The organism is Paenibacillus etheri, assembly GCF_001012825.1.
Taxonomy (GTDB): Bacteria; Bacillota; Bacilli; order Paenibacillales; family Paenibacillaceae; genus Paenibacillus_AQ; species Paenibacillus_AQ etheri.
Genome location: NZ_LCZJ02000029.1, coordinates 57,672 through 115,342, shown reverse-complemented (window position 1 = coordinate 115,342; position 57,671 = coordinate 57,672). Strand labels below are relative to the sequence as shown.

At 44.8% G+C, this 57,671-nt stretch carries 53 protein-coding genes and 1 other annotated feature (2 of these 54 cut by a window edge); of the genes, 40 read left to right on the top strand and 13 right to left on the bottom strand.

The window, feature by feature from the left end:
* Positions 1-1,064 carry the 5' portion of a sensor histidine kinase gene (locus UQ64_RS18675; protein WP_060625045.1) on the bottom strand. Its footprint begins 802 nt before the window's first position, so only the first 1,064 of its 1,866 coding nucleotides appear in the window; it begins with the start codon at positions 1,062-1,064; its stop codon lies beyond the left edge, outside the window.
* Positions 1,065-1,295: 231 nt separating this feature from the next.
* On the opposite strand from UQ64_RS18675, the gene UQ64_RS18670 reads away from it, so the two are divergent.
* The 5 genes from UQ64_RS18670 (at position 1,296) to UQ64_RS32940 (ending at position 7,095) form a co-directional block, all read left to right on the top strand.
* On the top strand, positions 1,296-2,600 hold the full coding sequence (locus UQ64_RS18670) for an ABC transporter substrate-binding protein (RefSeq protein WP_060625044.1): 1,305 nt from the start codon (positions 1,296-1,298) through the stop codon (positions 2,598-2,600).
* Positions 2,601-2,672: 72 nt separating this feature from the next.
* Complete coding sequence (locus tag UQ64_RS18665; RefSeq protein ID WP_060625043.1) at positions 2,673-3,545, top strand: carbohydrate ABC transporter permease; 873 nt, start codon at positions 2,673-2,675, stop codon at positions 3,543-3,545.
* Complete coding sequence (locus UQ64_RS18660) at positions 3,545-4,375, top strand: carbohydrate ABC transporter permease (RefSeq protein WP_060625042.1); 831 nt, start codon at positions 3,545-3,547, stop codon at positions 4,373-4,375. The genes UQ64_RS18665 and UQ64_RS18660 overlap by 1 nt, the downstream gene beginning before the upstream one ends.
* A 58-nt stretch (positions 4,376-4,433) precedes the next feature.
* Positions 4,434-6,824, top strand: coding sequence for a beta-galactosidase GalA (gene galA, locus UQ64_RS18655; protein ID WP_060625041.1), 2,391 nt, complete (start codon positions 4,434-4,436; stop codon positions 6,822-6,824).
* Between the two features lie 121 nt (positions 6,825-6,945).
* Entirely contained in the window at positions 6,946-7,095 is a 150-nt protein-coding gene (locus tag UQ64_RS32940; RefSeq protein WP_209445840.1) for a Spo0E family sporulation regulatory protein-aspartic acid phosphatase, read from the top strand.
* Positions 7,096-7,270: 175 nt separating this feature from the next.
* Here the strand turns inward: UQ64_RS32940 and UQ64_RS31750 are convergent, their stop codons facing one another.
* A complete protein-coding gene (locus UQ64_RS31750) occupies positions 7,271-7,525 on the bottom strand; it encodes a hypothetical protein (RefSeq protein ID WP_209445839.1) in 255 nt (84 codons plus the stop codon).
* A 223-nt stretch (positions 7,526-7,748) separates the two neighbouring features.
* On the opposite strand from UQ64_RS31750, the gene UQ64_RS32935 reads away from it, so the two are divergent.
* The 3 genes from UQ64_RS32935 (at position 7,749) to UQ64_RS32930 (ending at position 9,876) form a co-directional block, all read left to right on the top strand.
* Positions 7,749-7,922 carry a reverse transcriptase domain-containing protein gene (locus UQ64_RS32935; protein WP_425339601.1) on the top strand — a complete coding sequence of 58 codons (174 nt, stop codon included), beginning with the start codon at positions 7,749-7,751 and terminating at the stop codon, positions 7,920-7,922.
* A gap of 501 nt (positions 7,923-8,423) precedes the next feature.
* Positions 8,424-9,659, top strand: a complete 1,236-nt coding sequence (locus tag UQ64_RS30195; protein ID WP_082651197.1) for an IS1182 family transposase — start codon at positions 8,424-8,426, stop codon at positions 9,657-9,659.
* 16 nt (positions 9,660-9,675) lie between these two features.
* Entirely contained in the window at positions 9,676-9,876 is a 201-nt protein-coding gene (locus tag UQ64_RS32930) for a transposase (protein WP_156417608.1), read from the top strand.
* A gap of 286 nt (positions 9,877-10,162) precedes the next feature.
* On the opposite strand, the gene UQ64_RS18640 is transcribed toward UQ64_RS32930, so the two are convergent.
* Both UQ64_RS18640 and UQ64_RS18635 read right to left on the bottom strand, forming a co-directional pair.
* Positions 10,163-10,345: a GrpB family protein gene (locus UQ64_RS18640; protein WP_060625039.1), complete on the bottom strand. Its 183-nt coding sequence runs from the start codon at positions 10,343-10,345 to the stop codon at positions 10,163-10,165.
* A gap of 76 nt (positions 10,346-10,421) precedes the next feature.
* Entirely contained in the window at positions 10,422-11,378 is a 957-nt protein-coding gene (locus tag UQ64_RS18635; RefSeq protein ID WP_060625038.1) for a D-2-hydroxyacid dehydrogenase, read from the bottom strand.
* 88 nt (positions 11,379-11,466) lie between these two features.
* Between UQ64_RS18635 and thpR the strand changes: the two genes are divergently transcribed.
* From thpR to UQ64_RS18620, 3 genes are all read left to right on the top strand, one after another.
* The gene (gene thpR / locus UQ64_RS18630) at positions 11,467-12,069 is read left to right on the top strand and encodes an RNA 2',3'-cyclic phosphodiesterase (protein WP_060625037.1); all 603 of its coding nucleotides are present in this window, start codon (positions 11,467-11,469) and stop codon (positions 12,067-12,069) included.
* Between the two features lie 77 nt (positions 12,070-12,146).
* Entirely contained in the window at positions 12,147-13,049 is a 903-nt protein-coding gene (locus UQ64_RS18625; RefSeq protein ID WP_060625036.1) for a cell wall hydrolase, read from the top strand.
* Between the two features lie 73 nt (positions 13,050-13,122).
* On the top strand, positions 13,123-13,806 hold the full coding sequence (locus UQ64_RS18620) for a metal-dependent hydrolase (protein ID WP_060625035.1): 684 nt from the start codon (positions 13,123-13,125) through the stop codon (positions 13,804-13,806).
* Positions 13,807-13,872: 66 nt separating this feature from the next.
* Here UQ64_RS18620 and UQ64_RS18615 read toward each other — a convergent pair whose 3' ends face one another.
* Entirely contained in the window at positions 13,873-15,060 is a 1,188-nt protein-coding gene (locus UQ64_RS18615) for an MGDG synthase family glycosyltransferase (RefSeq protein ID WP_060625034.1), read from the bottom strand.
* Between the two features lie 268 nt (positions 15,061-15,328).
* On the opposite strand from UQ64_RS18615, the gene UQ64_RS18610 reads away from it, so the two are divergent.
* From UQ64_RS18610 to UQ64_RS18590, 5 genes are all read left to right on the top strand, one after another.
* A complete protein-coding gene (locus tag UQ64_RS18610; RefSeq protein ID WP_209445838.1) occupies positions 15,329-15,904 on the top strand; it encodes a TetR/AcrR family transcriptional regulator in 576 nt (191 codons plus the stop codon).
* Positions 15,905-16,108: 204 nt separating this feature from the next.
* Complete coding sequence (locus UQ64_RS18605) at positions 16,109-18,463, top strand: YhgE/Pip domain-containing protein (protein WP_060625032.1); 2,355 nt, start codon at positions 16,109-16,111, stop codon at positions 18,461-18,463.
* A gap of 361 nt (positions 18,464-18,824) precedes the next feature.
* Positions 18,825-23,420: a glutamate synthase large subunit gene (gltB, locus tag UQ64_RS18600; RefSeq protein WP_060625031.1), complete on the top strand. Its 4,596-nt coding sequence runs from the start codon at positions 18,825-18,827 to the stop codon at positions 23,418-23,420.
* A 180-nt stretch (positions 23,421-23,600) separates the two neighbouring features.
* A complete protein-coding gene (locus UQ64_RS18595; RefSeq protein ID WP_060625030.1) occupies positions 23,601-24,545 on the top strand; it encodes an ABC transporter ATP-binding protein in 945 nt (314 codons plus the stop codon).
* Positions 24,538-25,326 carry an ABC transporter permease gene (locus UQ64_RS18590; protein ID WP_060625029.1) on the top strand — a complete coding sequence of 263 codons (789 nt, stop codon included), beginning with the start codon at positions 24,538-24,540 and terminating at the stop codon, positions 25,324-25,326. Before UQ64_RS18595 ends, UQ64_RS18590 begins: the two co-directional genes overlap by 8 nt.
* An 8-nt stretch (positions 25,327-25,334) precedes the next feature.
* On the opposite strand, the gene UQ64_RS18585 is transcribed toward UQ64_RS18590, so the two are convergent.
* Both UQ64_RS18585 and UQ64_RS18580 read right to left on the bottom strand, forming a co-directional pair.
* Positions 25,335-25,787 carry a bactofilin family protein gene (locus UQ64_RS18585; RefSeq protein ID WP_060625028.1) on the bottom strand — a complete coding sequence of 151 codons (453 nt, stop codon included), beginning with the start codon at positions 25,785-25,787 and terminating at the stop codon, positions 25,335-25,337.
* A gap of 40 nt (positions 25,788-25,827) precedes the next feature.
* A complete protein-coding gene (locus UQ64_RS18580) occupies positions 25,828-26,946 on the bottom strand; it encodes a M23 family metallopeptidase (RefSeq protein ID WP_060625027.1) in 1,119 nt (372 codons plus the stop codon).
* 205 nt (positions 26,947-27,151) lie between these two features.
* Between UQ64_RS18580 and cls the strand changes: the two genes are divergently transcribed.
* Entirely contained in the window at positions 27,152-28,582 is a 1,431-nt protein-coding gene (cls, locus tag UQ64_RS18575; protein ID WP_060625026.1) for a cardiolipin synthase, read from the top strand.
* A gap of 240 nt (positions 28,583-28,822) precedes the next feature.
* Complete coding sequence (locus UQ64_RS18570) at positions 28,823-29,662, top strand: YitT family protein (protein ID WP_245238083.1); 840 nt, start codon at positions 28,823-28,825, stop codon at positions 29,660-29,662.
* 212 nt (positions 29,663-29,874) lie between these two features.
* On the opposite strand, the gene ligD is transcribed toward UQ64_RS18570, so the two are convergent.
* On the bottom strand, positions 29,875-30,759 hold the full coding sequence (gene ligD / locus UQ64_RS18565; RefSeq protein WP_060625025.1) for a non-homologous end-joining DNA ligase: 885 nt from the start codon (positions 30,757-30,759) through the stop codon (positions 29,875-29,877).
* Between the two features lie 143 nt (positions 30,760-30,902).
* Between ligD and UQ64_RS18560 the strand changes: the two genes are divergently transcribed.
* The 4 genes from UQ64_RS18560 (at position 30,903) to UQ64_RS18545 (ending at position 34,449) form a co-directional block, all read left to right on the top strand.
* Positions 30,903-31,484, top strand: coding sequence for an RNA polymerase sigma factor (locus UQ64_RS18560; RefSeq protein WP_425339603.1), 582 nt, complete (start codon positions 30,903-30,905; stop codon positions 31,482-31,484).
* Positions 31,448-32,632: a hypothetical protein gene (locus UQ64_RS18555; protein WP_060625023.1), complete on the top strand. Its 1,185-nt coding sequence runs from the start codon at positions 31,448-31,450 to the stop codon at positions 32,630-32,632. The genes UQ64_RS18560 and UQ64_RS18555 overlap by 37 nt, the downstream gene beginning before the upstream one ends.
* A gap of 166 nt (positions 32,633-32,798) precedes the next feature.
* On the top strand, positions 32,799-33,614 hold the full coding sequence (locus tag UQ64_RS18550) for a hypothetical protein (RefSeq protein WP_060625022.1): 816 nt from the start codon (positions 32,799-32,801) through the stop codon (positions 33,612-33,614).
* Between the two features lie 25 nt (positions 33,615-33,639).
* Positions 33,640-34,449, top strand: a complete 810-nt coding sequence (locus UQ64_RS18545) for a hypothetical protein (RefSeq protein WP_060625021.1) — start codon at positions 33,640-33,642, stop codon at positions 34,447-34,449.
* Between the two features lie 47 nt (positions 34,450-34,496).
* On the opposite strand, the gene UQ64_RS18540 is transcribed toward UQ64_RS18545, so the two are convergent.
* A complete protein-coding gene (locus tag UQ64_RS18540; protein WP_060625020.1) occupies positions 34,497-35,444 on the bottom strand; it encodes an ATP-dependent DNA ligase in 948 nt (315 codons plus the stop codon).
* A gap of 12 nt (positions 35,445-35,456) precedes the next feature.
* Complete coding sequence (ku, locus tag UQ64_RS18535) at positions 35,457-36,425, bottom strand: non-homologous end joining protein Ku (protein ID WP_060625019.1); 969 nt, start codon at positions 36,423-36,425, stop codon at positions 35,457-35,459.
* A 140-nt stretch (positions 36,426-36,565) separates the two neighbouring features.
* Here ku and UQ64_RS30945 point away from each other — a divergent pair, with 140 nt between their 5' ends.
* The 7 genes from UQ64_RS30945 (at position 36,566) to UQ64_RS18500 (ending at position 42,496) form a co-directional block, all read left to right on the top strand.
* Complete coding sequence (locus UQ64_RS30945) at positions 36,566-36,736, top strand: hypothetical protein (RefSeq protein WP_156417607.1); 171 nt, start codon at positions 36,566-36,568, stop codon at positions 36,734-36,736.
* A gap of 31 nt (positions 36,737-36,767) precedes the next feature.
* Positions 36,768-36,953 carry an H-type small acid-soluble spore protein gene (locus UQ64_RS18530; RefSeq protein ID WP_060625018.1) on the top strand — a complete coding sequence of 62 codons (186 nt, stop codon included), beginning with the start codon at positions 36,768-36,770 and terminating at the stop codon, positions 36,951-36,953.
* 210 nt (positions 36,954-37,163) lie between these two features.
* A complete protein-coding gene (gene tsaE / locus UQ64_RS18525) occupies positions 37,164-37,646 on the top strand; it encodes a tRNA (adenosine(37)-N6)-threonylcarbamoyltransferase complex ATPase subunit type 1 TsaE (RefSeq protein WP_060625017.1) in 483 nt (160 codons plus the stop codon).
* A 5-nt stretch (positions 37,647-37,651) separates the two neighbouring features.
* Positions 37,652-38,485 carry a tRNA (adenosine(37)-N6)-threonylcarbamoyltransferase complex dimerization subunit type 1 TsaB gene (gene tsaB / locus UQ64_RS18520; protein ID WP_060625016.1) on the top strand — a complete coding sequence of 278 codons (834 nt, stop codon included), beginning with the start codon at positions 37,652-37,654 and terminating at the stop codon, positions 38,483-38,485.
* A complete protein-coding gene (gene rimI, locus UQ64_RS18515) occupies positions 38,482-39,006 on the top strand; it encodes a ribosomal protein S18-alanine N-acetyltransferase (RefSeq protein WP_060625015.1) in 525 nt (174 codons plus the stop codon). The genes tsaB and rimI overlap by 4 nt, the downstream gene beginning before the upstream one ends.
* The gene (tsaD, locus tag UQ64_RS18510; protein ID WP_060625014.1) at positions 39,003-40,052 is read left to right on the top strand and encodes a tRNA (adenosine(37)-N6)-threonylcarbamoyltransferase complex transferase subunit TsaD; all 1,050 of its coding nucleotides are present in this window, start codon (positions 39,003-39,005) and stop codon (positions 40,050-40,052) included. The genes rimI and tsaD overlap by 4 nt, the downstream gene beginning before the upstream one ends.
* 388 nt (positions 40,053-40,440) lie before the next feature.
* Positions 40,441-40,723 (top strand) — a binding site (T-box leader).
* 237 nt (positions 40,724-40,960) lie between these two features.
* A complete protein-coding gene (locus UQ64_RS18500) occupies positions 40,961-42,496 on the top strand; it encodes a 2-isopropylmalate synthase (RefSeq protein ID WP_060625012.1) in 1,536 nt (511 codons plus the stop codon).
* 406 nt (positions 42,497-42,902) lie between these two features.
* Here the strand turns inward: UQ64_RS18500 and UQ64_RS18495 are convergent, their stop codons facing one another.
* On the bottom strand, positions 42,903-44,843 hold the full coding sequence (locus tag UQ64_RS18495) for an ABC-F family ATP-binding cassette domain-containing protein (RefSeq protein ID WP_060625011.1): 1,941 nt from the start codon (positions 44,841-44,843) through the stop codon (positions 42,903-42,905).
* A 244-nt stretch (positions 44,844-45,087) separates the two neighbouring features.
* Between UQ64_RS18495 and UQ64_RS18490 the strand changes: the two genes are divergently transcribed.
* From UQ64_RS18490 to groL, 7 genes are all read left to right on the top strand, one after another.
* Entirely contained in the window at positions 45,088-45,723 is a 636-nt protein-coding gene (locus UQ64_RS18490) for a 5-formyltetrahydrofolate cyclo-ligase (RefSeq protein WP_060625010.1), read from the top strand.
* Between the two features lie 3 nt (positions 45,724-45,726).
* Positions 45,727-46,200 (top strand): cyclic pyranopterin monophosphate synthase MoaC, encoded by a 474-nt coding sequence (moaC, locus tag UQ64_RS18485; RefSeq protein ID WP_060625009.1) that lies wholly within the window; start codon positions 45,727-45,729, stop codon positions 46,198-46,200.
* A gap of 79 nt (positions 46,201-46,279) precedes the next feature.
* The gene (locus UQ64_RS18480) at positions 46,280-46,765 is read left to right on the top strand and encodes a MogA/MoaB family molybdenum cofactor biosynthesis protein (protein ID WP_020429419.1); all 486 of its coding nucleotides are present in this window, start codon (positions 46,280-46,282) and stop codon (positions 46,763-46,765) included.
* Positions 46,766-46,902: 137 nt separating this feature from the next.
* Positions 46,903-47,145, top strand: coding sequence for a twin-arginine translocase TatA/TatE family subunit (locus UQ64_RS18475; RefSeq protein WP_042185275.1), 243 nt, complete (start codon positions 46,903-46,905; stop codon positions 47,143-47,145).
* Between the two features lie 241 nt (positions 47,146-47,386).
* A complete protein-coding gene (gene tatC / locus UQ64_RS18470; RefSeq protein ID WP_060625008.1) occupies positions 47,387-48,154 on the top strand; it encodes a twin-arginine translocase subunit TatC in 768 nt (255 codons plus the stop codon).
* Positions 48,155-48,617: 463 nt separating this feature from the next.
* Positions 48,618-48,899: a co-chaperone GroES gene (gene groES / locus UQ64_RS18465; protein WP_036676506.1), complete on the top strand. Its 282-nt coding sequence runs from the start codon at positions 48,618-48,620 to the stop codon at positions 48,897-48,899.
* A 78-nt stretch (positions 48,900-48,977) separates the two neighbouring features.
* Positions 48,978-50,609, top strand: a complete 1,632-nt coding sequence (gene groL, locus UQ64_RS18460; RefSeq protein ID WP_060625007.1) for a chaperonin GroEL — start codon at positions 48,978-48,980, stop codon at positions 50,607-50,609.
* Positions 50,610-51,355: 746 nt separating this feature from the next.
* Here groL and UQ64_RS18455 read toward each other — a convergent pair.
* The gene (locus UQ64_RS18455) at positions 51,356-51,964 is read right to left on the bottom strand and encodes a class I SAM-dependent methyltransferase (RefSeq protein WP_060625006.1); all 609 of its coding nucleotides are present in this window, start codon (positions 51,962-51,964) and stop codon (positions 51,356-51,358) included.
* Between the two features lie 804 nt (positions 51,965-52,768).
* Between UQ64_RS18455 and UQ64_RS32925 the strand changes: the two genes are divergently transcribed.
* Both UQ64_RS32925 and UQ64_RS18445 read left to right on the top strand, forming a co-directional pair.
* Positions 52,769-53,041 carry an acyl-CoA dehydratase activase-related protein gene (locus UQ64_RS32925; RefSeq protein WP_425339600.1) on the top strand — a complete coding sequence of 91 codons (273 nt, stop codon included), beginning with the start codon at positions 52,769-52,771 and terminating at the stop codon, positions 53,039-53,041.
* A gap of 643 nt (positions 53,042-53,684) precedes the next feature.
* Positions 53,685-55,271, top strand: a complete 1,587-nt coding sequence (locus tag UQ64_RS18445; protein ID WP_060625004.1) for an alkaline phosphatase family protein — start codon at positions 53,685-53,687, stop codon at positions 55,269-55,271.
* Positions 55,272-55,528: 257 nt separating this feature from the next.
* On the opposite strand, the gene UQ64_RS31745 is transcribed toward UQ64_RS18445, so the two are convergent.
* The gene (locus UQ64_RS31745; RefSeq protein ID WP_209445836.1) at positions 55,529-55,744 is read right to left on the bottom strand and encodes a hypothetical protein; all 216 of its coding nucleotides are present in this window, start codon (positions 55,742-55,744) and stop codon (positions 55,529-55,531) included.
* Between the two features lie 388 nt (positions 55,745-56,132).
* On the opposite strand from UQ64_RS31745, the gene UQ64_RS18440 reads away from it, so the two are divergent.
* Together UQ64_RS18440 and UQ64_RS18435 are read left to right on the top strand one after the other, a co-directional pair.
* Positions 56,133-56,633 (top strand): sigma-70 family RNA polymerase sigma factor, encoded by a 501-nt coding sequence (locus UQ64_RS18440; RefSeq protein WP_060625003.1) that lies wholly within the window; start codon positions 56,133-56,135, stop codon positions 56,631-56,633.
* On the top strand, positions 56,617-57,671 hold the 5' portion of the coding sequence (locus UQ64_RS18435; RefSeq protein ID WP_060625002.1) for an anti-sigma-I factor RsgI family protein. 127 nt of this gene lie beyond the right edge of the window; 1,055 of the gene's 1,182 nt are visible here — the first part of the coding sequence; the start codon lies at positions 56,617-56,619; the stop codon falls past the right edge of the window. Before UQ64_RS18440 ends, UQ64_RS18435 begins: the two co-directional genes overlap by 17 nt.

Genomic DNA, 57,671 nt, shown 5'->3' with positions numbered 1-57,671 from the left:
TCGCCGGTTTCCATTTTTCGAATCGATTTATTGATTGCTAGTAAGCGCTTTAAATATTGCTGCGAGATTAGCATAATCGTAAGCAGCAGCACAGCCGTCGAAACGGATGTGATCAGAATGATATCCCGTCGAATAAGCGACAATCCTTTATCAAGCTTAGATTTGGGGAGAAAGGATACAACTTTCCAGCCAAGCGAAGGAACAGTCATATAATTCATTAGATTCGATTCCGTCAGCATGACGACCCGTTTACCTTCTGGCGAATCGGTGATGTCTGGAAAAATATTGCCGAAATAGGGAAATATATCTCCAGTCAGCCGGCTCTGATTGTCGTAGATGACGAATCCATCTTGGTCGAGAATATAAAAAATTTCGTCCATGCTATTGACATAACGTTCAAATAAATGCCTGATCGTGCTCAAATCGAGATGGATCAGGATGGTGCCCAAATCCCGTATATCTGTAATATTGCGAATGTCGTAGATGTTCCGGGCGAAGGTTAACACTTCTTTATGCTGGTTTAAATTGACCAAATAATCCGGCACATTAGTACGAATGACGGTCAACTTGCGTTTGTTCTCTTTTATATTCTTGTACCAGTCATGTTCGGCGAAGCGGTAGCCGGATTTCAGTGCTGTATTGTTCAAACTGAGGAAAAATGGTGTTTCTTCGTTGCTTTTCTGTACAATAATGGAGGCAATAATATAGCTCGATTTATTAATGTTGGCAAAAAAATAGGAAAATTCCTCGTTTGCGATATCATAATAAGTATCGGCATCCATTTCTGAGACGGCCATATATTTCAGAAACGGATTGCCGAGATTCCCTTCGTATGCGAATATTTTCGTCATATTGTCCACATCCGTATACAGTTCCTCAAGCAATACTGCTAAGTTGTTCAGAAGATTTTTATTAAATCGGGCATTCGTCTCTTCATTCATATTCACCACGCGAGTAGTCGTCAAATAGATGGTCGCGATTGAGACCAACAGCAATGAAATCGAAAAGTAAACGGCAAGTTTAACAAATAAGCTTTGTTTATGCGGGCTCTTTAACCAAGTCATGACCTCACCCCTGCTACCATTATAATAAGAATTTGTTCAAAATAGTTTTTTTGAAATACGATTCTCTATTTTATCATGTAAAAGATGCAATTTGTCGTGTACTGGCTAAATTCACCCGGCAAACATATCTATTTTGCCCTGTAAAACCTCTAGTTTTAATATATCTTGATGAAAGCGATATCATCTACAATAAAGCAAGAATGACAATAGAACTTTAACGGAGGGGATACGATGAAAAAGAAATGGACACTGCTACTTGCTTCTACGATGCTTCTTTCGATGCTTGCCGCTTGCGGATCTGGCACGAACGAACAGTCGAAAGAAAATTCGCAGGAAACAGAAGATACGAAAAAAACGGAGGAAACCATGGAGATCAAATGGTTCCGGCAAGAGGTAGGGTCGACGCGGAACAAAGAGTTTTATAAAAAAATTGAAGATAAATTTCATGAGCTTCATCCGAACATTAAGGTTGTCGGAGTAGCGAACAGCTCGAACCTGACGGTTAGCGAATTTCTCAAAACATCACTTGCGTCAGGGGACATGCCCGATGTTGTAACGATGCAGAGCGCAGATGAATTCGGAAAAGCGAATGCGCTGCTTGAGATTCCGGATCATATTGCGAACTTGCTTGCGGATCCGGAATTTGGGCGTACGGGAGGCAAGCTGTATACAATGCCTTACAAAACGGATGTGATCGGTGTCTTTTATAACAAAAAGGTATTCGCGGATCTGGACTTGTCCGTGCCTAAGACATGGGCGGAGTTTACGGATGCAGCTAACAAGATCAAAGAAGCGAAGCTGACCCCTTTGTCCACCTCAGGCAAAGACAGTTGGGTGCTCGGTATGGGCGGATTATGGCCTTTGGTCGGTGCGGAAGCTTTGAACAATAACACGGACTATCCGAAGCAGCGGGCAAGTGATGAGCTGACGTTTCAAGATGACGTGTTCAAAAGCGCTCTGAACAAATTCAAGGATTGGAATCAAAATGGATACTTTGGCAAGGGCGTATTAGGCATGAACTATCAACAGGCGACCGAGCAGTTCACATCTGGGAAAGCCGCTATGTATATTATGGGTTCCTGGATCGCAGGTTCGGATTTGCCAAACCTAAAGCCGGATTTTGAAGTGGGTTTCTTCCCGCTGCCTTCTGACAAAGGCGTTCTCGGTTACATGACGAAAGGAACAGAAGGCTGGAGCGTATCCGCAACAAGCGAACATAAAGAGGAAGCTCTGGAATTTGTGAAGTTCCTATTCGAGGACAAGGAAGTGTACACCAGCTTGCTGCAAGCCGAAGGCGCGTTCTCCACGACGAAAGAGCCTGTTACCTATGAGATGAACGAATACGGTCAAGCCATCATGCAGGGTATTGAAGGCATACAGCCTTACCCTCTCCCCGGGTTTGGACTAGGCGAGACCGCGTGGGCGCCAGGCATCGATTCGTACCTCTTCAAGATACTGCAAAATATAATAGCAGGAGCAGATGTCAACAAGGAGATCGAAGCGGCCGATCAGGAATGGAGCCGTTTGGCTAACTAATTCGAACGCGGAGGGGTTTGAAGGATTCATTCTTTACACCCTTCTCGTTCAATGCTGGAGTGTGAGTGACATATGAAAAAAAACCTGCCATACATCGCTTTTGCGGCGCCGGCGTTAATCGTTTACGTCATATTTGCCATCGTTCCGATCTTTCTCAGTTTGCTGCTCAGTTTTACAAACTTTGACGGGTTCGGAGCGAACTATAAATTTATCGGATTTCAAAATTACGCGACAGCCCTTCATGACGATCGGTTTTTCTATTCGATTCAAGTGACCTTGCTCATTACCGTAGTCAGCTGTTTTCTCATTAATTTATTTGCTCTTTTGTTTGCCATCGTGCTGAACAACTTGCGCAAGCTAAAAGGTTTTTACCGGACGATCATCTTTTACCCTCAAGTTTTAAGCTTTGTTGTTGTTGGTTTTATATGGACCTACATTTACAACTACAACGACGGAGCGATTAACTTTATTTTTGGCAAGTTGGGTTTGGAAAGCTGGATGCAAGATTGGCTCGGAGACTCCGGTATCGTTGTTTTTTCGGTAACGTTGGTTATTATTTGGCAGTCGGTCGGCTTCTACACCGTCATTTATTTGGCTAATTTGCAGACGGTGCCGGGGGAGGTGCTGGAAGCGGCGACGATCGACGGCGCGAACCGGTTCCAGAAGTTCAAGAATGTTCTATTTCCGCTGATGTCTCCCGCATTTACGATAAATTGGATTTTATGCTTTATTAGCGGACTGAAAACGTATGATGTCGTTAAAGTTATGACGGACGGAGGCCCGGGCTTCAAGACGGAGACGATCGCGTTCAACATTATTTCTCAAGCTTTCGTGGCGAATAAGCAGGGTTATGGATCTGCACTCGCGATGCTGCTGTTTGTATTCGTGGCGATTGTATCCGTCATTCAGGTCGTTTATTTGCGGAAAAGAGAGGTGGAACTGTAATGGTACGGCTAACATGGATTCGCAATTATGCTTCGGAATGGATCATGGCGGCTATCGCTCTCTTTTTTGCCATTCCGGCTTATATCGCAGTTACCAACTCGTTCAAAACGGCGAAGGAAACTGCGGATAGTCCGTATTCACTTCCTTCAAACTTCTCGTTCGATAATTATATTGGGGTATTTCAAACGATTGATATGTGGAACATCTTCAAAAACAGCGTACTCATTACGGTTACGATATTGCTTATCATGATCTTGCTTAGCTCGATGGCTGCTTATACGCTACAGCGTATAACGAATAAGTGGACGAGCGTCGTTTATCTATTGTTTATGGCAGGAATGATGATTCCGCCGCAAACACTTTACATTCCGATCGTCAAGCTGTTGAAAGCGATGGGCCTTGCCCAATCGTTTCCCGGTCTGTTCCTGTTTTATATCGGTCTCTATATGCCGTTTTGCATCTTCCTGTATACGGGATTTATGAAGAGTGTGCCAAGGGAATTAGATGAGTCAGCGAAAATTGACGGATGTGGGGCGTTCGCCACGTTCTGGCGGATCGTCTTTCCACTGCTGCAACCTTGTACGGTGACAGTCATTATTTTTGTGGCAATGTGGACATGGAACGACTTCGTCAATCCGTTTATTATTCTCGGTTCTCAAAAAGGGGAGACGATTACGCTGGCATTTTATGGATTTATTAGCCAATACAACACCTCGTGGAACCACGCGTTTGCCGGAATGATCGTAACCTCGCTGCCGGCGATTGTTCTATTCGCCGTCATGCAGAAGCAATTCATTAGCGGGATCGCGAGCGGAGCGGTGAAGGGGTAAAGCGGGAATGCCTGGTTACGGGTTTAAAAGTTCGTTTTTAGAAGGAGGTGCGGGTTAGATGGCAAACAGCAAGGAAAGAGAACGGATCAATTTTGATGCCGATTGGCAATTCCATCTTGGGGATATCCCCATTTCATATGTCGTAAAGGCTGGAATGACCGGAGGCATTACGGATTGCGAGATGCTTGAACAAGGAGAATGGCTCGATATTGCCTTTGTGGATAAAGGCATGGAGTCTAATGCCATTCCGGATGATTGGCGAAAAGTTCAGCTGCCCCATGACTGGTGCGTGGAGGGGGAGTATGCGAACGATCCGAACTTGGGCAGCCGCCCGGGGAGCAACGGGTATTTACCAACCGGAATCGGATATTATGTGAAACGGTTTCCGATTCCGGCATCCGATCTCGGCAAGAAGATCGTCATTCAATTCGACGGCGTCATGCGGTGCAGTACGGTTTGGGTGAACGGTCATTTGATCGGCACGCATGCAAGTGGGTATACAGGTTTCCGTTATGAGCTATCTGATCTTCTCCGGTACGGCGACGAGGGCGATAACGTTGTATGCGTGCGCGTAGATGCCACGGAAGCGGAAGGTTGGTGGTATGAGGGCTGCGGCATCTACCGTCATGTATGGCTTGAGACAACGGACCGTCTCAGTGTTGCGAACTATGGAACTTTTATTACGACTCTCACTTTAGAGGAGGATGAGTCCCGGATTCGGATTGAAACTACGATCGAGAATGGTTACCAAACGCCACGGGACTCGGTGCTCGTCACAACCATATTCGATCAAGAGGGCCATGTAGTAGTCGATTCCAGACGAGAATGTCAGATTGGCCGGTATGACGTGGTGACCACGTCAGAGATCATTATTGTCCCGAATCCGCAGCTCTGGTCACCAAATACGCCTTATTTATATACAGCGGTATCCCAGGTTTTCTATCAGGGCCGGTTGACGGATCGATACGATACTTCGTTCGGCATACGAACGATCGAATTTACGAGCGACCGGGGATTTCTGCTGAACGGAGAACCTCTGCTCATTCATGGGACTTGCAATCATCAAGATTTTGCGGGGGTAGGCGTAGCGTTGCCGGATCGACTGATCGAATACAAAATCGAGCTGCTCAAGGAGATGGGCTGCAATGCTTACCGTAGCGCGCATCATCCCGCAACGCCGGAGCTGCTTGATATATGCGATCGCCTTGGCATGCTCGTCGTTGACGAGAATCGGAAGCTGGATTCGTCCCCAACGGGGATATCGGATTTGGAATATTTGATCTGCCGGGGCCGTAATCATCCAAGCATCATCATGTGGAGTTTGGAGAATGAGGAAATAATAGAGGGCACGGTCATAGGTGCGCGAATTTTGCGAACGCTCGCGAATGCCGCTAAAAAGCTTGATCCTACCCGTCCGACCATGGCCGCAATGAACCACGGTTGGAACTGGGGCGGCTATGCAGAAGCCGTCGATATTGTCGGCTACAATTATGGGCAGCGCGACGGTCAAGACGTGGGTGATCATCTCGAGTACCCCGACCGAATAATGGTTGGCAGCGAAAGCGCAAGTTGTACGACAACGCGTGGAATTTATGCCTTCGATGAGAAACACGGATACCTGCCCGCTTACGGCACCGTGCATCCGTCCTGGGGCTGCACACCGGAAAAAGCGTGGACAGACGTCGTACAGAATCCCTTCTTAACAGGTGTTTTCATATGGACCGGGTTCGACTATCGCGGTGAACCTACGCCTTTTGAATGGCCGTGCGTCAATTCGCATTTCGGTATTATGGACCTTTGCGGACTTCCTAAGGACAGCTATTACTATTATAAGTCCGTCTGGACATCCGAACCGGTCGTTCATGCATTCCCGCATTGGAGCTGGGAGGGCCGGGAAGGCGAAACGATTGATGTGTGGGTGTACAGCAATTGCGAGAAGGTCGAGCTGCTCTTGAATGGGAGAAGCTTGGGAGTGAAGGCGATGATGCCTGGATTCCATCTGGAGTGGCAAGTGGAATATGAGTCTGGCGAGCTGACAACCAGGGGATATCGAGGTGGCGAGTGGATAGCCGAGCACAAGCTGGTGACAGTGGGAGCGGCGGACCGAATTGTGCTGACTCCGGATCGGACGGAGCTGCAGGCGGACGGAGTGGACTTATGCGTCGTTCGAGTCGCTATTACCGACGATCTCGGCTATGTTGTACCTACAGCAGGTAATGAAATCCAGTTCAGCATCAAAGGGCCGGGGCGGATTATCGGCGTTGGCAATGGCGATCCGAGCTGTCACGAACCGGATAAAGCGGATCGCAGAAGTGCATTCAACGGTTATTGCATAGTTCTGATTCAATGCGACCAGGAAGCAGGAGAGATAGCCTTGACGGCGTCAGGAATAGGATTATCCGGTTCATGCACTATGACGTCTTATTTTGATGGTAAATGCCTCAGTTAGCACTATATTGATTCAACTTCTTATGAAAATACGATAAAAAAGTTAAATCCCTTCTATTGATGCTGTATCCGTAAAAACAAAGAGTTTTAACAAGGATATTAATTCTGGGAGGGAAAACTCAGTGTGGAATAAATCATTGAATATTTTAAAAGTGATTGAGTATAAACGAACAGAAATAAATAGAGTTGGGTTGGACAGGGGACTAACCTCGAATGAGGGACTAGAAAAGTCTAAGGACTTAGATTATCTGCTTAATCAATATAATAATTGAAAAGCACGGCTGAATAGCCGTTCTTTTTTTGTGCGCCCAGCATGGGCGATATCTATAGGCTTGAAGTCCGGAATGGCGTAGCAGTAGTAGTCATTAGCCTAAGGTAAGGATGTCCATCGCGAGGTGGAATCTGAAGGAAGCCAGCGGCAAATCCCCGGTCTGAGTAAAACGTACTTCATACAAGGTTAACGTAGACTGGATGTGGCTGCATAACAAACCAAAGTCCATACTGCCAAAGGCGTACGAGAGTAAAAGAAGTAGATAGCTGGAGCGGATAGATGGAGCAGAAGATAGCGCTCTTACCTAGGGAGATCTGTGCGGTAAGAGAAGTTACTTCGTAAACCTGCTTGTGAAAGCAGGCTGAACGCACAGCAGTCAGCAGACGCCATAGTACGCAAGCTGTTGCAACAGCTGCAGAAGGGCTGAACATGAAATAGGTATTTGTACATCCAGGTGTTAAAGATGAGTAATGAAAGCAGAAAAAAATGAAAAAAGGCTATCGATTCGTAGTCGACATGGACTTGGAGAAATTTTTTGATGGCGCAACCTTGACCGATTAATGATGAAGATTTCGGCTAAGTGAAGGACAAGAAAGTTCTGCGCTGATTCGTAAATATCTTCAGTCAGGTGTGATGGAGAACGGGCTAGTAAGTATGACAATAGAAGGGACGCCGCAAGGTGATCCACTCAGTCCGTTGTTATCTAACATCGTGTTGGATGAGCTCGACAAGGAACTCGAGAAACGTGGACACCGCATCGTCCGTTATGCGGACGACTGTAACATCTATGGGAAAACACTTAGAGCAGAAGAGCGAGCGAGTGAATGAATCCATCACTGGATTCATTGAGACAAGACTAACTAAAAGTGAACCAAGCGAAGAGTGCGTGGACCGCCCATGGAGACGAAAAATTTCTCGGGTTTAGCTTTAAGAGCGATAAAGAGTCCAAGGTGAGAATAGCAAAACAGTCCTTCCAGAAAGCGAAGGCTCGAATTCGGGAGATAACGTCTCGGAAGAAAGCGATGCGAAAGGAAGAACTCGAGTCAAAAGGCTTATCTCCTTAGGAGATAGCTTGTGAGTGGGGGAATACCCGAAAAAGGTATTGGCGAATTGCAGGGAGTCCAATTCTGCAACGTGCATTGAATAACCGATATTGGAATCCAATGGATTAAAGAGTGTATTAGATAGATACAACTCCTTACGGAATATTTCATGAACCGCTGTATACCGAACGGTACGTCAGACTGTCTAACAATTATTTAAATCTTTACTTTTTGCATGAGAACAAGCAAGTTTTGTCGAATCTTTACAGTAGAGGAGATGAGACATATGCCATATATCGAAGGTGAAGATAGACATCAAATTTATTTACTCCCTAATACGTTGGACGACTTTGTAGATGAAGAAAATCCTGTGCGAGTCATCGATGCTTACGTCGATAGTTTGACCCTGGAGGAATTAGGATTTCAAGTATATTCGGGCACCAAACCAGGACAAAAACCTTATCGGCGGGAAGATATTCTAAAACTCTATCTCTATTGTTACATGAACGGCATCCGTTCCTCTCGTAAGATGGAAGCTGAAACGTTAAGAAACATCGAACTGATGTGGCTAATTGGCAAGCTAAAGCCAGACCACGGTACTTTATCTGCATTCATGAAGAACAACCAAACAGCTGTAAAAAAGTTATTTAAAGAATTTACTTTACTACTAAAGGGATTCGGATTAATTGATGGTAAACTTGTCGCGATTGATGGTACCAAAGTAAAAGCAAGCTGCTCTAAAAAACAACACTTCAATGCCAATATCATCAGTATGAAGCTAGAATATATCGATGAGAAAATCGATGCCTATTTGCGTGAGTTTTTCACTGAGGAAAATCACCAAAAAAAACAAGAAATTAAAGAAAAATTAGAAGTCTATCAGGAGAGATTGCAACAGTTACAAGTAATTAAACAAGCACTCAAGGAAAAAGGCGAAACACAAATTTGTGTTACCGATTCGGATGCCAAATCAATGAAGAATAACGGGAAACATGAAGTTTGCTTCAATGTTCAAACAGCGGTGGATAGCAAGTACAAGCTGATCTTAGACTGCGATACGGTCAATGATGTCAACGACCAAGGGCAGTTGTCCAATATGGTGAAGAAAACAAAGCAAGTTTTCCCAAATCAAAATATCACTGTTTTGGCTGATACAGGCTACTACAATTACCTTGAGATTATCGATGTCGTTGATGAGAGTACCGAACTCTTAATTAAGCCGCAAAAAGGAAAAAAAGAAAAAGTTGCAAGCGGATTTGATAAAGAAAACTTTAAATATGACGCCATCAACAATAAATATATTTGCCCGTTAGGTTATGAACTACCATTCAAATGGAATGGAAAACAAAATGGAAAAGAATATAAACGTTATACTTGTGAAGCTTTCGATATTTGCGGACAAAAAGAGTCTTGTACATCCGCCCAAGGTGGTAGGGCGGTAACTAGACTTAAAGAGGAAGAAGTAATTGCGCAGGTAATTGAAAAAACTCGTATTCAAAGTAATATATATAAGCATCGTTGAGCACCCTTTTGGGACGATGAAACGTCACTTGGGCTATACATACTTTTTAACAAGAGGGTTGGCATCAGTGGGCACTGAAACCAATTTTATTTGTCTTGCCTATAATCTCAGGAGAATGATCAAAATAAAAGGTGTAAAGGAGCTCTTACGTCTCTTCGGGGACCGAGCTCGTTCGAAATCTAATATGAATGACGTTTATTTGAGCAAAATCGCATAAACCCACGTTTTAAAGCCTACTCAACAATCAGTTGTTAGACAGTCTGACGTACGGTGGTGTGAGAGGCTGGGGGCTCGCCGCCCCCTCCTACTCGATGAACAATAGAATTAATGTGTTGTTCGATCTTAATTGAAAGATGGCTGGTGAATTACTTTGTTAATTGCAGCGAATAATCTGACCAACGATTTTGTTCTATCGAAGAAGATGAAGTCCTCATATGATCATTCATTTAAATACCATTCAAGTGCTGTTCTTTCTAGCTCAGCGACAAATGTTTCTTTCCCATCTATATAAGTTCGAATCCGAGTTCTGTCATTTGCATTTTGAAGTCATCTATGACTTCGATATTTCGTACAAAAGGCCTCATACCAATGAGTTTAGCTTTTAGCCTAGGAACAGAAGTGCTGCCAATATGGTGAATATCGATAAGAGCGTCAGCGAAGATCGCTGTACCTTGTGACAGTAACATCCATATAGCATCTTTATGTGAAATTCCTTGATTTTTTTCATTATAGAACATGCGTTCCTAATAATCAACATTAAATTTAATATTGGCGGTCATAATCAACGAGATTTAGGGATGGAGTGCCAGTTGATAAATAGGAATTCATGTTTTCGGTAAAAATATTTACGATTCGATTAGCGTATTGATCGGTTACGCCAGCAGAATGAGGAGTGATGACTACTTGCTCCATAGTCCAGAGCGGATGATCCTGCGGAAGAGGTTCGGTTTCGAATACATCCAATCCGGCACCGCGAAGCTGCCCGTTGTTCAGTACATCAATTAGAGCCTCGGTATCGGTAGTTGCTCCACGTCCAACGTTAATGTAATAGGAGCTTTGTTTAAAGGCAGAGAAGATTGCAGTATTAAATAAATGCTTAGTTTCATCGGTGATAGGGAGTATATTGATGATGAAGTCGCCTTGGCTCACAGCTTCTGGCAGGTGGTCAGTGGTATATACTTGATCAAAATCAGCGAGTGGCTTGCCTGAGCGACTTACTCCGATCGTCTTCATCCGGAAGGCTTTAGCAATTCTGGCTGTTTCGCTGCCAATGGCTCCAGTTCCAACAATAACGGCTGTCTTGCCGAACAATTCACTTTCACTGCCGTCAGAATTCCAGTAGCGGTTCATCTGATTTCGAACGGCTGTATGCAAATTACGCGTGAAGAGAAGCATGAAGCCGAAGATTACCGCAGAAATAGGCTCGGCGTGTACTCCGCTCCCACTAGTCAATAGGACTCCCCGTTCCTTAAAACGCTCTAGCGGAAGCTTCTCAATTCCAGCAGACCAAGATTGGACCCAGCGAAGGGGTGAATTTGGACGAAGAAGCGTATCGGCGATGCCCTTGGCCCAGCCGATTACGATTTCAGCATTAGCGAGCAGCTGTAAATCCGGATTTTTGCCGTCTCCTTGTGTGAATGTATAACCGGGGGCGGCTGCTTTGATCCTATCTTGTTGCTCGGGTGTAAGGGGTTGTAAACATACTATGGATTTAGTCATGATGTATTCCTCCTGCTCTACGGTTTGATGAAAATGGATAATGTTATAGGATAAGGATACCAAATCTATAGAAGAAGGTGAAATTGATATGGATGCTATCGTGTCGGATAAAGATTCAGAACGATTGTTTATTGGTGTGAAATTACCCTCAGAACTTCGACAAGTTGTGGCGAATGAGTGCTCTAAACTATCTCAAGAGTATCATTTTGCAAAATGGACTCATCCAGAGGATTATCATATTACCCTGCAATTTTTGGGAGACACTCCAAAGAAGAAAATCCCGGATTTAATCATGGCGTTAAAGCAGATGTCAGAGCAATGCCGCCCCTTCAAACTCTCCTTGGACAAATGGAATACATTCGGTCTTCCGAAGGCTCCAAGAGTGTTATGGGTAGGGGTTTCTGGGGAATTAGAGGAGCTGAATTTACTAGCTGCGAGAGTACACGCTACGACACTGCCATTAGGATTTTCAGCCGAATCTAGGGAGTACAAACCACATCTCACAGTGGCTCGAAAGTTTCGGGGAAATATTTCATTTGATGATAAATTGCTGGAAAAATTACTGAAATTGGATGGTGAAAAAAGATCAGAAATCTTTCATAGAGACTGGACGATTGATAGTTTTGTGTTGTATGCTACCAGAATGTATGCCATTCCTATGTATGAAATTATTGAAAATATTACATTTTAAAATCGGTATTTAAGTTTTCAAAGCTTCCGTTTTCGGTTACATACAATAGGAATGTGCCGTGAAATAGGAGGAATATCATGTTAATTTTTAAACAAAACCGCTGTATCGCGTTACTTGTTGGCGTTATACTAGTGTGTTTCTCTGCCATAAGCTTAATGCAACCTAACCAGGTTGCCGAGGGGAAAATAGATAGTGTGCAGATGGATAAGCTGCAATCCACCAGCCGAGCGTCGGTAATTAGTTATTTGCAGGAAGAATCAATATCTAGTAAGACGAGGGGCACTACTAAAGTTTCACATACGAATAAGCTTTATAACGCAGTTGACCTGTTCAGTTCCACTTGGAAACCAGAGCAGAATGTAGAATGGCTTAGTAAAAATAAAATAAAGTCACAACATACATCGCAAGCTTCCATAGTTCGGGTAAAGGCTGATGCAGCACAATCTAATCCAGCTGCGCAGAAAGCGCAAATGGCGGATACAGCAAAAAAGAGCGCTCAGACTGTGGTTAAGACAGTCTCAGCATCTCAAAAAAACCCCCTCACAACATTGTACTTCTCTCGGACCGAGCTATTAAGCCAGGAGCAGCAAAGTAAAGCAACCCGGCGCTACGCAGTATCCGAAGAAGAACTGCTTCTGCTACAAAAAATTGTAATGGCAGAAGCGGAAGGTGAACCGTACCAGGGCAAGGTGGCAGTTGCCAACGTTGTTCTGAATAGGCTACGGTCAGCCAATTTCCCCGACACGATATATAAGGTTATTTATCAAAAGCATCAGTTTAGTCCTGTAGCTAACGGGCGTCTTAAACGTGTAAAGCCTAATGATGATAGTATAAAAGCGGTGAACGCTGCGCTCTCTGGCGTGAAGGAAGTTCCCGATAATACTTATTTTTTCCTATCGCTTAAGCTTGCGCAGGATCTAACCGTACATCATTCACAGGTGTATGTGAAGACCATTGGTAATCATACTTTTTATAAATAATTAACCAAATCTGTGAACCTCAGCTATGTATAGGGTAAACTAGACTATATAACCCTGGAGGTGAACAATTGTCATGAAGATCACTTATTACGGACACTCAGCACTGCTGGTAGAGACAGAGCAAGCGAAAGTTATTATTGACCCCTTTTTGTCAGGAAATCCGAACTCCGGTATTTCACCTGATGACATTACTGTAGATGCTGTTCTGCTGACTCACGGTCACTCTGATCATTTAGGGGATGCTGTGCAAATTGCCAAACAGAATGATTGTCCGATCTTTGCTGTTTTTGAGCTTGCAGAATACTGCCGAATGAAGGGTGCCAAGGTTAAACATATGAATATAGGTGGCAGTCATATTTATAATGCCATTGCCGTTAAATATACGCAGGCGTTTCATTCCTCATCGATTCAGGAAGGCGACGTTTGGATTTATGCTGGACAACCCGCTGGGATTTTATTGACAATAGAGGGGAAGACGGTATTCCATGCAGGTGATACCGCACTGTTCAGCGATCTACGTCTGATTGGTGAGAGAACTGCGATTGACTTGGCGGCTCTGCCAATAGGCGATATGCTGACCATGGGACCGGATGATGCGCTCCTTGCTGCGCGCTGGCTACGAGCGGATAAGGTCATACCGCTTCATTACAATACATTTCCGGATATTGCTCAGGATGCTGTGGATTTCTGTGATCGTCTTCGCTTAGAAGGGATAGAGGGATTCTCGCTTAAAGCTGGTGAAAGTATAGAAATATAGTAAATCCCGATTACATGAACATAAAAAAAGCAGGTATCTGGGGAGTTCCCCGGCTACCTGCTTTTTTTATGGTGTAATGCATACAGCTTCTTCGCCTCGTGCTTGAGATCTTGACCCTCTGATATCAGCTGTTTTGTCTACCGGTTTGCCCAACATCTGCAGAACGGTAGTCGCGCAGTTTTGCGGTTGATGCTTATCTGGAGCAAGACGACGTCTACGCTGCTCTTCGAGAACAGAATATTCACGGAGCATCATAGAGAACCATTTGTTCACTACCTCGCAGTCGAGTACCTCTGCTAGCCCTAGCTCTACGAAGTATTGGCAATTTTTCTCTTCCTGACCTGGAATAGCTTTATAGAAGAGCATTGGAATTCCCTTGGCCTGACCCTCCGTACAGGTCATGCCACCGGGCTTTGTGATTAGAAGGTCGGAAGCATCCATCAGCTTATTGATTTCACTGGTGTATCCAAGAATCCTGACGTTAGGATGATCGAGTCTTGGATTGGACTTCATTTTGGCTATAAGCTTCTCGTTACTACCCATACAAAAGATGAGTTGGATGTTATCCATTCTGGCTGTGAGTGAATTCATAATCTCTTTACCGAACATCAGTCCCCAGCCTCCGCCCATTATAAGTACGGTAGGGATATCGGCTAGACCTAGTTCCTTACGGAGCAGTGTCTTGTTCGAACGTTCCCAGAACTTCGGATGCACAGGAATACCGGTGACCGTTACAAGCTCAGGAGCAATCCCTCGGCCTGTTAGAATAGATTTGACGCGTGGGGTAGAGACGAGATATCGGTTGACCTCGGAATTTACCCAGCTACCATGTGCATCATAATCTGTAATTAACGTATACAGTGGGACTTCCAATCCACGACGCTTTAGTCTGGAAATGACAGCGGCTGGAATAGGATGTGTGCAAATAATCAAATCAGGCTTTAGCTGCTCGATTACTTGTGAGGCATGTGTATAAAAAATCCGGTGAAGTGCCATCTTAGTCAACGGGTTCAATGATTTATGATATTGTGTCTTATACATCATGCCGACCAGCTTAGGCTGGCTGCTAACTGTTTTTCGGTAAGCGGAAAGAATCCATGGGGCGACCATCGGGTTAAGAAATTTACCTAGCTCGATGACTCGGCACTGGACATCCGGATTCAGCAGCTTTATTCCTTCGGCCAGAGCATAGGCTGCTCCTGTGTGGCCCGTACCGAAGCCTTCCGAAAACAGCAGTACTCTTTTCTTTCGCATAAGTTCACCTGCTACTTTCCTTTTCAATAGAAACGCGGAATTACTTCTAAAATAGATAAGGGAAAATGCTTCTCTACTCACATTATACAAATAAGACGTAAATAGAAAGTTAAAACCCTGCAATAATTAAAAAAATAAAAAGATTTCCTAAAGTATTGCAAACTGCAAAGCGACATGTTAAAGTAATGAATGACCAATTGACCGGATTAGTAAAGTGGTCACAAAGTCAGCGGTAATGATATTTTCTGGAGAAAGGAAGTGGGCACAGGTGGCAGTGGTGGATCGAAGACAGCAGGTGCTTCAAGCCGCAGCAAAATCTTTTTCATTATTCGGCTATAAGGCGACTACGATGGATCAGGTTGCTAAGATCGCAAATGTTGGTAAAGGGACCATTTACACCTTTTTTACAAACAAGGAGCAACTGTTTGATGAGATCCTGCGCGATATGATGGTAGAAATGAAGATGATTGCTGATCGCGAGATCAGGCGAGACAGACCTTTCTTTGATAACCTGCATCGTGTGCTGGATGCCCTGCTGGAATTTCGAAGTGAGCAGGAGCTATTCATCAAGCTTTCACAGGAGAGTCGCGAATTCGGAACGCCGCAGGCAGGAGAAGGGCTCGAGAAGATCGAGAACTTAGTTTTAGAATATTTAGAACGGGAGGTGCAACAAGCGCTCCAAAAGGGAGAAATCAAACCTTGCGATCCCAAAATCGTATCTGTAGTCATGTTCAGGTTATATATTGTATTGACTGCTGAACTGAATAAAACACATACTCCCTTGGACAAGGAACAGATCAAGATGTACTTTCATTTGTTTCTCGCCGAAGGATTGGGACAGTAAGCGTTGATTCAGGATAGGGATGGCGTTGTCAGATTCGCTTTCCCTCAACAATTTCCGAACTGTTTTAGGCATTGAAGAAGAGCCGAAAGGCGTTTTTTTATCCCCTGAATTGACCGAATGGGGAAAACGGTCACCTAGTGTTACGTAATATTTCGCAAACAAAGCATTTTAAAGAGAGCATAAGCTCATAAGGAGAGAACCAGAATGAAATCATTATCCGTATTTACCAAGGATCTTGGCGCAGCCCTGAGAAATCCAAAGGTGCTGATTCCGATGATTGCCATCCTATTTATTCCGGTGATGTATAGCGGATTCTTCCTAAAGGCATTCTGGGATCCGTATGGCAAGATGAATGAGTTACCGGTTGCTGTAGTCAACCAAGACGTCGGTGCTAATTATGAAGGTAAACAACTTCAGGCCGGAGAGGATCTGGTTGAAGAGCTTAAGGTAACCGATGGCTTTCAATGGAACTTTGTTTCACTAGAAGAAGCGCAAGCGGGAATGAAGGACAATACCTATTATATGGCGATTGTTGTTCCAGAAGACTTCTCTGCTAAAGCTACAACACTTTTGGATGATGAACCACAACCGGCAAAAATTATTTATGAGCCAAATGAAGGCTACAACTTCCTGGCCGGTCAAATCGGTGGAACGGCTGTAGCAGAAATTAAAAATAAAGTATCTGCTAAAGTAACAGAAGCTTATGTGGAATCTGTATTCAATCAGATTACAGAAGTATCTGATGGATTGGGCGAAGCGGGAGATGGAGCTTCCAAGATTGCAGATGGCGCTGGTAAGCTAGATGACGGAGCCTTGAAGCTGAAAGAGAATCTTCTTGTACTGACAGATGGTACAGGTAAACTTCAAAATGGTGTAGAACCCCTTACACAAGGCGTGACTGATTTGAATGCAGGTGCTACGGCGCTTAAAACAGGAACAAACACATTGGCAAGCGGATTGCAACAACTGTCTACTGCACAGACGCAGCTTCAAGACGGGGTAGCCCAAAGCGCTGCCGGCAGTAAACAGCTTAGTGATGGCTTGAAGCAAGCTGTAACAGGTGCCACTCAGCTTCAAGCAGGAACGAAGTCTGCTGTGGATGGTACTACTAAATTACAAGCAGGAACACAATCTTTAGTTGACGGCAGCGCGAAGCTGGAAGCAGGGTTAACCTCTTCCGTTGATGGCAGCGCGAAGCTGGAAGCAGGCTTGCAGGCTTCCGCAGAAGGTAGCACAAAGGTTACTGAGGGCGCTAAAGCGGTCGCTCAAGGGTTGCAGCAATTGGCACAGGCTAGTCCTGAGTTGGCACAGAATCCAGCCGTACAGAAGCTCCTAGCAGCTAGTGCAGCTGTTGCACAAGGTAGTGAGCAACTGCAACAAAGTCAAGAGCAGCTGGCACAGGGTGCTACTGCACTCCACAGTGGGCAAGAGCAACTGGCGCAAGGTGCAACTCAACTGCACTCGGGTTCTCAGCAGGTAGCTGCTGGTGTAACTCAGCTGCATGATGGAGCACAGCAATTAAATGCTGGTAGCACACAGCTTTTGACAGGACAGCAAAAACTGGCACAAGGCGCATCTGCACTTGTAACAGGTGGCGATAAGCTGAATGCAGGGATGCAACAATTTGGTGCTAAGCTTAAAGAAGCTGCAGCTGGAGGCAGCAAGCTGGCTGAAGGCGGCAAAGCACTTGGCGATGGTACCTCAAAACTGCTAAGCGGTGTAGGCGAACTAGGTTCCGGTATCAGTGCTGTAGCAGATGGTTCGAAAAAACTGGCTGACGGTGCAGGCGAGCTGAAAGATGGTATGGATGATCTGAAATCTGGATCAACAGAACTGGCAACTAAGCTTGGCGATGCTGCTGAAAAAACAGGCAGTGTGAATAAGTCAGATAAAATGATGGAAATGTTCGCACAACCAGTTGTGGTTGAGGATCAAGTTGTAAATCATGTACCGAACTACGGCACTGGGTTTGCTCCGTACTTCTTATCACTTGGGTTGTTCGTAGGTGCTCTGATTTCTACGATTGTTATTCCAATGCGTGAATCAGCTGTTATTGGCGCTAGCCGCTGGAATCGTTTTATCAGCCGTACGCTTACTTTCACAATCATGAGCTTTATCCAGTCTATGCTGGCTGCTGTGGTTGTATTGTACGGACTTGGACTAGAAGTTCAAAGTGTACCGCTGTTCTTCCTATTTACATTCTTGACTAGTCTAGTTTACACATGGGTAGTTCAATCCATTGTTACTTGGATGGATCAACCGGGACGTTTTGTTGTTATCGTTATTCTTATTTTCCAATTAACAACTAGTGCCGGAACATTCCCACTTGAATTGATCCCGAGCTGGATGAAATTCTTTAACCCACTGCTTCCAATGACTTACACAGTTAGTGGTCTTAAATCAGTAATTTCTACAGGGGACTTCAGTGCAATGTGGAGTGACGTAGGTGTGCTTGCAATCTTCGGTCTAGGGTTCCTTGCTCTTACTTTCGCTTACTTCATGACCCGCAGTCGGGACAATGAAGCTGGAATGAAAAGTGAACAAGCTATGACTGTATAATTTGAAAAAAAGTATAAAAAAGCGTCTCCTTCGGGGGACGCTTTTTTTGAATACAAATCATAGAACTCTTTTTCTTGTAAACATTCAAGGGGAATGAAAATCCTTGAAACGCTTTCATCTCATAAGTTCTTATGCGTTATTTGTGCATAATTATGCATAGATGAGTTTTTTAAACTTTTGTCCACTAAAGCTGTGTCGCAAAAAGAAATGTTAATCAGCATCATAAAAAAGTTTAAATTGCGCTGTTGTCACCTCGGTGATAAAATAATAGCACTAATCTGGATTGAATAATTATTAAAATTTTAATCTGAAAAATTTTCCAAAGATTACGCCATACTTTATAATAGAAAGGTTGCGTTCGATGAGACACACTGAACTGCCCGGAAAACAGGGCCTGTATGATCCCCAGTTCGAAAAAGATGCTTGCGGCATGGGATTTGTAGCCCATATTAAAGGCAAACCGTCCCATGATATTGTTAGTAACGCTTTAACAATGCTCTTTAATATGGAGCATCGTGGAGGACAAGGTAGCGAACCCAACTCTGGTGATGGAGCAGGTATCATGCTTCAAATTCCGCACCGTTTCTTTGCAAGTGAAGCCCAGAAGCTTGGCTTTGCTTTGCCAGAACAAGGCCATTATGGCGTAGGTATGATTTTTCTATCTCATAACGAGAAGGTTCGGGCTCAACATGAGACTCTCTTAAGCAACATTATTGCTGAAGAAGGTCAGGAAGTACTCGGCTATCGTGATGTACCTACCTATGATGAAATGCTTGGCAAGACAGCGAAAGCTGCTAAGCCTTTTGTACGCCAAGTGTTTATCGGTCGCTCGGCTTCAGTTACGAACGAATTGTCTTTTGAGCGTAAGCTTTATGTCATCCGCAAACGTGCAGAGCTTGCGATTCGATATGGTGGCGTAGAAGAAGCTGAATCCTTCTATATCCCAAGCTTGTCATGCCGTAAGATTGTATACAAAGGCATGTTGACTACAGAGCAAGTCGGACAATTCTACCTGGATTTGCAGAACGAAGAGCTGGAATCAGCGATCGCGTTAGTTCACTCCCGTTTCAGTACAAATACCTTCCCAAGCTGGGAACGTGCGCATCCCTACCGTTTTATGATCCATAACGGTGAGATCAATACCTTGCGAGGTAATGTGAACTGGATGCATGCTCGCCAGTCGTTGTTCAAGAGTGAAGTGTTCGGCGAAGATCTGAGCAAGATCAAACCTGTTATTAACCCGGATGGATCGGACACTGCAATGTTCGATAATACCTTTGAGTTTCTGTACTTGAGCGGACGTTCCTTGCCGCAGGTAGCTATGATGATGGTTCCTGAACCATGGAGCAATCATGACAGTATGGATGCTGACAAAAAAGCTTTTTACGAATATCACAGCACTTTGATGGAGCCATGGGACGGGCCTGCTGCAATGGGCTTTACGGATGGCGTGCAAATTGGTGCTATTCTAGACCGTAACGGCTTGCGCCCTGCGCGTTATTATGTAACGAAGGACGACATGATTATTCTATCCTCTGAAGCGGGTGTACTGGACATTCCAGCAGAGGACATCTTATATAAAGACCGTTTGAAGCCTGGGCGCATGCTGCTCGTGGATACAAAGGAAGGCCGCATTATCTCCGATGAGGAAGTTAAATCGGCTATCGCTTCCGAGAAGCCATACCGCCAGTGGCTGGATGAGCATTTGATCAGTCTCGAGGAGCTTCCGGATGCACCTGAGCTACCAAATCCTAAGCATGACAATGTGCAGCAGCTGCAGCAAGCATTCGGCTATACTTTTGAAGACTTGCGCAAGGTGCTTGAGCCAATGGCATCTACTGGGGCTGAAGCTGTAGGTTCCATGGGTTATGATGCACCGCTCGCTGTGCTTTCGGACCGTCCGCAGCGTCTATATAACTATTTCAAACAAATGTTTGCTCAGGTAACGAATCCACCAATCGATGCTATTCGTGAAGAGCTGGTTACCTCTACTACGACTACGATTGGACCAGAGCGTAACTTGCTTAAACCAGAACCAGAAAGCTGCCGCCAAATCTCGCTGCATACACCGATTCTTTCGAATGAAGACTTTGCTAAGATTCGTCATGTTCGTCGTGCAGGCTTCAAGTCGATGTCTATTCCAATTCTTTTTCCAGCTGAGCTTGGAGCAGAAGGAATGCGTATCGCGCTTGAGCGTATGAACGAGGCTGCTGATCGGGTTATGGCTAAAGGTCATAACATTCTGATTCTGACGGACCGCGGTGTGGACAGTGAGAATGCTGCGATTCCTGCTCTACTTGCTGTATCGAGCTTGCATCACCATCTGATCCGTCAAGGAACACGGACAAAAGTTAGTATTTTGCTAGAATCCGGTGAACCTCGTGAGGTCCATCATTATGCGCTTCTGCTTGGCTATGGTGTGAGTGCAGTCAATCCGTATCTGGCATTTGAAAGCTTGGATGATATGATCGGCCAGGGCTTACTGCGGGGAATCTCGCATGAGAAGGCTGTGAAGAACTATATTAAAGCTGCGACTAAGAGCGTAGTTAAGATTCTTTCCAAAATGGGAATTTCGACGATTCAATCCTACCGGGGCGCGCAGATCTTTGAAGCTGTAGGTCTGAACTCGGAATTCGTGGATCGTTACTTTACTTGGACACCTTCCCGTATTGGCGGTATTGGTCTGGAGGAAGTGGCAACCGAGGCACTTATCCATCATAACCGTGCTTTCACGGAAAAAGAAGGAAATGATAAAGTGCTTGATTCCGGTGGTGATTATCAATGGCGAAATGATGGGGAAGAGCATTTGTTCAACCCACAGACCATTCATCTGCTTCAGCACTCTGTGCGTAGTGGAGATTATAAGATGTACAAGAAATATGCTGCACTTGTTCAAGGTGAAAGTGAGAAGCATCTGACGATTCGTTCCTTATTGCAGTTCAAATCAGCTTATGAATCGATTCCGTTAGAAGAAGTAGAACCAGTAGAGTCCATTATGAAACGGTTTAAGACAGGTGCGATGTCCTTTGGTTCCATTAGTAAGGAAGCACATGAGACCCTTGCCATTGCGATGAACCGGATCGGTGGTAAGAGTAATACTGGTGAGGGCGGAGAAGATCCAGCTCGCTATATCCCGGATAGCAATGGCGATTCCCGTCGCAGTGCGATTAAACAAGTAGCCTCTGGACGTTTTGGAGTTACCTCGAACTACCTTGTTAACGCTGATGAGATCCAGATTAAGATGGCTCAGGGCGCTAAACCAGGGGAAGGCGGACAGCTTCCAGGACGTAAAGTTTATCCTTGGGTGGCTGAAGTGCGTGGCTCAACAGCTGGTGTGGGCTTGATTTCACCTCCACCTCATCATGACATTTATTCGATCGAGGATTTGGCAGAACTGATCTATGATCTGAAGAATGCGAATCCACGTGCAAACATTAATGTTAAGCTCGTATCTGAAGTCGGAGTGGGTACGATTGCAGCTGGTGTAGCCAAAGGGCGCGCTGATATTATCCTGGTAAGTGGCTATGACGGGGGTACAGGTGCATCACCGATGAACTCCATTCGTCATGCAGGTCTTCCATGGGAACTTGGCTTGGCCGAAACGCATCAGACGTTGATGCTGAACAATCTGCGTGACCGCGTTGTACTGGAAACAGACGGAAAAATGCTCAGCGGACGCGATCTAGCTGTAGCTGTATTACTGGGTGCTGAAGAGTATGGCTTCGCCACTGCTCCACTAGTAGCTGTAGGTTGTATCATGATGCGTGTCTGCCAAATGGATACTTGTCCAGTTGGTGTAGCAACACAGAATCCAGATCTTCGTAAGAACTTTACGGGTGATCCGCAGCATGTAGTTAACTTTATGACCTTCGTGGCGCAGGATTTACGCGAAATTATGGCGAGTCTTGGCTTCCGCACGATTGAAGAGATGGTAGGCCGTACAGATTGCCTAGACGCTGCTCAAGCTTCGCAACATTGGAAGAAGAAGGGCGTAGATTTGAGCAGTCTGCTGCATACACCGGAAATGCCAGAGGGAAGCACACGCTTCTGCAGTAAACGTCAGAATCATGGCCTGGAAGAGACGCTTGATGTCTCCAAACTGCTGGATCTGGCTGCACCTGCACTGGAGTCTGGTACGGCTGTAGAAGCATCGCTACCGATTACGAACGTTAATCGTGCCGTTGGAACCATCCTTGGTAGCGAGCTGACACGTAAATACGGGGCAGCCGGCTTGCCTGATGATACGATTCGTCTTCATTTCACCGGTTCTGCTGGTCAAAGCTTGGGGGCATTCGTGCCTAAGGGGATCACGCTTACGGTGGAAGGTGATTCCAATGACTACGTTGGTAAAGGACTATCGGGTGGTAAGATTATTATCAAGCCTTCTCCGAAAGCGACCTTTGCTGCTGAGGACAATATCATTATCGGAAATACTGCATTCTACGGAGCAACAGGTGGAGAAGCTTATATCAACGGTATCGCTGGTGAACGCTTTGCCGTTCGTAACTCTGGAGCGAAGGTTGTTGTAGAGGGCGTGGGCGACCATGGTTGTGAATACATGACTGGAGGCCGTGTGGTTGTTCTTGGTGAAACAGGCCGCAACTTTGCAGCAGGGATGTCTGGCGGTATCGCCTATGTCTACGACCCAGATAGAACCTTCATTGGCCGCTGTAATCTCGAAATGGTACTGCTTGAGAGAGTGGAAGAGCTAGAAGAGATCGAAGAGCTGCGCGAGCTGATTAGCCGTCATGTAGAGCTAACAGGCAGTAAGGCTGGAGCGCGAGTTCTGGATCAGTGGGCAGATTGCTTGCCGAAGTTTGTTCGTGTCATTCCGAAGGATTACAAACGGATGATGGAGCAGATTCGCAAAGTGGAACAAACCGGGTTGACTGGAGAGGCTGCTTTGATGGCTGCATTTGAAGCGAATATGCGTGAGCTTGCACGTGTAGGTGGCTAATTTGTTGCCGCTGAAATAATGAAATATGGAATGAAGTGATATAAGGGACTTGGACTTTTCCGTTTGCGGGAGGCCGGGTCCCTTTTGTGTAAATAGAAACGAAACTACGGTCTAAAGAACGTTAAACTGTTTCTTTTTTGTAATTTTCTGAAAAAAGCTGTATGGTAAACTTGTTTGTAAATGAAAGGAAGTGATACTGTGTCGAGTACAGAGATTTTGTCGGAGCCTGTTGCCCGCTTGCAGGGAGTTACCAAAAAAATAGGCTCTAAGACGTTGGTGAACAATTTAACGCTAGATATCCCACCGGGTCAAATATTCGGTTTTTTGGGACCAAACGGAGCAGGGAAGACGACTACAATACGGATGATGGTAGGATTAATTTCCATTAGCAGTGGGGATGTCCTCATTAGTGGCCATAGTATTAAAAATAATTATAAAGAGGCTATCGCGAGTGTCGGGGCTATTGTAGAAAATCCTGAAATGTACAAGTTCCTGTCCGGGTATCAGAATCTTAAACAATTTGCACGGATGGTACCGGGAGTCAGTAAGCAACGAATTGATGAGGTTGTGGAGCTGGTCGGGCTTGGTCAAAGAATTCATGACAAAGTGAAAACTTATTCCCTAGGTATGCGTCAGAGACTTGGAGTGGCTCAGGCGCTACTAAACCGACCGAAGCTACTGGTTCTAGATGAGCCGACCAATGGGCTTGATCCACAAGGCATACGTGAGCTTCGTGACTATCTGCGCCTACTCTGTCGTGAAGAAGGAACAACTGTATTTGTCTCTAGCCATTTACTTTCCGAAATGGAGCTCATGTGTGACAGTGTAGCCATTATTCAGAATGGGCAACTGCTTGAGGTAAAACAGCTAAAAGAGGTAGGCAATGTTACAATGCCTATCGGAGAAACCTTATTTGAGGTTGATGATGCAGAAGGTGCACTTGCTCTCATAGGACAAGGAACATTTAAGAGCGGTGGGCTTGTAGTTGAGGCGGCACGTGAAGATATTGCTGAGTTTAATGCCAGACTAGTGGCTGGTGGGATTAAAGTGTACAGTATCAAATCACTTGCCCGTACGCTAGAGGATCAATTCTTAGAGGTTACAGGAGGTGAAGGAATTGAGTAATTTTACAGCGTTGATACATAATGAGAACATCAAGATATATAGTCGTGCTCGCACATGGATTATGCTGATTATTCTAGCAGTGTTTAGTGCGTTTCTTCCGGCTCTTATGTATTTCACAACGGATAACCCTGCATCACGTTTAGGCGTTTGGGACAGCTTCCAAATGATAGTGAGTGTTGTATTCTTCCTGAATACGATCTTCGTTGTTGTTATAGCCGCTGACTCCGTAGCGGGCGAATTTACCTGGGGAACCATAAAAATGTTGCTGATTCGCCCGTGGAGTCGTTCCCAGATCTTGCTCTCAAAATACATTAGCATTGTGTTGTTTAGCTTGCTTTGTACTGCAGTATTGATTGTTTTTGGTTTAGCTGCATCGTTTATTTTCGCCTCGCCAACTGGAGACACACTGTCTTCAATTGTAGCTTGGAGCCCTGCTGAGTATTCCTTTATGGATCTCCTATGCCGCTATGTCACTCTTTTCTTGACGGTTACGCTTGCTTTTATGATCTCTTCCGTATTCCGTGCAAGTGGATTGGCGATTGGTTTATCTATGTTTATCATGTTTGCCCAAGGTATTTTCGCGGCTTTGCTTAATCCGGATGTGTTCGAATGGGCCAGATATTTAATTTTCACTCATATGGATCTAAGGGTCTACATGGGATCTGATGTTGGTCCAGGTGGTGCTACACTAGGCTTCTCCATTGCTGTGCTAGCAGTGTATTATGTGATATTCTTAGCAGTTTCCTGGTTTGTCTTCCGTAAACGGGACGTTGCTGGATAAAAACAAGCTTAACCGGCTTCAAGCGTTCCTTCTGCTTTGGAGGAGCGTTTTGCTGCCTTGTCCTTTTTCATATTACTTTTGGGCTCACCTGCTTTTTCAGAGGTGGGCTGTTCTTGCATGGCGATGGACCCATTAAGCAGGCTGCCCTCCGTAATACTGAGTGCCGCTGCAGAAATATTACCGTGTAGCTCGCCAGTACCAGTCATAATGAGCCTACGGTCTACGGTAACATCTCCATATACTTTACCAGCGATAACAATCTCCTCTGCTCTAATACTGGAGCGCACTGTGCCTTCCTCACCTACAGTGACTATACCACTGCATATAATTTCTCCGCTAAAGGTACCTTCAATCCTCAGGTTCGTATCGCAATGTACTTTACCCTCGAGCGTACCCCCGTGCCCAATCAGGGAGTCAGTAGACTTGAAAGGTGCACCTTGCTGCCGCCGCTTGTTCCACATGTATATATTCCTCCTGTTCATATAGTTCTGACGTTAACGTTTAGGGTTTAACATAATCCAATGGATCCACAGTTTTATTCTGCTTCACTACCTGAAAATGAAGATGAGGTCCTGTGCTTCGACCAGTGTTTCCAAGTAAGCCAATCTTCTGACCCTTGTTAACCTTGTCTCCTGCAGATACATTCATTCCCTGCAGATGCATATACCAGGTTTCAAGTCCGTTCGAATGCTGAATCACGATATACTTACCTCTCGCGCCCATCTGCTCGGCGGTAACAACCTCTCCATCTAAGGCGGCATATATAGGATCGCCTACGTTCCCGGCAATATCGACACCTGAATGGAACGCGGATAAACCCTTGAATGGATCTGTTCGGTAGCCGAAGCTTGAGGAGATGACCCTAGAATCGGTAGGCCAAAGCACCGCTGCATTCAGCCTGGCTTTTTCAGCCTGAGCCTTTTTTGCCTGTTGATTTGCTTGAACGTTATTCGCATGCTCGGCCAGAGTGATAGTCTGAGTAATGCTTTTCACCATTTCATCGAGCATGCCGTGGATCTCTTCGAAATCATCCTTTGTTTCCTCCACCAGATTTAGCGATTCGTTCTGATAAGTCGCGATATATTCTCCGCCTACCTGTGGTGTTATTGTGTCTTTAAAAGATGTCTCATTAGGGATGGGCATAGCGTTACGGCTTGATAAACCTAAGGTTGAATTTGAAGCGGTTGATCCAGTTTTGGAATCATTGGTTTCTGTGGCGGAGCCTTTGCTTTTGTTAATCAATGACTGCAACTCCTGTTCCAGCGCATTTACACTCTTCAGCTTGTCTTTAATATGATCTGCCTCTTCTGAAAGCTCGCTGACTTGACTACGAAGCTGCATTAGATCTTTATCCTTGTCGGCGACCTTTATTTCCATGCGGAGATTGGTTAGTGATAGTGCGGCTGCCTCAGCTTCAAGCTGTGAGATCGACTGCGAGGCATGGAAATGCATAGAGGTGACCAGACTGGAGAGGGACAAGGCTGCTGCTGCCGGCAGGGCGAACGCAAGTGGCTTGGAAATCTGGAGTTGTTTGACGGGGCGTCCAGCATCCCTTACGACGAGCAGCGTAATCCGGTTATGATCTGGCTGTCTCTTCATGGCTTCTCCTTTCTGCGGCATATGGCAGCCGCCTGCGATACCTGAGGCTAACGACTATTCTTCCATTAGGCTCATCCGAATTGTCTTACTACTCTATGTATTCCATATCTTTCAGGAACATGACAACGGTTTGTTTGAATAAAGAAGGAGAGTTACGGCAAAACCTGTACTAGAGTCGTCGCAGCGAGTCTATTGCAACTGTTTTATTAATGGAGGAGGTAGGGGATTGAAGACGTTTGCGATAATTCTAATTCTTTTTATCATACAGATTGCATTGATTGTATTTCTGGAGTTCCGTCGCCCGCAAAGGGCTATGGCGTGGTTGTTCATTTCATTCTGTTGCCCGCCGCTTGGTCTGGCATTCTATTATTTTCTGGGTCGTGATTATAGACAGAACCGAAAATTAAACAAAAGATGTATTTCACTTTCTCGTGAAATTCGTTCGCATGTCTCTGGAAATATTAAGGTAGTAAAAGATGTTACTGAGAGTGGAAACGCTCAGTTTGAGAATAATAAAGGTCTAATGGATTTGCTCTCCAAAATCTCTGAAGGACCGATTACTGGTCACAACAAGAGCAGGGTATTATCAACTGCTAGAGAAGCGTATGATGCTATGCTGGAAGCTATGGAAGAGGCGAAAGAACATATACACATGGAATTCTATATTTATCGTGATGATGAGATTGGTGAGCAATTTCAAGATGTTATGATCCGGAAGGCGCGACAGGGCGTTAAGGTACGCTTGCTTTGTGATGGTCTGGGCAGTCATAAATTAAGTCGTAGGTTTATTCGAACGATGAGAAATGCTGGGGTGGAGTTTCACTTTTTTTTACCTCCGTTTAGTTCTCTAGTGGAACGCCGGTTTAATTTCCGCAATCATCGGAAGATCCTGGTGGTGGATGGGCTCGTTGGCTTCACGGGTGGCATGAATATAGGGGATGATTATTTGGGAAAGGATCTCAAAATGGGGTATTGGCGTGATACCCATCTGCGTCTTGAAGGAGACTCTGTATATTATGTTCAGTATGTCTTCTTAAAGGATTGGAGGTTGGCCTCTGGTGAAAGTATGAGCCATCCTCGACTGTTTCCAAAACATACTTGTGAGGCGCAAGAAGCCGTACAGATTGTTGGGAGTGGTCCGGATGCTGCAATAGACGCTTCCCAAGAGATGTATTTTGCTGCCTTATGTGCAGCAAAAAATCGGATTTGGATCACATCTCCGTATTTTATTCCTGATCCTGCCATCTGCCGGGCTTTGAAGAGCGCAGTACTTCGTGGAGTGGATGTAAGAATTATCATCCCGGCGAAGCCTGATAATATGCTTGTCTACCATGCTTCTTTGTCTTATTTAGAAAATTTACAAGACGCAGGAGTGAAATTCTACAGCTATACCAAAGGATTTATGCATGCCAAGATCATGATTATCGATGATCTGTTCGCTACGGTGGGAAGTGCGAATCTGGATATGCGCAGCTTTTATTCTAACTTTGAATTGACTGCTGTGCTGCTACATCCTGATGCTATATCTCCACTTGTCAGAGGGTTTGAGAAGGATCAAAGGCACAGTGAATTTATTGATCCTGTAAAGTTTAAGGAGAGAGGGAGAATTGTCAAACTCGGTGAGGGGCTGTGTCAGTTGTTATCTCCGCTATTATGACTGGAAAGGGGACTAAATCTGAATTTTTCGAAGGATATAACGTGTTCCATTCATTATTAGGGCTTATTTTGTGATATAATAATTGTATAAGAAGAAATGTAAGAAAGTATAGATAATAATTATACTTCCGAATGTTTCAAAACTATACTGTTAAACTCTAGGGGGAGTTCTATGAATGTGAGTCCACAAATGATTGCCAAAAAGGAACAGAGCAAACTCCAGAAGACCGGAACACATAAAATGGCTAAGTTTGCCCAGCGAATGATCATGTTATCCATTGGGGCAGCAATGATGGCCGTTGCACTAGAAATATTCCTCGTTCCGAATGAAATGATTGATGGTGGGATTACCGGTATCTCCATTATTTTATCATATCTTTTCGACATTCCTCTGGGAATTTTATTGACACTGTTAAACCTTCCGTTCTTGTTAATTGGTTATAAGCAAATCGGTAAGACCTTTGCCTTATCTACCTTATATGCAATCGTACTTATGTCTATTGGCACTTCATTGTTGCATCACGTAAGTGCCTTTACGGTTGAACCCATGCTTGCTGCCGTGTTTGGAGGTATCATTCTTGGTGTTGGTGTAGGGTTAGTTGTACGTTTTGGGGGATCTCTAGATGGTACAGAAATTGTTGCTATTCTGGTAGCTAAGAAGCTTCCCTTCTCTGTAGGTGAAGTTGTTATGTTCTTCAACCTGTTCATCTTATCCGGAGCTGGATTTGTATTCGGTTGGAATAATGCGATGTTCTCACTAATTGCGTATTACATTGCATTCAAGGTAATTGACATTACACTTGAGGGTCTAGACCAGTCGAAATCGGTATGGATTATCAGTGATAAATTCCGTGATATCGGAGAAGCTTTGACGGAGCGTCTTGGACGTGGTGTTACTTATTTAGATGGAGAAGGCGGATTTTCCGGGGAGAATAAGAAAGTAATCTTCGTGGTTATCACCCGTTTGGAAGAAGCCAAGCTTAAATCTATTGTTGAAGATTGGGATTCAGATGCATTCATCGCAATAGGTAACATTCATGATGTTAAAGGTGGCCGTTTCAAGAAGAAAGCCATTCATTAGTTAAACTTTAGTATTATTAACTGAAAGAAGGTATTTTTACGAATAATGAAGCAATAAATACGGTGAACAAGACTCGATATTCCGTATTCTTATACAATATACCTTCTGTCCTTGAGTGGGACGCCTGATAAGCCCGTAGCATGAAATGATGCTGCGGGCTTATTGTTGTTTTTGGGCTTATCGTTAGTGGCATTCCCCCCTACTCCTCCTCCTTATGGAAGCTTAGCGATGAGTTGTTGGACGGGCTGCGGAGGCACTTTTTCCAAAAGATCCCCCATCCGTTGCAGGCGTTCCTCAATATTGAGCAGATGAAAATCAGTAGGAGAGACGTTCTGCTTAACCTCTTCCCAGAGCAATGGTGTGGATACAGTAGCAAGCGGCCGAGCACGTGGTGTGTAAGGTGCAGCTAATGTTTTGCCACTGTAATGCTGGAGGTAGTCAAAATAGATTTTATCTCCGCGATTCTTCTTCAGACGCTCCAAGGTGAACAAATCGGGGTGCTTCTCGGTGACATAACGACCGACAAAGTGACCGATTTTTCGCAATCCATCAAAAGTAACGCCAGTCTCGATAGGAACTATGATCTGCACCCCGGTAGCGCCGGACGTTTTGGGCACAGAAGATAAACCAAGGGAGGTTAAGACCGTCCCTACGATTGCAGTTGCTTCCATGATACGGGGCTCGACCTCACGTGACGGGTCTAGATCAATCATCCACTCACAGGGAAGCTCACTGCCTACATAATGCAATGAAGGATGAAACTCCAAAGCAGCCAGATTGCCCAGCCAGATCAGCTCCGGTAAACCTTGCAGCTTGATATAATTAATATTCTCGTGAACAGCGGTTTGGACAAAGGCCGGAAGAGGATCAGGTGCATTTTTCTGATAAAAGGACATCCCAGAGATACCGTGCGGATAACGAATAACGGTAAGCAACCGATCTCGACAATAACGCAGCAGGTAGGGGGAGAGGGCGGCGAGCTTTTCCAAATAGATCCGCTTCGTAATCCCGCAATCAGGCCATAGCAGCTTCTCTGGGTTGGTGATGGTTATCTCTTGGCCCTCTACAGTAATTGTGCCTTTGATGGCTGCTGGCATCTGGAACCTCCTCTCTGTTATAGGAATGGGGCTATTATGTGCTAGTCTGTTCCTTTTCATGAAAAAAATATTTCCAAAGTGTCCCTTTTGGATGATCATAGGAGTTATAAGGTTATACGGTTATGTGAAAGGGGAGTTTGCTGATTTTGGACGGGATCGAACACACCGTCGTTCGGGTACAGGCAGGCGAGGTAGAGTCCTATGCCCATATCGTCGAAGCTTATCAAAAGCCAATTTACCGCTATTGTTGCCGGCTTCTTGGAAGTCAAACGGAAGCGGAGGATGCGGTACAGGATATTCTGGTGAAGGCATATCAACATATAGGCAAGTATCGCCCGATCGTAAGCTTTTCTTCCTGGCTATATAAAATTGCCTATCATCATTGCCTCAGCCTGATCCGCAAACGTCAAAGACATCTGAAGATTATGGCGCTTTTTCAGCCAGAACCTCCTGCCGAAAGCCCGGAACAGTTGATGGATCGTTACATATTTAACGAACATCTAACCTTTGCGCTCTTGAAATTGAAAATGGATGAGCGAAATCTGTTAGTTCTGCGAATCTTTGAGGAACAGAGCTTCCCAGAGATTGCGGAGATTCTCGATAAAAATACTGAAGCAGTGAAGAAGAAATACAGGCGTACGATTATGAAGCTTGGCAAAATGATGAATGCTCAGAAAGGGGGGACGGAATGGTGGGGCAACGAAGCTGTGTTGAAGAGAAAATGATAAAGAAAATGGACGCATTGGGGAACTGCGACGAACTAGATGTAAAAGCAGCAGTTATGAATCGGGTAAGGGAAATTCATGATCAACAGAAAACGATGGACGGAGAAATGACGAACCTCATTGGCGAGCTGGAGTCATTCAGAGAGCCGGGAGATCCCGTTATGCAGATGCAAGAGAAGACAATCCCGCTTACATCTAAATTTAGGAAAAGACTTCTCTCAGGGGTCTCCGCAGCTATATTGCTGGGGATGATCGGGTTTGGTGCCCTTCAGCTGTCTGGACTTAGAGGTTTAACGGAACATGGTAGCCAGTCTACAATTGATATCACACAACCTTTGGATGGAGCTATTACACTAGTGAACAGCGGAGGGAAGGCTGTTGTGCAGACGGTTCACAATAATACCCCTGTTCCCACGACCTCTCCTGCGATAGAGAAGTATCTGAGTTTATTAGCGACTTATAAAGAGCAGGTGCTTGCTCACTTGAACGCTGGAGAAATGGCTGCATATTATGTGAATGATTCTGAGTTTACTAAGTTGGCCAAAGGTTTAGGCTATGCAAATCAATTGCAGTTCGCTTTCGGTTCTCCGGTGTATTCTAAATATGAAGATTTCGTAAAAGAATTAAAATGGGCTGGCGATTTCTGGCCCGAGCTGCCTTCCATACTCGCTAATGGTTACGAATTTGAGCAAGCCGTTTTTAAAGCCGCTTCTCCTTACATGTCGATAAGCACGGAATATAAAGAAATACTTGAACAATTTCAAAAGAAAGCTAAGACCAATAAAACAGGCCAAAAGCTGTTTATGGAGAAGATCGCTGTGAATGCCATAGAGAGTGCTGAGGTTACCTACCATATGGGGGATCAAAGAATTACACTATCCTTAATGCAGAGCGCTTTTAGGGGTTATCCAACGCAAGTATCTATCTTGGAAGGTCAGACTGCCGAAAAATGGTCTATGACAGGTACTGGTAAAGAAGCAGTTTTTATCGCAGCGAGTACAGAGAAGGGGGAGCAGACTTGGTCTTCCCGGAATCTTTTGTATTGGTATGATGAAGCCAGCCAGATGATTCGTAGCCTAAACGATGAAATGAATAAAAGTTTGACCCGTGAACAATGGAAATTGATTGCCACCAGTTTTATTCGCTAGCTACGGTTGGTTTGCAAATGTATTATGATCCTTTTCCTTTCGTCTTTTGACGGAAGGATTTTTTTATGAAAATGTCCCTTTTTCACATGCTGGAGTGTTATAGAAGTGTAGTGAATAACAGGAATAAAATTAACATTTACCATTTTAGAAAGAGGTGATTTAGAAAATGAAGCACAATGATGAACTCAAAAAAATACTGATCACGCTCTCAGCAGCAACCCTGCTAGGAACAGGAGTGGTAGTGAGTGGAGCTGCAGCGGGGTTGTCCCGTTCAGTTGAGGCAGCATCCGTACAGCAGCAGAATGGAGCACCAGCCGATCAGAAGATCCAGAAGCAACTGCATGCCCTCGAAACGGGATTGAAGGAAGGAATGCTTTTGGCTTATTACGTACGTGACAAAGTCTCTAACCATCAGGATACGATCAGCTTCTCTGGCAAAGGATTTGTTTTTAAAGACTACAAATCCTTTGCTGCTAAATTCAAAGCGTTGAAGGGTCCAGCTACTCCACAGCCTGGAAATCTTCCTAAGGGCTTCGCTCTGGCGACAGCCATCATTTATCCACCGTCTGTAGCAAAAGATTCAGAGCTGTATTTACAATTAGAGCAGGAACTAAAGGCAGCGGCGGCAGGTGATCCCAACAAACAGTTGTTTAGCAAGATCATCAGCTGGAGCCAAACGAACTTGTCTATGCAGCTGTATGCCAAAGGAAAAGCCAATTTTAGCATTGTAACTGGAGTGCCGCCCGCCAAACTTCCCGAAGAAGCGGTGCCTTTTGTACGAGCTTCGGAAACTAAGAAAGAACTGACGGTCAACGGTAGGAAAGTAATTCTTACAACTGATTCGGCTAAAGAAGCAAGTTTCAACACTAAGCTAGTGTGGCTGGATAAATCAGGCGCGATACAATATTCCCTTTCAGACAATCGGGTCAGTAAACTGACGACAAATGAAATGTTGGCTGTAGCTAAAAGCATGATCAAATAACCAAGGGTTAAGGGAGGATATTATAATGATGATTAAAAAAAGTGCGGCCATCACGGCTTTGAGCCTGATAGTGTTAATGAGTGCGGTAAGTGGAACAGCAGGCGCAGTGCCTGCGGGGAGCAATAATAAAAGCAAAGGAACGGTTCCGGTTGAGCAGAAATCACCACCGGTATCGCCAACGATTAAGGATTTGATTGCCAAAGAATATGCTGTTCCCCTACAAGCGGGAGAAATTAAGGCTCTCTATGTTAATGACAAAAAATCTAATCCAGAGGAAGATTTGAGTGTAAGCTATATGCCATACAGATTCAGCTCTATAAACGAAGCAGCACAGAAGCTATCTTCATTAACTGGGAATTCACTCCTGATACCCGCTGCTCTACCAGACGAATATAAGTTGCAGGATGTCGTTTTAAATCCAGTGCTTCCGAAGTTTTTCAGTACAGAGTATAAGACCCTCAGAGATCAGGTAAAAGCTAAAGCACAAGCTGCTGGTAAAAAAGTGATTTCACAAAGCTTAAAATGGAGCGATACAGAAACCTCTATCACTTATCTGCGAAATGGGGAGAGATTGAATCTAAAATCAGCTCCAGCATATACGCTTCCGGAAGGGGTTACTTTAGCGCAGCTGCCTGGTGACCAGGATGAAAATTTAACCATCAACGGGGTTGAAGCGGTCTACACGCTGTTTGGTCCTCACCATGGAGATCTAAAAGTCCAGCTTGTATGGTCCAGTGCGGATGGAAGTACTGATTACACACTTACGAATACGAAAAATACTGCGCAGACAAAAGCAGAGCTGGAGGCCATTGTAACAAGTCTTACAGCACAATAAGAAACGTCCTCTCGATATACTCGGGAGGACGTTTTTTTGGGTGAGAGTTATCCCTTTTGCTCCAGAGTACATGACTGCGGAGGAAGATCTACCCTAGCTTGAGTAACAGGCTGACGAAGAGTACCTGAAGAATTCCACTCTAGAAAATGGACTTTGAAGACGAGCTCCGGCTTTATCCAAAAAGCACCCTTGCCTCGCTGTGGAACTGCTGCAAAGGGCATCTGATCTATTTTTAAATGATGTACCTCCGCAGTTAAGTCTCGTTTATCCTGTACAGTCAATTTTCCTGGCCCGGCATGTCCGATGTAATGCAAATTACCTTTGTCATCATAGAGCCCAAGAAGCAGTGCGTTGACGATGCCATCACGGAACGTTACACCCCCGGCTACTGCCGTAATATCAGAAATGATTTTGCGTTTCTGCCAGCGCTTATCTTTTCCACCCGGAGCATAAGAACTGTTGATGTCCTTGCAGACGATTCCCTCCAAGCTCTGACTCTGTACGGCGGCGAACAATTCTGTGGGATCGGTATAACTGGGTACGGCCTGTACATGAGGATGCGGCAGCAGAATATCGCTTAACAACTGCTGCCGCGAGAATAAAGGTTGATCTATCGTCGATTGGCCATTGTATAACAAAATATCAAAAATCATATAAATGACAGGAACCTGATGCCTAACGACGGAAATGGTGGAGCCATTCTTTAAGCTGTCCCTTCGCATCACCTCGTGAAATGAGGGCTTGCCGTCCTTGAGCGCAATGATTTCACCATCAAGAATAACGGAATCCGCCTTGCAGTAAGCAGATACATCAGTAAGCTCAGGATATTGCGCTGTACGATAGTTGCCACGTCTGTTAATAAGCTGAGTAGTGCTTCCGTCGTAATAGGACAACATACGAACGCCATCCCATTTAATCTGTGCGATCCACTGGTTGCCTGCTGGAAGCTGCCCAGCCAGTATGGGTTCAAAAGGAACAATAGGCTGAAGCTTCATGAGCAGAGCCTCCTACGATACGGTTGTTTTGCTTTTTGCACTGCGACGTTTCGGTTTTGGTGCGATGACTGGAATCGGCCCGGAAGCTTCGATTTGCTGATCGTCAGGTTCAGCTGCTGCTTTGGTCTTGGATGTTTTTCTTTTGGCAGCCGGAGCTGCTTTAGCCTTGGTTTTCTTTGTACCTGCTAATGAAGGACCCGGATCTGTAGGGATATGCTGAACAGCCTGAATACTGGCCTGCAATGCAGCCATTAGATCAATCACATTGCTTTCCTGTTTAGCGGGAGCGATATGAAATTCCTCGCCTGCAATTTTATGTGAGATCAGATCAAGCATACGCTGGCGATAATCATCGGTATATTTTGCCGCATCAAAAGGCGTGGATAGCTGTGAAATCAGTAGTTTGGCCATATCCAGCTCCTTGTCATTCACTGTCCCTGCCTCGGGCAGACCAGGTACTTGAGAAATCGGTCGCACTTCATCCGGATAAAAAATGGTCTCAATAGCGAGGCAATCCTCCAGCACTCGAATCGCGGCCAGACTGCTCTTGGAGCGAATCGAGATTTTGGCAATGCCAATTTTACCAGTTTGGCGCATAGCCTCCATAAGAAGTCGATATGCATTTGTCCCTGCCTGATCCGGGGATAAGTAATAGGTTTTTTGAAAATAAATTGGATCGATCTCCGTCAGATCAACAAAATCGAGTATGGTAATGCTTTTGCTGCTTTCGTCGGTCAATTGATCCAATTCCTCTTTGTCGAATAGAACAAACTTCCCTTTTTCATATTCATAACCCTTGCCGATTTCTTCCCAAGCCACCTCTTTGTCACACACCGGACATTTACGTACATACGACAGTGGGCTACCGCATTCCTTATGGATATAACGCAGAGAAATGTCCTTGTCTTCCGTAGCGGAGAACATTTTAACCGGAACATGCACTAGCCCGAAGCTGATGGCTCCTTTCCAAACGGTATGCATCAAATAACGCCTCCTGATCTAAGGTAGTCTGCTTTGGGTTAGTATGAGCAGGAAAGGCTTTTCTAGCCGGGTGCATTTTTTGTGAAGCATGGGAAAATATATAATCAGGCCTTTAAAGCTGAGGAGGAGAACACAAAGGAATGGAACCAAGAGGTAATGATTGGAGCGATGTACTAAGCGAGCAGGATATTCCGGCAACAGTTGTGGATTGGGAGAGTATTATTGCTTCTCCGGAAGCAAGCCAGGTCTCGGACTCGGAGAAGCTCGATGCGGAATCTACCCTTGAAGAAACTTCGCCATTAGAATCATGATTTTTAGGAAAAATAAAGGAGGAGAACAGTTGTGGACATCAAACGGGCACAGGATATCTATGCTTCTAAAGAGACAGTGAGTGTACATTTGGATGGAGAACCTGTATGGATTGAGCATGTGGATGCACAGAATGGTATGGCTACGGTTCAAGTGGGCTCTCGTCCAACGAATACGCATACAGTAGGCGTTGAACGGTTAGAGGAGCAAGAACATTAACAGGGGTTTGGTCGAAGAGTGAGATGAGCTAAATCACACATTTTTAAAAGAGACTCTTTATGCTTATTTTTGCGTAGAGGTCTCTTTTTCTATTGCTGGCTTACTGGCATAGCAGAATGAATGGGTCAGTTGTTGCGGTGGATGGAGCATACCGATATAATTAAATGTAATGGTTTTTGGCAGGTATATTTTAAAAGGTGGTAGTTGTAGTTGGACAATATAGACGAAACGGTGTTCACTTACCGTTCTCACAGCCTCCAGGATACGGGGTTGCTTGCAGGTGCTCTAGCTGCTGCTTCAACGCCAGGGATGGTTATCGGTTTGGATGGTGATTTGGGCGCAGGGAAAACAGCATTCTCGCAAGGATACGCTCGTCATCTTGGAGTAAAAGGGATCGTAAACAGTCCTACATTTACAATTATTAAAGAATACGAGGGCCGTCTACCGCTATATCATATGGATGTGTATCGGATTTCGCTTCAGGAAGCGGACGAGCTTGGTCTGGATGAGTATTTCTACGGACAAGGGGTCTGCTTGGTGGAATGGAGCAGTATTATTACGGATTTAATGCCGCCGCGGCATATGCATATATACATCGAAACAGTCGGGCCGGATGAAAGAATGATTACGGTGACCGGAATCGGGGAGCCGTATGGTGAGCTTTGCCGGCAGCTGATCCAGAAGTGGGGTTAAGGAAGATGACGAATCAGAATACAGAGCCGCGCAAGCGGCTTTTAGCGCTGGATACATCAACTGCAGTATTAGGCGTGGCAGTTACAGAGAATGGGGAACTACTGCATGAAATAAATGCCTCCGGTGAACGGAACCATTCGGTGCATTTACTGCCGATCATTGAGCAGGCGCTGCAAGCAACAGGAACTACTGCTGCAATGCTGGGCGGGATTTCTGTTGGTGTGGGTCCTGGATCGTATACGGGGACGCGTATCGCAGTTACCGCTGCCAAAACGCTGGCATGGGCATGGGATGTACCAGTAGTCGGTATTTCGAGTCTACAGGCAGTGGCGTGGGGCGGATATCAAACAGCCCTCAAGAATAACGTGACAAAAGAGTCGGAACAAACTTACGACAATATTGGCTACGGACCTGATTGGATCATTCCACTAATGGATGCACGCCGAGGACAGGTGTATACAGGACTTTTCGCAGCAGAGGGAAATAGTGCTCCTATTCGTCTTGAACCTGATGCCATCCGTCTGATGGCAGACTGGGTGGAGTACCTAGTTGAACGTTTAGAACAGGCGTCAGCCGAGGGCAATAAGCCCGCTGTTCTTTGGTTTGTTGGGGAGACTGCAGTTCATGGCAGTGAGGAATCGCTTCGTCCATTGAAGGATCTTGGTGTTTCTATTGCAGTTCCTTATGAAATGGAAGGCCGCTGGACGGGATTTCTTGGAGAAGCGCGGCTTCACGTAGAGAAAGATGATATCCATAGCTTGATCCCTAACTATACTCAGATCTCAGAAGCGGAGGCCAATCTGCGGTTAAGCAGAGAAGGGGGCTTAAAGAAACCATGACGGAAGCGGAATCAATGATAGCTCAAGAGGCTGAACTTGTTTTTCGTTTGATGAAGCTTACGGATATTCCTGACATTCTTATCATTGAACGGGAAGCCTTCACGATGCCTTGGACAGAGGAAGCTTTTCGAAACGAGCTGACACATAATCATTTTGCAAAATATATGGTTATGGAGCTGGCAGGTCATATTATCGGTTATGCCGGTATGTGGGCCATCGTGGATGAGGCACATGTGACGAATATAGCCTTGCTTGAAGCCTATCGTGGACGTAAATGGGGCGAGCGTTTACTCGAAGAGCTGATGAATACGGCGTCTTATGTAGGTATGAAGTCTATTACACTTGAGGTACGGGTATCGAACGAGGTAGCACAGAATTTATATCGTAAAAAAGGCTTTCGTTCTGCTGGCACACGCAAAGGATATTATTCCGATAATCGCGAGGATGCGCTCATTATGTGGGCGGATCTGCCAGAGTACGAGGAGCATGGCAATATGGAAGGAAGCGTGGAGTTGAAATGAAGACAGAAACGGGCGCAGCTCAGCCTGTACTAATACTTGCTATTGAGACGAGTTGTGATGAAACATCGGTGGCTGTGGTCAAAAATGGCTCTGAAGTGTTATCCAACATCATCTCGAGTCAGATTGAGACGCATCGCGCCTTCGGGGGCGTGGTACCAGAAGTAGCTTCCCGTAAGCATGTGGAAGTAATTACACTGGTGATAGAGGAAGCACTCGCTACAGCAGGGGTTACACCAGATCAGTTGTCGGCGGTGGCGGTTACGCAAGGTCCAGGTTTGGTGGGGGCTTTACTTGTTGGGGTAGTCGCTGCCAAGAGTCTTGCCCTTGCATGGGGTAAGCCGCTGATTGGCACACATCATATTGCAGGACATATTTATGCTAACCGTTTAGTGGCAGAGTTGCAGTATCCATGCATGACACTAGTGGTGTCCGGTGGACATACTGAACTAGTTCATATGGAGCGGGAAGGTGAGTTTCGAATTATCGGACGTACCCGTGATGATGCAGTAGGCGAAGCTTATGATAAAGTGGCACGGGCATTAGGATTCCCTTATCCTGGTGGACCTCATGTAGATCGTCTGGCTCGCGAGGCGACTGAGGTTGTACCGTTGCCAAGAGTATGGCTGGAGCCGGATTCTTACGATTTCAGCTTCAGTGGCCTAAAGTCGGCTGTGCTGAACGTTGTGAATCAGAGTAAGATGAAAGGTCTTACGCCAGATGTGGCAGGCATTGCCCGCGGGTTCCAAGAATCTGTGGTCGAGGTGCTGGTGGAAAAAGCGATACGCGCTGTTAAAGCTACTAGCTCCAAGCAGTTACTGTTGTGCGGAGGTGTTGCAGCTAATGCTGGACTGCGCTCAGCATTGATCTCACGCTGCGAAGCGGAAGGCATTGAGCTTATTATTCCACCTCCGGTATACTGCACGGATAATGCAGCTATGATTGGAGCAGCTGCATACGTGAAATGGCAGCATGATGGCGGAACGCCGCTGGATATGGTTGCAGACCCTGGATTCTCACTGGAACAATGGTCTGTATCTGCCTATTGACATCATTTGGAGCTAACGAGTATAATCAGTTCAATTAAACAAGGAAACGCTATGAACGGAAGTAGTAAGGATACTCTGGGATAAGAGAGCTGCGGGTAGGTGCGACGCAGTCGAAGGGGACCTGAACTCGTCTGGGAGCGGAACGGTGGAAGCATTACCGGCAATTGTCGCCGGAACGTTCGTACACCGTCTACGGGTAACCTCCGTGATAGGGTGGTCGAGTACCTAACATACTGGACCGTAGAGTGGATGTTCAATTGGAATCGGCAGTAAATTAGCCGTACAGAGCATCAACAAGAGTGGTACCGCGAAGGTTAACAGCCTGTCGTCTCTTGAATGAGACGGCAGGCTTTTTTGTATGGATTTAGAGTGTTGAGTAATGTATATAATACACGCTAAGAACGGGAGTAGTAGAGAATGACGGTGAACAGAGAGCTGCGGGGTGGTGCGACGCAGTCACCGGATGTCTTGAATCTCGCCCGGGAGCGGAGCGGCGGAAAGAAGAGTACGCTGCCTACGGCTGTCCCCGTTAACGGACCTTTCAAGAATATCCTGACATCCTCAGGATGGATCGGGAAGAAGAGCTGGACGCAGCTTAACGGCTTGATTATATTTATAGCCTATGCGTCAAAAAGAGTGGTACCGCGGAGGGGTAACCCGTCGTCTCTTTATTAGAGACGGCGGGTTTTTGCGTTCTTTAAGAAGCGTTCGGGTACGTGCTCAACGCTAATAAGACGCCAAGAGTGAACCCTCTGCACATTCCAAATTGTGCAGAGGATTCATTCATATCAGCTGCCGGCAGCAGTGGGTGGGAATTTAGCAGGACCACAAGTCGACGTGTGGTTCTGCGCTGAAGCATAGGCTAGAGGTAAGGAATCCAAAAAAAGAGGAAAACAGGAGGAATTCAGATGATTATTCCAGTAAAGAAACGTATACAAATTTTCGATACGACTCTGCGAGACGGCGAACAGGCTCCGGGTGCAAGCCTGACTCCAGAGCAAAAAATACTGCTGGCCTATAAGCTTGCAGATCTGGGTGTTGATGTGATGGAACCTGGATTTCCGATATCGAGCCCTGGTGATTTTGCAGCAGTACAGACGATTTCGCGAAAGGTGCGAAATGTGGAAATTTGTGGTTTTGCACGGGCGGTTAAAGGGGATATTGATGCGGCAGTCCGGGCAACCCAAGATGCTGAACGCCGGCGGATTCACCTGTTCATCTCCTCTTCTGATATTCATTTGCAGCATCAATTGCGTATGAGCAGAGCTGAAGTCGTGGCCAAAGCCCGCGAGATGACGGCTTATGCGCGTCAATTCTCTGATGTCGTTGAATTCACCGCGATGGATGCTGCGCGAACAGGAATCGATGATTTGATTGAAATGGTTGAAGCTGTTATTGAGGAAGGGGCTTCTATTATCAATCTGCCCGATACGGTTGGTTACGCATTGCCACATGAATATGGGGAAATGTTCCGACGTGTACGGCTGGGTGCAAGAGGTGGAGACAAAGTAAGCTATAGTGCCCACTGTCACAATGATTTGGGGCTGGCTGTAGCCAACAGTCTGGCAGCAATTGATGGAGGCGCGACACAGATCGAAGTCACTGTGAACGGAGTCGGCGAGCGTACCGGGAACTGCGCGCTAGAGGAGCTTGTGATGGCGCTCGAAACTCGCGGGGATGCGATTGGAGCAGAAACAGGTATTGTGCTCGATAAGCTGTATGATACTTCGCGGCTGATCAGCGGAGCGATGCATTTTCCAATCGCCTATAACAAGCCAGTCGTCGGAAGAAATGCCTTCCAGCACGAGTCAGGGATTCATCAGGATGGTTTGCTGAAGGATCGCAGCACCTATGAGATTATGGATCCGGAACGGTTGGGCATCCCGCGTAGCATGATCATTCTCGGCAAGCATTCTGGCAGACATGCGCTGAAGGACCGGGCGGCAAAGTATGGCATTACGCTGGAGCCTGCGGAGCTGGATGCATTGTATGAATCGTTTAAAGAGACCGCTGACCGTCAAAAGGTTGTCAGTGATGACCAACTGCTGCAAATGGTGAGCAGTACTACCGGACAGCAAGCTCAGGTTTATGAACTGGGTGAGGTTCAAGTATTGGCAGGTAGTGCCCAGCGCCGGGTGGCCGCGGTTACAGTTCGCCATTTGAAGTCTGGACAGGAAACCTCTCACACCAGTACTGGTGATGGTCCGCTTGAGGCCATTATCGCCGCTATTGGGCAAGGCATCTCGGAGGACATAGATTTTGCGGGGCTTGAGCTGCATTCACTCGGAAGTGGAGAGAACGCCCAGGCGGAGGCGGCTGTGATGGTAGAATGGGAAGGTCTTAAATTTAGAGGCACAGCTACGCATCAAGATATTATCATGGCAGCAGGAATTGCCTATATTGCAGCCTGTAATGCTGCGCTACTCTCTACACAAATCGTTTAATATATATCGGTCCGCTGTCTGATTTAGAGATAGCGGGTTCTTTTTTAGCATATAATGAGGGGTTCTTGGAGTAGTTACGTCTTTTGTCAAGTTGTGGACAACGTTATCCACATATTCCGTCTGAGTTGTGTAAAAAGTGCGTAAAATCAGCAATGTCAGCTCTTTTTAAATCACCGTTATAACCATTTTTGTTACCAATGAAACCTTGTGGGAATTGTGGATAATGTGGATAATTCGGTGGATAATAATTCCTGGGAATTGAAAATACCGATTTAACGCATAAAAAAAGCCCCTAAGGGGCTTTTTTAGTAGGGAGTTATACACGAAACCTGTGTATAGAGCTGTGGATAACTATTTATGAACAAATCGAGAAATATGAAAAAATATTTATGAAGTGGATTTTACATTATTCGTCAGCAAGGATTTCCCATTCGTTAAATAAATCTGTAAGCTGAGTTTTTTTGTTCTTTAGGTCCTCTTCATGACCTTGAAGAGCTAAATAATCCTGATAAATCTCAGGTTTAGTCATTTCATTCTCTATATAAGCGATCGACTCTTCTAGTGAGGCAATGCCTTCCTCGAGTTCAGCGATACGCCGCTTCCGGTTACGCTCTTCACGCTTGGCTTGCTTGTCCGCTTCGAAGGAGGAAACAGGGTTTTTTTCAGCATCTGCAGCATCCTTGTTGACGTTCTTGGAGGCTAACTCGGCGGCATCTTTCGCAATCTCTTCCAATTCTCGTTTTTTCTCAATATAGTCATCGTAGTTGCCGAGGTATTGATCGATCCCCTCGGGATGAAGCTCCAGCACCCGTTCAGCCATTTTGTTGAGGAAATAACGGTCATGAGAAATGAAGAGCAATGTGCCTTCAAAATCGATTAAAGCTGACTCTAGAACCTCACGACTGACCAAATCCAAATGGTTGGTTGGCTCATCTAGAATGAGCATATTTGCGCCTCGCAACATGAGCTTTGATAATGCAACGCGTGCTTTTTCGCCGCCGCTCAGCGCAGAGATTTTCTTAAGAACATCTTCACCGCTGAAGAGGAAGTTGCCGAGAATCGTACGGATTCTGGCTTCCTCAATCATTGGATATTCACTCCATAGTTCTTCCATTACTGTGTTCTTTGGATTGAGGCGGGTCTGTTCCTGATCATAATAAGCGACCTTTACTTTAGTACCCCAATTAACGGTTCCGGCAGATGGCTCACGGGTTCCGGTCATACACTGCAGCAGTGTAGATTTACCGATACCATTAGGACCGATGAGTGCAGCAGTTTCTCCACGGCGCAGTTCAAAAGAAGCATCCTTGAACAAAGGTGGGCCATCAGTAAAGGCTACCGCGACATTACGAACTTGCAGCACTTCTTTACCAGACATGAAGTCGGGCTCGAAGGAGAAGCTGGCTTTCTTCAGATCACCCATCGGCCGATCAATACGGTCCATCTTTTCAAGCGCTTTGCGTCTGCTCTGCGCACGTTTTGTGGTAGATGCTCGTACAATATTTTTCTGAACGAAATCTTCCATTCTTGAGATTTCATCCTGCTGTTTCTCATACTGCTTCATCCGTGCTTCATATTCGGCAGCCTTCAAATCTACATACCGGCTGTAATTGCCTGTATAACGCCGAGATTGATGACGCTCGATCTCTACAATAGTGGTCACAAGCCGGTCCAGGAAATAACGGTCATGAGATACAACCAGAATTCCGCCAGCATAACTGCGAAGATAATCCTCAAGCCAAGTTAATGTTTCGATATCCAGATGGTTCGTCGGCTCATCCAGCATTAGAAGATCGGGAGCCTGAAGCAAAATGCGGGCTAATGCGAGTCGAGTCTTCTGGCCTCCACTAAGTGTGGAGATGGGTGTATCCGGTGGGAACTCGCCGAAGCCCATGCCGTGCAGGACACTGCGGATTCGTGTATTCATTTCATAACCACCGTGATCCTTGAACCAATCGGATCGGCGTGCATATCGTTCGAGTAATTCTTCGTACCGTTTTGGGTCTTCTGCCAGCTTAGGATCGGCAATGCTTACTTCCATCTCTCTTAGCTCAGCCTCGGCTTCGATCAACGGTGCGAAAACAGCCATCATTTCTTCATGAATGGTTTTGTCGGATTGAAGTCCGCTATTTTGGGCTAAGTACCCGATTGTAGTTTCTTTTGATTTATGAATTTGACCGCTGTCATAGGACATTTCACCAGCCAGAATTTGCAGAAAAGTTGATTTGCCGGCACCATTAACACCCACGAGTCCGACACGTTCCTTTTCATTCACCTGAAGGCTTATGCCGTCTAGTACGTTCTGTATACCATATGATTTTGTAATTCCTGTCGCTTGAAGAAGCATAACGATGAAACCTCCACCCTTGCATATTTCGCCTTGGCATTTATACCTCAGCCGTATGAACAACTTATTCTATAGTTTACATGAAAAGCGTTTTCCAAGCGAGAGCTCGATATATCGGAAGTAGGGAATAACGACCTGGCCCAGAAACACAGTCCTATCCACCTTGGCGAACCGGGGAGAAGAGTGGTAAACTGGATTTACAAACAAGGATAAGCTTGGGATAAATATATGGGGGTGGCCGACGTTGTCAAGCAAGGAGTCGGTGATCTCCAACTTAAAGCAAGAACTAAGAACTGAGAAGACCATCGCGCGAAACGAGCTCTCCTCGGACCAGAGAAGGGAATTGTCTTTTCTGGTCTGCAAGCATGCATCAGAGTGGCTGAAGACGAAAGACATAACCTCACTGATGGCCTATGTATCTTTCCGTTCTGAACTCGATACCAACGCGCTTCTTACACAGGCGTGGAAGGACCAGCGAAGGGTACTGCTGCCGCGTGTCATTCCGGCAAGTGGTGCAATGAGTGTCCATATGGTAAATGCGTGGAGTGAGCTTAAGCCGGGGGCGTATGGTATCCATGAACCTATTGTATCCGGCAAAGATTCAAAAGAGATTGAAGTTGTTACACTACCGGAGGTTGTGTTTGTTCCGGGGCTGGCTTTTGATCTTCAGGGAGGCAGGCTTGGTTACGGCCGAGGATACTATGATCGACTGCGTGCGTCATGGGAGACGGAAGAGTATACCGCTGCGAAGCCCCCTGTCTGGATCGGGCTAGCCTTTGTTATGCAACTGGTTCCGAAAGTGCCCATGGATGAGCATGATGCCTTTATGGACATGCTGATTACTGAAAATGGCATAGTGCACTGCCGAAAAGGAGAGTGAGCCGTGGAATTGACCCATTTTAACGAGCAGGGAAGAGCTCGTATGGTGGATGTGAGCGAAAAGGAGATTACAAAGCGGACAGCTGTCGCGCGGAGTAAGATCAAGATGGCTGCTGAGACACTTAGCGCCATCAAGGAAGGCAAGATCAGTAAAGGAGACGTACTTGCCGTTGCGCAGATTGCTGGGATCATGGCGGCCAAGAAGACGTCTGACTGGATTCCGATGTGCCATCCGCTCCCGCTTACCGGTATTGATATCAGCTTCTCCGATAACAGCGAAGATGAACTTTATATAGAAGCAACAGTCCATATTACCGGAAAGACCGGAGTTGAAATGGAGGCATTGACCGCTGTTTCTGCCTCAGCACTAACGGTGTACGACATGTGCAAGGCTCTTCAGAAAGACATGATTATCGGACCAACGCTCTTAGTGTCTAAAAGTGGGGGCAAGAATGGAGATTACGCGCTTGAACAATGATCAGAGCTGACGTTGGATGCGCTGAAGCAAATGGGCTGCACTGTACAGCCAATTATACATAGAGAGGGAGGACAAACCTATGGCGTGGAAAACAGCAATCCTAACGGCCAGCGATAAAGGGGCCAGGGGCGAACGGGAAGACACGAGCGCCCAGGTTATTCGGGAGCTGGTGGAGGAGGAGCTTGGGGGCGAGATCGTTGAATATCGGATCGTGCCCGATGAACAAGATGAGATTATCGCAGCTTTGATAGAACTGACAGATTATTTTCAAGCAGATCTGGTATTGACTACCGGAGGGACGGATTTAGCGATACGCGATGTGACTCCGGAGGCTACTCGGCGTGTAATCGAGCGGGAAGTGCCTGGACTCTCAGAAGCGATGCGAAGTACGGTGATGCAAAAAAACCGTGCGGTGATGCTATTCCGCGGGATATGCGGCATTCGTGGACGTACGTTGATTGTCAACTTACCGGGCACACCGAAGGGTGTACATGAGAATTTGGCTGCCATTATGGATCAATTACCGGAAGCGTTACTCATGGTAACTGGCCAATACCGCCAATAACATTGTCATATTCTTGTCACGTCACAAGGATAAACTATTTATAGAAGATAGTGGATGTAACTGTGACATAAGTTATGGTATTATTAATTTATCGTAAACGATACCATGATCGGATAGACGGACAAGGAGGAATAATAATGTTTAGTGGAATTGGTACTCCGGGTATTATTTTGTTGGTTATACTGGCACTGCTCCTCTTTGGCCCAAATAAACTGCCAGAGTTAGGCCGCGCAGTTGGACGAACCTTCCGTGAATTTAAGGAAGGCGCACGTGAAATCATCGGTGATGGTGATCCGGTGAAGAAGAGCGAAGCTCCTGTGCCGACGGCCCCGCAGACGGTCGCTGCAGATATTCCTCAGGACAAACGCCTGCCGGAATAATAAAAGGTTTAACAATGGGGCAATCTCTCAAGTCTAATAGACTTAGGAGAGGCCCCTTTTTTCAAAATATAAGAAAAAATCAGTTTCATACTATACATTATCCTTATATTTCTCGCATGAACGCTAACCGTCCTTATAGGGACGTCAAAGGCGTTTTTGCTTGTTGCTTTCTGCAGAAACGGGCATAGCTTGACACAAAGTTGGTGTAACGTTTCTACTCTTGTCATGGGATGGTGTCAGGATGTCTCTCGAATCGGAAGAAATGTCGGTGGTGGATCATCTCACCGAGCTGCGTAAACGGATTATTTATGTACTGATTGTATTTATTTTGGGGTTGGTAGGGGGGCTGTTCTGTGCCAAACCAATTTACGATTATTTAATTAGTACAGATCTAGCACAAGGCTTTGTTCTGCATGCGTTCTCATTCTGGGACGGTATCGGAATGTATATGAAGATTGCGATGGCGGTTTCATTAGTCATTTCAGTTCCTTTTATTGCTTACCAGCTGTGGGCGTTTATTAGTCCGGGCTTGCGGGCAGAAGAGCGTAGTGCGACACTACGTTATGTTCCCTATGTTTTTGTCCTTTTTCTAATCGGTCTTTCTTTTGCTTATTATATTGTATTTCCAATGGCGCTTTCGTTCACGATCTCCATCACCCGGAGTATGGGGCTGGAAGAGACCTACGGAATTGCGCAATATTTCAACTTCATGTTCAGTCTGGTGCTACCTTTAGCGTTGTTGTTTGAGCTACCGCTGTTGGTGATGTTTCTGACTAAACTGAGGGTTCTTAACCCGATACGCTTGCGTAAAATGCGTCGATACGCTTATTTCACGCTTGTCTTTATCGCAGTAGTCATCACTCCCCCGGATTTAATCTCGGACTTTCTGGTGACGATTCCACTGCTTGTGTTGTATGAGTTCAGCGTATTCTTGTCTGCCTTCGTTTATCGTAAGCAGCTTGCTGCGGATGCAGCGCGCGAAGAACAGTACACCAAGAGTGAGGATTGATGAAAAGAGAGCTGTCACTAAGTAGATTTTTCTACGAAAGAGACAGCTCTCTTTTGTTTTAAAACGCTGCCAAAGTAAATACTTGTTTAGTCTTTTTGAAATGTTCGAGCGTAGGTGGTACAGTTGAGACTACTGGGAATCTTATGCATATTTTCACACCCTGTGGATAGAATGTATAGAGTGTGTGCCTAGGACAACCAGTGAAACGTTATTTTTTGCGAAAACAAATGCGAATTTGTGTAAAAGGACTTGAAATTCGGGCTCAAGTTGAGTATCATAAAAATTGTTGTTAGCACTACAGACCGTCGAGTGCTAACGCTTATGAAAAATATGAGATGGACCAGAATTTCATAGCGTCCAATTGATATTTTTCATAAACACCAGAGAGTCAGAAGTAAGACCGGTAAGTTCTAAACTATGTTTTGAAGCAAAATAACATAATTTTAAAGGAGGCTATTTTTTCATGATCAAACCTTTAGGTGAACGCGTATTAGTGCTACCGAGCGAGCAGGAGGAAACCACTTCATTCGGGATTGTGCTTCCGGACTCCTCGAAAGAAAAGCCACAAGAAGGAACTATTATTGCAGTAGGTAGCGGAGCTTTGAAAGATGGAGTACGTGTAGCGCTTGAAGTTAAAGAAGGCGACCGTGTTCTTTTCTCAAAATATGCAGGAACAGAAATCAAATACGAAGGTAAAGAATATTTGATTATGAAAGAAAGCGACATTCACGCGATTCTTGACTAAGCGAGAGTCGATCATAAGCTAAATCTAAACTACTTAAAGTAACGTGATATACAAAAAATTCTAGGAGGTAATTACACAATGGCTAAAGAAATTAAATTTAGTGAAGAAGCTCGCCGCTCTATGTTGCGCGGTGTTGATGCTTTGGCAAATGCGGTAAAAGTTACACTTGGACCAAAAGGTCGCAACGTGGTGCTTGAGAAGAAATTTGGTAGCCCGCTTATCACTAACGATGGTGTAACTATCGCTAAAGAAATCGAACTTGAAGATGCATTCGAGAACATGGGTGCTCAACTGGTTAAAGAAGTTGCTACTAAGACTAACGATGTAGCTGGTGACGGTACTACAACTGCAACGGTTCTGGCACAAGCTATGATCCGTGAAGGTCTGAAGAACGTAACTGCAGGCGCTAACCCAATGGTTATTCGCAAAGGGATCGACAAAGCAGTTCGTGCAGCAGTTGAAGAATTGCAAAAAATCGCTAAGCCAATCGAAGATTCCCAAGCTATCGCTCAAGTAGCTGCTATCTCTGCTGCTGACGAAGAAGTGGGCCAATTGATTGCTGAAGCTATGGAAAAAGTAGGTAAAGACGGTGTTATCACTGTTGAAGAATCCCGTGGATTCGCTACTGAACTTGAAGTCGTAGAAGGTATGCAGTTCGACCGTGGTTACATTTCCCCGTACATGATTACTGATACGGACAAAATGGAAGCTGTTCTGGAGAACCCATACATCTTGATCACTGATAAAAAAATCAGCAGCACTCAAGAAATCCTTCCATTGCTTGAAAAAATCGTTCAACAAGCTAGACCGCTTGTTATTATCGCTGAAGATATCGAAGGCGAAGCGCAAGCAATGCTGATCGTGAACAAACTGCGTGGAACATTCAACGCTGTTGCTGTTAAAGCTCCTGGCTTTGGCGACCGCCGCGAAGCTATGCTGCAAGATATCGCTGCCCTGACTGGTGGCCAAGTGATCACTGAGAAGCTCGGTCTTGACCTGAAGAGCACATCCATTGAACAACTGGGTAACGCACGTCAAGTACGCGTAACTAAAGAAAACACAACAATCGTCGACGGAAGCGGCGACAAAGCGGACATCAATGCTCGCGTAAGCCAAATTCGTGCTCAACTGGAAGAAACAACTTCCGAGTTTGACAAAGAAAAACTGCAAGAGCGTTTGGCTAAATTGGCTGGCGGCGTAGCCGTTGTCAAAGTTGGCGCTGCAACTGAAACTGAATTGAAAGAGCGTAAACTTCGCATCGAAGACGCCCTGAACGCAACTCGCGCTGCGGTTGAAGAAGGTATCGTTTCCGGTGGTGGTACAGCTCTTGTGAACGTATATAATGCTGTTGCTGCTGTAGATGTAACTGGCGACGAGAAAACTGGTGTCAACATCGTGCTTCGCGCGCTCGAAGAACCAGTTCGTACCATTGCAGCTAACGCTGGTCAAGAAGGTTCTGTTATCGTGGATCGCTTGAAAAAAGAAGCTATCGGCATCGGCTACAACGCTGCTACTGGCGAGTGGGTGAACATGTTCGAAGCGGGTATCGTTGACCCTGCGAAGGTAACACGTTCTGCTCTTCAAAACGCTGCATCCGTAGCGGCTATGTTCTTGACTACTGAAGCAGTTATTGCTGACAAGCCTGAGCCTGAAAAAGGCGGCGGCATGCCAGATATGGGCGGCATGGGTGGAATGGGCGGCATGATGTAATATAGGCTGTATAGCCTGTAACATCGAGGGTTTCCCGCAAGGGAAACGCCGTTTGACCACAATGAATAAAAAGAGGCTTTTCACGAGTTCAAATTGAACTTTGTGGGAAGCCTCTTTTTTAGATCGTCAAATATCTGGTTAGACATCTTGTTCATATTGGATTAAATTAAAATTTATGCGAATCAAACCGATTCTAAAATTTCATTAAAAAAATATTCCAACGCAAACAAGTCTGTTGGTACAGTGTTGACACTGATCAAAGTGGACTTCTTATAGGTTGAGTAAGAAATCAAATTCGCAAATGAAATTTAAAGTGTTACATGGCACTGGGGACGTGAGTTATTCCCGTCCCTATTTTAATCGTGATTGAGGCTTGCCGGATACATCTCCATCCGATGAAGATCAATGACCATGTTGCCATTTGTCCAATGACACAAAAGTGCCTACATAAGCAAGTATCTACAAAGGCCTGCCGTTTCAGGCTTTTTTATTTTTATGTAGGCAAATTGATGTCACGCTAAAATGCACTAATCTGCCTACATTATGGGATTTCGACATAAAACTACCTACATTGTGGCGGTGCTTTTACATACTGTTACCTACAAAGTATCTAATGAGATTTTATAGGCGGTTATATGGTTGCCCAAGGTAAGTAGTTCTTTGTCATCCACTGAGTATGCACGGTTGTATCGAGGAGTAATAAGTAAAGGTTCATCCGAAGGAGGGTTACAGTAGCGCGACTAGCTTTATATTGGCAGGAGTCTGCATGGGGTTCCTTTCTTTGTGGCGAAAAAAAAGATTTCATTGTACAGGAAGCATTTTGTAAACTTTTTTAATACTTGGCACTCGTATTGCGCAGATTGAAACAAGTCCAAATAACTGTTCTCGTTTCGTATATAATTACCATCATCATACCAATTCATGAATAGGTTATTCCATTTCTTTCGTTCACATAGATACGGCTCCATGACAATGACTTTTCCGTCTGGTTTCAAGATCCTTTCGAATTCAAGCAGATACCCCTTGATTTGCTTGTCATCGATATGATGAAGAACGGCTACAATAAAAATATAGTCGATTGAATCATTTTGGGCTGGAATCAAATTTTCTTTAAAAATCATAAAATTATGATTCGGAAATAGCCGCTTTGCAAGTCCAACCCTTTTACCATCCGGTTCTATGCCGAGATAAAGACCAGGTTTGAAAATACTGCAATTTGCACCTGTACCGGATCCAAAATCAAGAACGGTTTTGTTCTCTAAATGGAAATGGTTTTTTATATGTTCATGGATATATTTATTTGTGAACCACTTTGGACGAACAAACCAATGATACATTTGTGGAGATAAAGGCATATATTTACCACCTTTCATTTATGTAACGAAAAGTAATATAACTCAGTTACCCGGTAAACATCCATGGAACAATTTCCCTATCGACATTCAAGGGAAAAATTATATGACACAAAATTTACTGTATAGTGTTTAATTATTGATTTGGTGTGCCAAGAAAAACGTTTTCCTTTTACGGAAAAGAATTATAAGTTTGATGTCAGTCTTTTTGGATAAATAATTTAATTTGTTCAAATACGCCCAAGGGATAAATCAGTATGTATGGTTTACTCGATGTGTTAACTCCCATCTTAGCAGCATGCCAAGATGGGAGTTATTTGATTTCAGATATTTGATTGTGTTTCTAACTTTTGACTAAACAACTACTTTTAGCCTCTAGAATAAAGGAGAGAGCAATGTGGCAAAGACTTCTTTCATCTTTTGAATCCTGGAGCGCTTTTCAAATTCCGAAAGCGAAATTTCATAACTTACGCTTAGATCTCGGTAAAAATCTTGTACCAGGCGATCAACGACCTTGCCGTCAAAAAAGACCGCATTAAGTTCAAATTACTCGCAAAAGCTGCGCATAGAGCGCTAAAATGATCCAAAGCAAAGGTTACGTCTAACCTCCTTGTCCAAGAGATTCGGGTACTTAAGTGTTCTTTGTATAGAGTGACAAATCTATACGCAAGATACTACTAAGATTTTTTGGATAAAGGAGCAGTGAGCAGTGAGGCTGGAAAGGAATAGGCAACGATCAGATGCTTAATCATTGGCATTGACGTTGATTCGACGACTGTCAAAGCAACCGTTTTGATTCGGCAACCAATGAAATTTTGTGGTCGGATTATCAACGTCACCATACTAAGCAGGCGGAGAATGTTCTGGAATTTCTGGTCGATGGAGCTGTTCGATAACGAGATGCAAGAGAAGGGTCGCTCGATTCTGGATCAGATGAAGCAAGACAATCGTCTCGCCATTCTGTTGATCGGCCGCCCCTATCACTCCGATCCGGGCTTAAATCATGGCGTACTGGAGGAGTTTCAGGTGCTGGGTTATCCCGTGTTGTCCATGCGCTCCATCCTCAAAGATGAAGCATGACTTCAACGGTTTTTCAAGAGCAACCTACTCTCGAAATGACCGACGTCTGGCCTGAAAACTTTAGTTCAAACAGCATGCAGAAGGTGTGGGCAATTTTCGCGTTCCATCCAACCCAATATAGCCGTCTTAGACCTGTCAAGTTTCAAGTGAGGTCAAGATAATCCACCTACGATTGATCGACTCATATCATCTCAACCGTGGGCACGCCATATTCGGCTTTGCACGATATCGATACGAACAAACCTAGCGGTTCGATTAAAATACGCGTTAAGACGTATGCGCACAGCCTGGGCCTCCATGAAGAATGTTTACAGGATTTGGCCAAGAAAAAGGCGGAATTGCAGCATCTTAAAAGCGTTCCGAGTTGTTGGAAAAACATCTAAGAATAACCCATACAGTGATATGGAGTGAAACGAGTTATGGTAATGGAGAAAAAGAATCTTGAGGTCGAGCTCCGCTTGTTCAGGAAGAACAGGAGAAGGCGACCGGTATGCCTTTGGGATTTTTCAACTGGCTTTCCTTTCGAAAAAAGGGAGTTGGAAAATGTAAATCAAAGTTGATCGATCTCGTGAAATTGGGAAGAGGCATGTCAGGCTACGAGTCTCTTCCCGCCAAATCAGGCATTTCAAGGAGGGGGAGTTCGATGGGCGCGAGAAAAAAAAGTGCCATTATGCTCGTTTTATGTCTAAGTTTGCTTGTAACTGCTGGCTGCAGGACGGAGTCCGGCGAACGGACAAATCAATTGAAGACCAAGTCAAATATCACATCAAATCAATCTGCCAAACCTGTCGTATTGATCTTGATTGATTCTTTAATGGACAAGTCACTGCAAAAAGCGATTAAAGAGGGCCGTGTACCCGCAATGCAGTATCTGCTCAAAAACGGGCAATATTTCCAGAAAGTCGTGAGTTCATTCCCTACGATGTCTGTGACGATTGACAGTTCATTATTAACAGGAACGTATGCAGACCAGCACCAAGTGCCTGGACTTGTTTGGTATAGCGGGAAAGAAAAACGCATGATTTACTATGGTAACGGTGCCAAGGAAGCGTTTAAAATTGACCAATTGCAAGTACTGATGGATGCCATTTATCAGATAAATCAGGTTCAATTGAACAAAAAAACGAAAACTATACATGAAGAGTTAGCTGAAAAAGGTAAAGACTCCGCATCGGTTAATGCTATCGTTTTTAGAGGGAAGACGGAGCATATCCTAAATGTGCCGCAGTGGATTGCTTTCAGTACGCGTTTGCCGGAACATATTAACGTAACGGGACCGAAATGGTTGTCCTATGCGGCACTTGCGCAGCAAGATCCAAAGAATGACGGGAATGCTCGACCATGGAAAAAATTCGGCATGAATGATGAATTTTCCGCGCAAGAGCTCGCATTTCTTGTTAAACAAAATAAACTTCCGAATGTAACTATTGCTTACTTTCCGGAAAATGATAACACCCTTCATAGAAAAGGCCCTACCGAGTTGGAGGGAATCGAGAAAGCCGATCAAGCGCTGCAGGACGTGCTTAACGCTTACGGTTCATGGGAGCAAGCTTTGAAGAAAGCGGTATGGATCGTCATGGGAGACAGTGCGCAAAGCTATATATACGATGATCGCGAAAGATCCATTGTTGATTTAAGGCCACTGTTGAACCGTTACCGTATAGCAAAAATAAATCAATCCATAGGAACCGATGATCAGATCGTGATTTCCGCTAACGAACGAATGGCCTATGTGTATGCAATAGATTCAAAGATTAAATTATCGGACATCGTGAAGCTTTTGAAAAACGAGGATAAGCTCGATATCATCGCTATTAAAGACGAGAAAAATATTCATGTTACTACAGGAAAGAGCGATAAAATGTTTTCTTATTGTCCCGGCGGAAAATATGTGGATGAATATGGTCAATCGTGGTCGTTATCAGGTGACCCTGAACTTGCGGATATTACGATTACGAGCAATCGGATCAAATATGGAAAGTATCCTGACGTACTTGCGAGATTATACGGAGCTATGCATTCCCATGAGGGAAGATATGTTGTCGTTACGGTGCATCCTGGTCATGAAGTCATTGGGGAAAGTTCCCCTACCCACGTCGGTGGGGGCGCCCATGGTTCGCTGCATGAATTGGATTCCCTCGTTCCATTAATCGTATCCGGAACGAATACCCGGCCGAAGACACTGCGAATAATCGATATCAAAGACTGGATTCTGAAGTTGGCGGAATGAATCCAAAGGGCTTGAGTTTGAGCAAGTAATAATAAATGCTCAAGACTATGAAATGAGTAGAGAAGGAATAAACTATTTGCATTATGTTGCAATATCTAGACCAGAAGAGAGGTTATTGAAATAACTTTATGGACAGATATAAAGGGTATTAGCTACCATTTCCAAGTATACGGTAACCAAACAGAACCATACTGGAATAAAGAAAACCCTTATAGATCAAGGTTATAGACCACCGCGACGAATGAGAACCAACTAACCTATGTTCCCGCAGCCAAAGAGCGGCGTACCGTGAAATATTCCTTCCCGTGACTGTACCGCAATCCCCAACTAATGTTATAAGACGTATCTTCGCTTTGCCGCTGATTAACCGATGAAATGATTGACAAAATCATTTCATCATCAAGCACAGGATTGCTATGAAATAGGTTAGCTTCGTTCTCCCTGCGTCTAATAGAATCGAAAGTGTTGCACAATTCAAAAAGTAACGGGAAATAACGTAAATTAGTCAGTTTTGCAATACTTTGTTAAGAACAACAACCCCTGTCCTTATATTGTTACAGGAACGCTTGACGATTCCAAAACAATTAAGGAAGGGGTTGTTGCTTTTATGGAGCAACTGCATGTGTACACTTCAAAGACGTTATGCAAATCCTGCAATTATCCTCACAACCGTTTATGCCCTATGTAATAACGGCACGTTACCAAGCGTGAATTCCGGCTGAAAAATGAAATGGAGGTAATATTAAATGTCAATGTCCTTTTTGTGTGCAATTCACTAAAGGTATTTTTTTCAAATAAAAAACAAAAAAATTTGCAAGGATTCTTATTGGTCAATCGTATCAAGTATAGAAAGGAGAAGAAATGGCCCAATTACCGATTGATATCAACGATAATATTTCAGCTATACTCTCCAAATATTCTGACCTTGTACGTCGAATATGCTTTCTATATCTACATAATAGTGCAGATGTGGATGATGTTTTTCAAGAAGTATTCCTAAAGTTGTTACAAAATAACTCCCGCTTTGAAAGTGCTGAACATGAAAAAGCATGGCTAATAAGAGTTACAATCAATAAATGTAAGGACATATTAAAAAGCTTTTGGCGAAAGAAAATTGTTTCAATTGAAAGTGTAGAATTGCCATTTGAAGATCAAACAGATAATGAACTCTTGCTGGTCGTTTTATCACTTCCGGACAAGTACAAGGATGTTATCTATCTATTTTACTACGAGGAGTATACCGTACCTGAAATGGCTCAGTTACTAAATAAAAAAGCAAATACCATTTATTCTCACTTACACAGAGCAAGGGAACTTATTAAACAAAAGTTAGGAGGTAAAGAACATGATTACACGCTTTAAATCTGTTTTAAATCAAATTAAAGCCGAAGACGCCTTAATAAGCAGAACTGAAGTATTTCTAAAAGACGCATTAATTAATAAGAATACTAAAAACATAAAATTCAATAATTGGAGGACATTGTTTATGAAGAAAAAGTTAGTAGCAGCTGCTTGCATGGCAGCCTTAATAGTTGGTGGAAGCGGTGCGGCATACGCCTATTATCAAACACCGGTCTCATACCTTAGCCTGGACATTAACCCCAGCGTAGAAATAGGAGTTAACGCATTTGATAAAGTTGTAAAAGTTGAAGGAATCAATGACGACGGCAACAAGATATTGACTAAAATAAACATAAAAGGTTCTAATGTTACTGTAGCTATCAGTATGCTGGTTTCATCTGCCGTTGATAATGGTTTTATAGCTGATAACGGTTCATCTGTTGTTTCTCTTACATCTGAAACAGATAATTCAAATACCGCAGCCAAACTTGAAAACGATGCTGAAACCGGAGTAAATCAGGCTTTACAGGAAACTGACAAAACAGCAACTGTTTTAAAAGATAATGTTGCCCTTGCTCGCAGGGACCAGGCGAGAGCTTTAGGTATCAGCCCTGGAAAACTTAATCTTATAAATAAGCTTCGAAAAGTTGATCCAACCGCTACTGAAGATGAGTATAAAGATGCAAGTGTCAAAGATATAATGAAAACTATAAATGATAGTAAAGACAAGCTTAAAAATAACGCTGATAATAAGGATAAAAATAAAGATCAAACAAATAGTACAGCCGACAATAATACCAATGCTAGCACCACTACCACCGGCACTGCCGCAGACTCAAGTAATGCAAATAATACAAATGCAGCTAAAATAAATAATGCGTCTAAAGCTAATGAAAAAGAAGATAAGATAAGCGATGAGGACAAGGATAGCAATGATAATCATGCCGCCAGTGTGACCAATAAATCTAAAAAAGATGATGATGAAGATAATGATAAAAATGAAGTAGAAAACAAAAACCAGGGCGGAACCAAAAGTAATGCTGCAGCTCATGCAAATAA

Bases quoted from the DNA above. Each gene is read 5' to 3' on its own strand.
- UQ64_RS18670 (WP_060625044.1), top strand. From the start codon at position 1,296: ATGAAAAAGAAATGGACACTGCTACTTGCTTCTACGATGCTTCTTTCG.
- UQ64_RS18665 (WP_060625043.1), top strand. From the start codon at position 2,673: ATGAAAAAAAACCTGCCATACATCGCTTTTGCGGCGCCGGCGTTAATC.
- UQ64_RS18660 (WP_060625042.1), top strand. From the start codon at position 3,545: ATGGTACGGCTAACATGGATTCGCAATTATGCTTCGGAATGGATCATG.
- galA (WP_060625041.1), top strand. From the start codon at position 4,434: ATGGCAAACAGCAAGGAAAGAGAACGGATCAATTTTGATGCCGATTGG.
- UQ64_RS31750 (WP_209445839.1), bottom strand. From the start codon at position 7,525: ATGTTCAGCCCTTCTGCAGCTGTTGCAACAGCTTGCGTACTATGGCGT.
- UQ64_RS32935 (WP_425339601.1), top strand. From the start codon at position 7,749: ATGACAATAGAAGGGACGCCGCAAGGTGATCCACTCAGTCCGTTGTTA.
- UQ64_RS30195 (WP_082651197.1), top strand. From the start codon at position 8,424: ATGCCATATATCGAAGGTGAAGATAGACATCAAATTTATTTACTCCCT.
- UQ64_RS32930 (WP_156417608.1), top strand. From the start codon at position 9,676: ATGAAACGTCACTTGGGCTATACATACTTTTTAACAAGAGGGTTGGCA.
- UQ64_RS18640 (WP_060625039.1), bottom strand. From the start codon at position 10,345: ATGTTACTGTCACAAGGTACAGCGATCTTCGCTGACGCTCTTATCGAT.
- UQ64_RS18635 (WP_060625038.1), bottom strand. From the start codon at position 11,378: ATGACTAAATCCATAGTATGTTTACAACCCCTTACACCCGAGCAACAA.
- thpR (WP_060625037.1), top strand. From the start codon at position 11,467: ATGGATGCTATCGTGTCGGATAAAGATTCAGAACGATTGTTTATTGGT.
- UQ64_RS18625 (WP_060625036.1), top strand. From the start codon at position 12,147: ATGTTAATTTTTAAACAAAACCGCTGTATCGCGTTACTTGTTGGCGTT.
- UQ64_RS18620 (WP_060625035.1), top strand. From the start codon at position 13,123: ATGAAGATCACTTATTACGGACACTCAGCACTGCTGGTAGAGACAGAG.
- UQ64_RS18615 (WP_060625034.1), bottom strand. From the start codon at position 15,060: ATGCGAAAGAAAAGAGTACTGCTGTTTTCGGAAGGCTTCGGTACGGGC.
- UQ64_RS18605 (WP_060625032.1), top strand. From the start codon at position 16,109: ATGAAATCATTATCCGTATTTACCAAGGATCTTGGCGCAGCCCTGAGA.
- gltB (WP_060625031.1), top strand. From the start codon at position 18,825: ATGAGACACACTGAACTGCCCGGAAAACAGGGCCTGTATGATCCCCAG.
- UQ64_RS18595 (WP_060625030.1), top strand. From the start codon at position 23,601: ATGAAAGGAAGTGATACTGTGTCGAGTACAGAGATTTTGTCGGAGCCT.
- UQ64_RS18585 (WP_060625028.1), bottom strand. From the start codon at position 25,787: ATGTGGAACAAGCGGCGGCAGCAAGGTGCACCTTTCAAGTCTACTGAC.
- UQ64_RS18580 (WP_060625027.1), bottom strand. From the start codon at position 26,946: ATGCCGCAGAAAGGAGAAGCCATGAAGAGACAGCCAGATCATAACCGG.
- UQ64_RS18570 (WP_245238083.1), top strand. From the start codon at position 28,823: ATGGCTAAGTTTGCCCAGCGAATGATCATGTTATCCATTGGGGCAGCA.
- ligD (WP_060625025.1), bottom strand. From the start codon at position 30,759: ATGCCAGCAGCCATCAAAGGCACAATTACTGTAGAGGGCCAAGAGATA.
- UQ64_RS18555 (WP_060625023.1), top strand. From the start codon at position 31,448: ATGGTGGGGCAACGAAGCTGTGTTGAAGAGAAAATGATAAAGAAAATG.
- UQ64_RS18550 (WP_060625022.1), top strand. From the start codon at position 32,799: ATGAAGCACAATGATGAACTCAAAAAAATACTGATCACGCTCTCAGCA.
- UQ64_RS18545 (WP_060625021.1), top strand. From the start codon at position 33,640: ATGATGATTAAAAAAAGTGCGGCCATCACGGCTTTGAGCCTGATAGTG.
- UQ64_RS18540 (WP_060625020.1), bottom strand. From the start codon at position 35,444: ATGAAGCTTCAGCCTATTGTTCCTTTTGAACCCATACTGGCTGGGCAG.
- ku (WP_060625019.1), bottom strand. From the start codon at position 36,425: ATGCATACCGTTTGGAAAGGAGCCATCAGCTTCGGGCTAGTGCATGTT.
- UQ64_RS30945 (WP_156417607.1), top strand. From the start codon at position 36,566: ATGGAACCAAGAGGTAATGATTGGAGCGATGTACTAAGCGAGCAGGAT.
- tsaB (WP_060625016.1), top strand. From the start codon at position 37,652: ATGACGAATCAGAATACAGAGCCGCGCAAGCGGCTTTTAGCGCTGGAT.
- rimI (WP_060625015.1), top strand. From the start codon at position 38,482: ATGACGGAAGCGGAATCAATGATAGCTCAAGAGGCTGAACTTGTTTTT.
- tsaD (WP_060625014.1), top strand. From the start codon at position 39,003: ATGAAGACAGAAACGGGCGCAGCTCAGCCTGTACTAATACTTGCTATT.
- UQ64_RS18500 (WP_060625012.1), top strand. From the start codon at position 40,961: ATGATTATTCCAGTAAAGAAACGTATACAAATTTTCGATACGACTCTG.
- UQ64_RS18495 (WP_060625011.1), bottom strand. From the start codon at position 44,843: ATGCTTCTTCAAGCGACAGGAATTACAAAATCATATGGTATACAGAAC.
- UQ64_RS18480 (WP_020429419.1), top strand. From the start codon at position 46,280: ATGGCGTGGAAAACAGCAATCCTAACGGCCAGCGATAAAGGGGCCAGG.
- UQ64_RS18475 (WP_042185275.1), top strand. From the start codon at position 46,903: ATGTTTAGTGGAATTGGTACTCCGGGTATTATTTTGTTGGTTATACTG.
- tatC (WP_060625008.1), top strand. From the start codon at position 47,387: ATGTCTCTCGAATCGGAAGAAATGTCGGTGGTGGATCATCTCACCGAG.
- groES (WP_036676506.1), top strand. From the start codon at position 48,618: ATGATCAAACCTTTAGGTGAACGCGTATTAGTGCTACCGAGCGAGCAG.
- groL (WP_060625007.1), top strand. From the start codon at position 48,978: ATGGCTAAAGAAATTAAATTTAGTGAAGAAGCTCGCCGCTCTATGTTG.
- UQ64_RS18455 (WP_060625006.1), bottom strand. From the start codon at position 51,964: ATGCCTTTATCTCCACAAATGTATCATTGGTTTGTTCGTCCAAAGTGG.
- UQ64_RS32925 (WP_425339600.1), top strand. From the start codon at position 52,769: ATGAAATTTTGTGGTCGGATTATCAACGTCACCATACTAAGCAGGCGG.
- UQ64_RS18445 (WP_060625004.1), top strand. From the start codon at position 53,685: ATGGGCGCGAGAAAAAAAAGTGCCATTATGCTCGTTTTATGTCTAAGT.
- UQ64_RS18440 (WP_060625003.1), top strand. From the start codon at position 56,133: ATGGCCCAATTACCGATTGATATCAACGATAATATTTCAGCTATACTC.